A 57543-nucleotide genomic window follows, 5' to 3' on the forward strand; every position below is an offset into this window, starting at 1 on the left:
ATGCTGATCGCGCTTCTCGTCACGGGCTTCGGCATCGCGGTTCTCGTGACCCCGGCGCTGACCATCGTTCTTGCGGGCTATTTCGTGCTGACCACGGCCTATTCGATGAAACTGAAGGGGATGCTCGCGCTCGATATCGTCGTGCTCGCGATGCTTTATACGGTGCGGATCGTGGCGGGCGCCGCCGCGACCGACATCAATCCCTCGGTCTGGCTTCTGTCTTTTTCGATCTTCCTGTTCCTCTCGCTCGCCGCCGTGAAACGTCTGGCGGAACTCGTCGAGCTTGACGCACGCGGGGCCGCCAAGGCCGCCGCAGGTCGCGCCTATACGGTCGAGGATCGCCCGATCATCGCGATGATCGCCACCGCATCGGGCTTCATCGCCGTGCTGGTGCTGGCGCTCTATCTCGACACGGCCGAGGTGCGCGCGCAGTATGCCGAGCCGATGGCCCTCTGGGGTGTCGGTCTGGTGCTCCTGTTCTGGATCAGCCGAATCGTTCTTCTCGCCCACCGGGGCCTCGTGAATGAAGATCCCGTGGTGTTCGCCCTGACAGACCGGGCGAGTCGCTATCTCGTGGCGATTTGCGCCGTTCTGTTCGCCGTCGGCGTGCTGGCCTAGGCGCGATCGACCGGAAATGCGGCCCAAGCTGCGACGGCCTGTCGCAGTTCGGTGCGGTGATTTGCTTATCAGCCACTCATCGAGGCAAGATTCCGCCCAGTCGGCAAAAATCTCCCACATCGGCGGAACCCGCTTTATTGTCATCTTAACGATGGGACAGTACGAGCGCGGACCATGATCCGACACACACACGATGTTAAAGACACCGCGCCTGTACGCATGCGTCCTCAACCCGTCCACGCGCTCGCCGCTGTGGGGGTTCTGGCTGGCCTGGTCGTCTCCGCCTGGGGCAGCCTGTTCGCTGTCCATACCCTTTATCCGTCCTATGTCTCGGCCTTCGTCGTGACCGAGCCGGCCGCCTCCGCGCCGCAGGTCGCCGACAGCGACCTCGCCTCCCAGACCCAGCGGGTTCTGAGCGGGCTTCGCCTTGACGAGGGGACCGCACCGGAAAAACCGCAGGTCGAACTTGCGGGCTTTACCGAAGCGACCGAAGCGCCCAAACTTCCTGCACCGGAAGCCGAGGCCGCCGCGCCGTCGCCGCAAGACCTCGCCCGGTTGAGCGAAACCGATGCGGACACCCGCGCCGGGTCGTCGCTCGTCCAGCCTGAGCGGGAAGTCGCGATGACCGAGGACGCCACCGAACAGCCCGTGCCGGCCGACCGCATGGTCGCCACGGCCGAGGTGCCCGATCCGGTTCCGGCCGCGCCGGCGACCGATCTTGCCGATGCCGCGATGCTGATCGACCCGTCCGACCTTGCCGTGACCGCCTCGATCCGCCCGCGCCTGCGCCCCGAAGGCTTCTCGCCGTTGGCGGCACCGGAGGCGCCCGCGGCCGAGGTCATTCAGGTGGCCGGTGCCGACAACGACCTCGACGGGTTCACCACCTCCACGATGAACTCGACCTCGGTCCTCGCCGTGCCGTCGTCGCCGCGCCCCCGCGCGCTGCCCGATGCGCTGCGCACGGCCTTTGCGCCGACCCGCCAGCAGGCGCAGGAACCGACGCCGGAACCCGATCCGTCCTTCGTCGCCTCGTCGCGCGTCTCCGGCAACGGCTGCGGCCGCAACCATGCCCGCAACATGCCGAACCGCCGTGCAGGCGCACCGACCGGAAGCGCCTTCATGGCTTCCGTCGGCAACGGCAGCGGCGGCAACCGCGACAACGCCATCATCAACGAGCTTGCGCGCGGCAACATGCCGAGCTTCCTGCAAGACCTGCGTCCGGTCGCCATCCGCGGGAAGGACTCGCGCGGGGCCTCGACCGAGATCGTGGTCTGCGTGACGCCCGACTACCTCGCGCTCGGTTCCGACCGCGATTTCGTCCGCGTGCCGCTTGGCCTGCCTGCGGCCGCTTCGATCGCCGGGCGCTTCGGCATGATGCTGCCCACCTCGCGCATGGTCGATGCGATCTACGCACAGGCGTCGGTCAAACTCAGCCCCAAGCCGATGCAAGCCGGGCCGCAGATGTCATCGACCTCCTATTTCGTGCAGCACAACCAGACCATCGAAGCCCAGCGTGGCGGCCGGATGGGCCTGATCTCGGGCCACAAGAAAGACGTGGTCATGGCGAACCGCATGGCCTCGAACCCGGGGCGCGTCGCCATCTACGGCTGGCACCGCTCGAACGGGAACCCGATCCAGCCTGTGTCGACGGTCCACGGGGCGAGCTATGCCGACTATAGCCACGGCATTCGTCTGGTCAGCCGCACCGCCTATCTGAACGGGCGCGCGGTCGACCTCGAGGACCTGCTGTCTTCGGGCCGCTATGCCTACCTGCTGAACAGCGACGGCCCGATGCCGGGCCCGGTGATCCGCGTCGCCTCGCGCTGACGCTAGACACCAGAACGTACGAAGGCCGCGCCACACCAGCGCGGCCTTCTTCGTTCCGTAGCCCCAGCCCCGCCCCTCTTCTCTGTTTCAAAAAACCTCGGGGGACGCCGCGCAGCGGCGGGGGGCAGCGCCCCCTATCGCCCGGCGCCGCAGGCGACGGGCTCCCCATGCGCGAGCGAAGCTCGCTCCGTTTGATAACGCCCGATCAGCGAATATCGCGGAAGCACCGGAACCCGAGGTGGTAGTTGGAGTGGCTGCCGTTCGACATGACCTGCGTGCCGTGCCAGAACGGCGCGCGCCATCGCGCCCATTCCTCATGCGCGCGCACGCTGTCCCAAATGAACCAGCTTCCCTTCATCTCGGTCACGCCCAGCGTCTGCGACCCCCGGCTCGCCATCTGGCTCGGGTTGAGCGGCAGGTTCATGTGCTCGGCCGCGTTTCCTTCAAGGTCATAGACACCCAGCGCCGACTTGCAGTTCGGAAAGCTGCCCACCGGATAGGTGTTCGACCCGCAGCCCGACCAGCTGCCCCCGTTGCATCCGGGCGTCTTGGACGAGGCCTGCGCGCAGATCCCCCGCCGCCACTGCGGCCCATAGGTCCAGTTCTTCGACTGGCCCCATTTCGCGTTGTGCCAGGACCGCATCGCACCGTGTGACCCAAGGTCGAAGCGGTAATCGGGCTCCAAAAGCGCACCGGCCGCGGCCCCCTCCCACTCATGGGCGTCACCCATGCGTTTGCCCTCCGCAGCGCAGGTCAGCGCGGCGTTGCGGGCCGAAATCCATGTCACCGGGTAGGCCATCGGGACGTTCGGGTATTCGAACATATCGACGCAGACCGTCGCATCCTCGGGCCGTTGCGTGGCGGGATCGTAAAGCGGTGCCATGTATTTGCGTCCGCAGATCCGTTCGAACTGCGCGTTGCGGTAATACTGATACGGGTCGCCCGGCACCTTGGCGGCGGCCTGTTGCGGCGTCATCGGGTGGCGCGTGACCGCCGGGTTGCCCTGCCCGGTCCGGCCCGTGGAATTGAAAATCTGGCGGATGCGCGAGATCTGCGCGGCCGTCACACCGCGCTTTTCCATCATGAGGCGATACATCGCCTCGTTGTTCTCGGCCAACGTCGCGGCGCTCCCGGCACCGCCCGCAAATACCGTCAGAGCCAGTCCCAGCGCCGCAATCGCTTTCCGCATCTTCCTATTCCTTTCGCAGTATGTAGAAGAAATCCCGGTTGTCCGCGAAGCCGACGAACCGCGGGATGCGACCGTTGTCGCCCCAGGGATCGCTTTCGGCCATGTACCGGTTCAGGTGCATCGGTTCGAGCCCGTCACCATTGGCATTCTGCTTGTAGACCGCGAGGTAGGTGAGCTCCGGCGAGTTCATGTCGAGTAGCATCGCATAGTCGCAATCATAGGCTTGAAACACCCGCGCCATCGCCGAGGGCGTCACCGACGAGAAATAGGCGTAGAGCAGGAACTGACGCCCGCCTGCGGTCTTGAGGCAGGTGCCCGACCGCAGCGTGCGCAGTTGCGCATCCGCCGAGCCGGACCAATTGCCGCCGCCCCAGGAACTCACCCGATCGCCCGGCACCGCCTGCCCCGTTTCGGGGTCGCGGTCCACGACGGCCACGCCGTTCTGGCGGGCATAGATCAGGTTCGGGACCATTTCGTTGTCGGCCTCGGTCCATGTCTTCATGCCCACTTCGCCGTCGAGCGTCACATAGAGCGTGGCGAGGTTCGGGATCAGCCGGCTGAAGGTCACGCCGTTCGACAGAAAGCCGTAATGGTGCCCCCGGTTGAAGGTCGCGTAGTCGGAAAAGCGGTAGGCGCCATGATCGCGTTTGAAACCCCCGGCGAAGGCCGCGACCGCGCGGCTGGTCAGCGACGGCGACAGCATCCCGTTGCGCACCAGCGGGTCGGGGCGGTTGAAGCCGTCGGGGCCCGCCAGTTGCCAGTCGTTGCCCGACCGCGACGGGCGGGAGGACCAGCCAAGGCCCGGGTGATCGGTGCCCAATTCATACCCGACCTCGAATTTCGCAAGATCGAAGGCGACGAGGTAGACGTCGGCGTTCTGTTCGACCCCGTCGAGCCAGTTGGCGCCATTGCGTTCGGCCAGAATGCTGTTGGCGATATAGGCGGGCTTCATCACGCTGGAATAGACGCCCTCGTTGCCCTCGACCGCGTACCATGCCCCGGCCTCCATTCCGCCCTCGGCACCCTCGACCTCGATCGACATATTGGGGCGCATGACCGGCTGACGGTCCAGCGCCGCCGTGCCCAGCGCGGCGACGGCATCGCCCGCATCGCCATCCTCGACCGTCTCGGCGTTTTCGAGAAACGCGTCTTCGAAGAAGGTGCCCTTGATGAGGTTCACCAGCTTGTCGCCGAAAACCACGTTTTCACGCAGGAAATCCGACACGGCCTCGCGGTTGGTGCGGCTGCCCGACACCTTGTTGCGCAGGTAGATCTTCTGCCCGCAGAGCGGCGCATAGGGCAGCCCGCTCCCCGCCGCTGTCGCGAGCGCCGAAGGTTCGCCCGTCCACGGCGTGCAACTGTCCTGACTGCCAAGGCCCGCGATGCTGAGTGCGGGCTGATCGCCGTCGGTCAGCGTCAGGGTCCAGGTCTGCGCATCCGCGTTCTCGAAATGAAACCGTTGCGCACCCGCTCCTTCGGCCTGAATTTCCAGAAGATACCAGCGGTTCACGCCCGGATGCAGCGAGGTCAGGCGATAGGTGGTCCCATCCGCCGCGACAGTTTCCTGTGCAGTCCGCATCGGTGCCATTTCGATGACCGACCCGACCGAGTCCTGATTGTAGGTCTCCCATTGGGCGGCAAGCGTCGCGGCATCGGCTTCGGTCATCCCTTCGGCGACGGCAGCGTGCGCCACCAAAGCGATCAAGCAACCCGCCGCAGCCCCACATGCGCGCCGGGTGATCTGGTCAAACATAAAAACTCCATTCATATCGCGGTCGCGAAAATTGCTTCTTCGGGAAATGCGAGGAAAGCGCCGACCCCTTGTGCGCGCAGATCGAATGCGACTGTCCCATGCTCCGACCTCCCCGATCCCCTCTTTGGGTGAATCGTTGTTATCGCAGCCATTTTACGGGACTTGCGCCATGCGCCAAGCCTGCCGAACGGGATTCAGCAGAACGTGATGTGGAATCCCCAGCTTCGGCGGTTTTTGCGGCGAGACCCGTCGCGTGGAACGGAGGTCTCGCGATCAGCCTGCGAGGTCGTCTCAGTTGCCGCGAATGTTCGATTATTTCAAGCTAAAGGCAGGACGGTCCCACCCGTTCGCAAGAACTGGTTCGGTATGACCAAACCACCTAAGCGCGCAGAATCTCGAGCCGTGCGCGCAGACCGCGGTCTCCGCGCTCGAAGAACAGCCGACCGCCGTGCTGTTCCGCCACGGTCGCGACGATGGTCAGCCCCATGCCGAAGCCCGAAATCGTCTCGGTGTTCGTGCCGCGCTTGAACGGGGCCACGGCCGCCTCGACATCCGGAACCGACATATCGCTGCCTTCGTCCTCGACCGTCAGAACGACACGATCCGACGCGACGGCGAGCGAGACATGGGCCCGGCGCCCGTATTTCAGAGCATTGTCGATCAGGTTGGACAGCGCACGGGCAAGCGCGATGGGGCGCCCCGTGACGAGAACGCGCTGGCGTTCGGTCAGCGCCCCCCGCCCCTGCTTGCCCGTGAACAGGGACCGGGTCGCGGCGGCCGTCGGCTCCTCCATCTCGAAGGTCACGGGATGGCCGACATCCTGAAAATCCGCCACGGTCGCCTCGACCAGCGACAGAAGCGACAACTGGCGCGCATCCTCGGCGTCCATCTCGGCGCGGGTGTAGGTGAGCACGCTTTCGATCATCCCGGTCATGCGGTCGATGTCGGTTTCGAACTTTCCGCGCAACGCCTCGTCCTCGATCAGCGCCGCACGCAGTCTCAGGCGCGTGGCGGGCGAGCCAAGGTCATGGCTGACGCCCGACAGAACAACCGCCCGGTTCTCCAACTGCTTTCGCTCGGCGTCGAGATAGGCGTTCACCGAGGTCACGATCTCGCGCAGTTCCTGTGGCCCCTCGATCTCGTAAAGATCACGCTCGCCGATCCTTCGCCGTCCTTTCAGCAGGTCCGCGAAGGCGGTGAACTGCCCCGCCGTGTTGACCGAGACCGTGAACAGGATCGCAAGCGTCACCACCGACAGAAACACGGCCGGAAGGCGCAGGTCGGTCGGGGCGGCGTCGCAGGTCCAAAGCCCGTCGCCCGACACGGCGACCCAGGGCCCGGCCCCGGCGCGCGCAAGGATCACCGCGTCACTGCAATAGCGTGCGACAAGGCGGACCAGCAGCCCCAGTGTTTCGGCGGACCTCTGGCCCTCGGACTTGGTGATGTCGCTGACCTGATAGCGCACGTCGCGCGACAGGACCGCAAGGCTCAGACCGGCCCGTCCGGCGTCCTCGGTGGTGTCCGGCAGGATCGAGGCGAGCGACACCCGTGTCGGGCGGGGGGCGAAACTGAGGGCGGAAAAGTCACCTGCGTCGGCGCGGGCGGCATCGTCCGGCGCGAGGCGTTCGAGGCTCAAACCGTTCGGCGGCGGCAGCCCGTCGGTCAGCGTGTCGTAAAGCAGCACGCCGGTCACGCGCGCCCGGTCGAGGTATCCGGTCCAGTTCCGGTTCGACGTCGACCACATCCAAGCGGCGACCAGCCCGATCGCGAAGGCGGCAAAGACCATCGCGACCGCCCCGTTTCGCAGGCTGGGCCGGATCAGGCTCACGCGTCTTCCGCCGTCACGTCCACGGCCAGCACATAGCCCACCCCCCGTTCCGTCCGCAGCATGACGGGGGCCTTGGGATCATCCTCGATCTTGGACCTGAGACGACCCACGAGCATGTCGATGGCCCGCCCCGATGCCTCGTCCTCGTGCCCGCCCTCGCCGGTCACGTCCAGCGTCGCCGCGATCTCGGCCCGGGTCAGCGGGATGAACGGATTGGCGAGCAGAGCCTGAAGCAGCGCATGTTCGCGCCGCGACAGCGACACCTGATACCCATCGGGCGAGATGACCTCGTCGCGCTTGGCGTCATAGGTCCAGCCCGCGAAACGAAACACCTTTGTCCGCCGCCGATGCGAGAGCGACGCCGCGCGACGGGTGCGGGCCAGCACCGCCTTGACCCGCGCGATCAGAAGATCCGGGTTGAAGGGTTTGGCGATATAGTCGTCGGCCCCGACCTCATACCCTGCCATGCGCTGATGGTCCGCCGAGAGCGCCGAGACGAGGATGATCGGCACGTCTTCGTCCCGCCTGAGATCGCGGCAGATCTCGACCCCGTTCTCGTCGCCCAGCATCACGTCGAGCAGGATCATGTCGACCCGCCCCGCCGCGAGCGCGGCCTTGATGTCCTCGCGCGAATTCGCGCCGTGCGCGATGAAGCCGTGCTTGTGCAGAAACTCGGTCATCATCCCGCGCATGTCGGCGTCGTCGTCCACGACGAGAAGTCTGGGTATCGTCACCGTGCGTCCTCCTCCCCGGCGATCTTTCCGGCCAGCCTGCACCAAATGCAACGCCCGCGTAACAGCCTGTAACAAACCGCGCCGAAATCAACATCGGGTGTCGGAACGGCCCCTTGATCGGGGCACGGCGCCAAGCGCAGGATACATGATAGCGCTGTCATGGAGGGCAGCGATATCTGGGAGGAACTCAAGATGAAATACACCGCATTCGCGGCCGTCTCTGCCGTCGCCCTGTCCGTTGCGGGCATGGCCCAAGCCGAACCGCAGGCCGAAGTCCTGCATTGGTGGACCTCGGGCGGCGAGGCCAAATCGGTCGCCGTTCTTCAGGAAGAATTCGCCGAAAACGGCGGGACGTGGACCGACATGCCCGTCGCGGGCGGCGGTGGCGACGCCGCCATGACCGCTTTGCGCGCCCGCGTGCTCGCCGGCAACGCGCCGACCGCCGTCCAGCTCAAGGGCCCGGCGATTCAGGAGTGGTACGAAGAAGGCGTGCTCGCCGATATTTCGAGCGTCGCCGAGGCACAGGGTTGGGCCGACGTGCTGCCCGCCTCGATCGCCAACCACATGAAATGCGAAGGCACTTGGTGCGCGGCCCCCGTGAACGTTCACCGCGTGGACTGGATCTGGGCCAATGCCGAAGTGCTCGAAGCCAACGGCATCGAAATGCCTACGACCTGGGAAGAATTCAACGCCGCCGCCGAGACGCTTCAGGCCGCCGGCATCACCCCGCTCGCCCATGGCGGCCAGGCGTGGCAGGACGCGACCGTGTTCGAAACCGTCGTGCTCGGCCTTGGCGGGCCCGAGTTCTTCCAGTCCGCGCTGGTCGACCTCGACACCGAGGCGCTGACCTCGGACACGATGAAAGCGGTCTTCGACCAGATGCGCACCCTGCGCGGCTATGTCGACGACAACTTCTCGGGCCGCGACTGGAACCTCGCCACGGCGATGGTCATGAACGGCGAAGCCGCGTTCCAGATCATGGGTGACTGGGCCAAGGGCGAATTCCTCGCCGCCGGTAAAGTGCCGGGCGAAGACTTCCTCTGCGCCTCCACCCCCGGTGACGGTTTCCTCTATAACGTCGACAGCTTCGCGATGTTCGAAGTGGACGGCGACGACAAGCGCGCGGGTCAGGAGCTTCTGGCCGAGCTGATCGTCGGTCAGAACTTCCAGAAGGTGTTCAACCTCAACAAAGGTTCGATCCCGGCCCGCACCGACGTGTCGCTGGACGAGTTCGACAGCTGCGCAGTGACCTCGTCCGAGGATATGGCGGCCTCGTCCGAAAGCGGTTCGCTCCTGCCCAGCTATGCCCATGGCATGGCACTGCGCGGCGCTCAGGCCGGTGCGATCACCGACGTGGTGACGGCCCACTTCAACTCCGACATGTCGTCGGATGAAGCGGTGCAGATGCTCGCCGACGCCGTCGCGAACTCGATGTGATCTGACATCACCCGAACACCGGACCCGTCCCCTTCGGGGGCGGGTTCATTCAGGGGGAGGAATACATGGCCAAGTGGTTCGAATCCCATTTGCCCAAGATCGTGCTGGCGCCCAGTTTCATCGCCGTCCTGATCTTCGTCTATGGCTTCATCGGCTGGACCGCCTGGGTGTCGCTCACCCGCTCGCGTCTCCTGCCGAAATACGAGATCGAAGGCTTCATCCAGTATGAGCGCCTGTTCGACTCGCCGCGCTGGGACACGGCGATCACCAATCTTTACATCTTCGGGGGCCTCTACATCGGCATCTCGATGGTTCTGGGCCTGATCCTCGCGATCCTGCTGGACCAGAACATCCGCACCGAAGGCGCGATCCGCACGATCTATCTCTACCCGATGGCGCTTTCGATGATCGTGACCGGGACCGCGTGGAAATGGATCCTGAACCCCGGTCTGGGCGTGCAGAACATGGTGCAGGGCTGGGGGTTCGAGAATTTCACCTTCGACTGGCTGGTGAACCCGGACAGGGCGATCTACGCGATCATACTCGCGGCCATATGGCAATCCTCCGGCTTCGTCATGGCGCTGTTCCTCGCCGGTCTCAGATCGGTCGATACCGAGATCATCCGGGCCGCGCAGGTCGACGGCATTCCGACATGGCGCGTCTATACGGCGATCATCATTCCCTCGATGGCCCCGATCTTCCTGTCGGCCTTCATCGTGCTCGCCCACTTGGCGATCAAGAGCTTCGACCTCGTCATCGCGCTTACGGGCGGCGGACCGGGTTATGCCACCGATCTGCCCGCGACATATATGTATGCCATGGCGTTCTCGCGCGGCGACATCGGTCAGGCGGCAAGCTCGGCCATGATCATGATGCTCGTCGTCTTCGCGATCATCGTGCCCTACCTCTACTCGGAACTGAGGGTGACGAAGCATGACTGATGCGACTTTCTCTCCCGCCCGCAGGCAAAGCGCGCTTGGCAAGACCGCCCTGCGCTGGGGGCTCTACATCATCCTCGCGCTGTTCGCGGTCTACTACCTGCTGCCGCTCTTCGTGATGGTCACCACCTCCTTGAAGAGCCTCGAAGAGATCCGCACCGGCGACCTCGTCGCCCTGCCCCGCGAAATCACCTTCGACGCGTGGCGCACGGCCTGGTCCGAGGCCTGCACCGGCATCCAGTGCGAGGGCGTGCGCCCCTACTTCTGGAACTCGGTGCTGATCGCGGTGCCCGGTGTCGTCATCTCGACCCTGCTCGGGGCCGTGAACGGCTATGTCATCGCGCAATGGCGGTTCAAGGGGGCCAACATCATCTTCGCGCTGATGCTGTTCGGCTGCTTCATCCCGTTCCAGGTGGTTCTGCTGCCCATGGCGCGCCTGCTCGGCATGATGGGCATCGCCGGGACGATCCCCGGGCTGATCTTCGTCCACGTGATCTATGGCATCGGCTTCACGACGCTGTTTTTCCGCAACTACTACGTCACGATCCCGCAGGAGCTGGTGAAAGCCGCCAAAGTGGACGGGGCCACGTTCCTGCGCATCTTCTGGTCGATCTTCCTGCCTCTCAGCCTGCCCATCATCGTGGTCAGCATCATCTGGCAGTTCACCCAGATCTGGAACGACTTCCTCTTCGGTGTCTCGTTCAGTCAGGCGGGCACGCAACCCGTGACCGTGGCGCTCAACAACATCGTCAATTCGACGACGGGCGTGAAGGAATACAACGTGGACATGGCCGCCGCGATCATCGCCGCGCTCCCCACCCTTCTCGTCTATGTCGTCGCAGGCAAATACTTCATCCGCGGTCTGACCGCCGGTTCCGTGAAAGGCTGACCCAATGGCACCCATTCTCGACATCCGCAATCTCTACAAGAACTACGGCTCGGTAGAGATTCTCAAGGACATCAACGTGGCGATCGAGCCGGGCGATTTCCTTGTTCTCGTCGGCCCCTCCGGCTGCGGCAAGTCCACGCTTCTGAACTGCATCGCGGGGCTGGAGCCGATTTCCGGCGGGTCCATCGCCATCGGCGGGGACGACATGACCAATGTCAGCCCCAAGGACCGCGACATCGCGATGGTGTTCCAGTCCTACGCGCTCTACCCGACGATGAGCGTCGCCAAGAACATCACCTTCGGGATGAAGGTGCGCGGCGTGGATCAGGCGACGCAGGACCGCAAGCTCGCCGATGTGGCGCGTCAGTTGCAGATCGAACCGCTTCTGAACCGCCGCCCCGGCCAGTTGTCGGGCGGGCAGCGTCAGCGCGTCGCCATGGGCCGTGCGCTGGTGCGCGATCCGAAGCTGTTCCTTTTCGACGAGCCGCTGTCGAACCTCGACGCCAAGCTGCGGGTCGAGATGCGGACCGAGATCAAATCGCTTCACCAGAACCTCGGCGCGTCGATGGTCTATGTGACCCACGACCAGATCGAGGCCATGACGCTCGCCACCAAGATCGTCGTGATGAAAGCCGGGGTGATCCAGCAGATCGGCTCGCCGTCCGAGATCTACAACCGGCCCGCGAACCTCTTCGTCGCGGATTTCATGGGTTCGCCCGCCATGAACCTGATCCCGGCCAAGGCGCGCACCAACGGGGGCGGCACGACCATCGAGATCGCGCGGCGCGAAGGCGAGCCGATCGTGCTGAACGACCCGCGTGCCAAGGACCTGCCTGCGGATGTGATCGTGGGGCTGAGGCCCGAGGACATCGCCGAGCCGGGGTTCCGCCATGGCGAGACGGTGCAACAGGCCGACTGCCGCGTCGATATCGTCGAACCTGCCGGGGCCGACACCTATGTGATGACGCATCTGGGCGGTAAACCCGTCACGGCGCGGATGCATTCCGAGACCGAGGCGGCGGCGGGCAACGTCCACACCTTCGCCTTCGACCTCGCCAAAGTGTCGTATTTCGAACCGGAAACCGGCCACAGGCTCAACTGACCACGGTGGCGGCGCGGGCCCTTGCTGTCACGCGCCGCAGCCTTTGCCCAGCAAACAGGCAGACCTCCGCCGAATTGCGATCAAAAACTCGCCAACTCTCGCCACCCTCCACAAAATGCCCCTTGCGTTCCGCACTGCGGCATTAGAATTTCCTACGCTAACTCAGGAAGTTGTGGAGTGAGAATTGACCCAGGCGATTCGCGGCCTTCGCGCCCGCAGCACACGCCGCCAGGTCTTGACCGGACTGCTGTCGACCGCCGCCCTCGCACCGATGGCATGGCCCTTGCGGAGCCTTGCTCAGGATGCTGCCGAAGCGGCGCCAGAGGCCTCACCCACCACGCCCTTCAGCTTCGACTGGCTGTCGGAACGGATGCAGACGGCGGCGACCGGCGCGCCGCAGGCCCCGGAACAGATCACCGGGTTCCTGACCGAGTTCGACTACGACGACTACCAGCGGGTGCGCTTCAGGCGTGACCGGACGCGGTGGACTGAGACTGAGAACGCGCCCTTCCACCTGAACGCTTTCCATCTCGGCTGGCTCTTCAACGAACCCGTCCATCTGTACGAGGTCACGGACGGTCAGGCCGTGCCGATGCGCTTCACGACCGCCGATTTCGACTATTCGGACGTAAAGACCGAGATCCCCGACAATTTCGAGATGGCGGGCGTCGCGGGGTTCCGGCTGATGACGCCGCTCAACCGCGCCGATCACTATGACGAACTCGCGGCCTTTCTGGGCGCGAGCTATTTCCGCGCGCTGGGGCGGGGCAACGTCTATGGCCTGTCCGCGCGTGGTCTGGCCGTGAACACCGGCATGCCGGACGGCGAGGAATTTCCGCGTTTCACCGAGTTCTGGCTGGAAAAAGCCGCAGAAGGTGACGCGTCGGTCACGCTCTATGCGGCGCTTCGGTCGAAATCCGTCACGGGGGCCTATCGCTTCGTCCTGACTCCGGGCGAGACGACGACGGTGGACGTGACCGCGCGCCTGTTCATGCGTGAGAACGTGCAACAACTTGGCGTCGCGCCGCTGACCTCGATGTTCCTGTTCGGCGGGGCCGATCCCGGTGCCTTCGACGATTTCCGGGCCGCCGTTCACGACAGTGACCACCTGATCCTGAACACCCGCGCGGGCGACACTTACCTGCGCCCGCTGGTGAACCCGTCGCGTCTCGGCAACTCCTATCTGGCCGCACAAGACCCGGCTTCGTTCGGACTGATCCAGCGCGAACGGGATTTCGATCAATATCTGGACGCACAGGCGCATTACGAGCGCCGCCCATCGCTGATCGTCGAGCCGCTCGGCGACTGGGGCCGCGGGTCCGTCCGGCTGCTGGAGATTCCCTCGGATCTCGAAGGGAACGACAACATCGTCGCTTATTGGGTGCCGGATGGTCCGGCACGTCAGGGCGACGCGTTCGAGTTCAGCTATCGCCTGCACTGGGGTCTGACGCCCCAAGGCGACCGCGCTTCCGAGCGTGCCCGCGTTTTGCGCACCCGTGTCGGAAAAGGCGGCGTCGCGGGCGTCAAGGGCACCACGGACCGCAAAAAGTTCGTCATCGACTTCGACGGCGGGCTTTTGGCGGAACTTCCCCGCGATGCGGACATTGAGCCGAAAGTGACGGTTCTGCGCGGCGAGCTTTCGCAGGCGACCCTGTCTCCGGTCGAGGGCACCGACCTGTGGCGACTGGTGATCGAGGCGGTGCCGGGCGACGGCTCGATGGAGTTGCAGGCGGTCCTCACGGGCTACGGGCGGATCCTGAGCGAGACATGGCTGTACCAATGGGTGAGCGAATGAAAGACGTGTGGGAAAACGACGGGCCGGTCCGGGCGATGATTTCGGACGAGCCAGAGGGCTGGGCGCCGCCCGAAGCCCCGCTCGACATGCCCCCGCAGATTCTTAAAACCCCCGCGGTGCGACTGGATCTGGGTCAGATCTTCAGGATGATCCTTCCGCGCCAGCGCATCTGAACGACGTTTTCCCATGACACCCCGAACCCATCTCCCGCCGGACCCGACAACGGTCCGGCTGCGCGCCGTGGCCCTTGGCTTCACGGTGCTGGCGGCCGTATCCGCGACGGTGCTGGTGACGGATGCGGCGTTGCAGGACGGGTTCCAGATCTGGGACGCGATCCGCAGCGGTTTGATCCTCGTCACGACCGGATGGCTGGCATGGGGTGCGGCGCTGGCGCTGATGGGCCTGTGGCCGCGCAAGGCGCAGGCGGCGCCCGCGCTCACCACGACGCCGCGCACCGCCGTGCTCGTCCCGATCTGCAACGAAGACCCGGTCTCCACCTTCGCACGGATCGCCGCCATGGACGGGTCGATCCGCGATGCGGCGCTCGATCTGGATATCGTGATCCTGTCCGATACCCGCTCGCAGGACGGACAAGCCGCCGAGCAGGCGGCGTTTCGCATGTTGATCGCGGAAACGCAGGGCGCGGGCCGCATCTTCTACCGTAACCGAAGCGACAACCGGGGCCGCAAGGCGGGCAATGTCGAGGATTTCATCCGGCGTTCCGGCGGGGCCTATGACTATGCCGTGACGCTGGATGCCGATAGCCTGATGTCGGGCGCGGCGCTGCGCGAGATGATCGCGCGGATGGAAGCGGACCCGGGTCTTGGCCTGCTCCAGACCCTGCCCCGCATCGTGGGCGCGCAAAGCTTCTTCGGCCGCGCCATGCAATTCGCGTCCGCCTTTCACGGCCCGGTCTTCACGCGCGGGCTTGAACGGATGCAGGGCGCGACCGGGCCGTACTGGGGCCATAACGCGATTGTCCGCGTCTCGGCCTTCGCGGCCTCCTGCGGTCTGCCCGAACTGACGGGGAAGCCCCCCTTCGGCGGTCACATCCTGTCGCATGATTACGTCGAGGCCGCGCTGCTCGCCCGTGGCGGATGGAAGGTGAAGGCCGACAGCCGGATCGAAGGGTCATACGAGGAAGGCCCGGAGAACGTGCTGGCCTATGCCAAGCGCGACCGGCGCTGGTGTCAGGGCAACCTGCAACACATCCGTCTGCTCGCCGCCCCCGGTCTGGCGGGGTGGAGCCGCTACGTGTTCCTGCAAGGCATCTTCGCCTATCTCGTCTCGGTGCTCTGGGCGCTGTTCCTGATCTCGACAGTCGCGGGAACCGTGTTCGCGCCCGAGCCGGACTATTTCCCAGACGCCTATCAGCTGTTCCCGGTGTTCCCGTCCGACCGCACGCGCGAGATCACCGCGCTGGTGCTTGGCATCGTCGGGCTGCTCATCATGCCGAAGGTGGCGATCCTTGTGAAATCCATCGCGACGGGCCGCGCACGCGGGTTCGGCGGTGCGGCGCGGGCGACGGGGTCGGTTCTGTTCGAGATCCTTCTGACTTCCCTCCTCGCCCCGATCATGCTCATGTTCCAGACCCGCGCGGTGCTTCAGGTCGTGACCGGGCAGGATGGCGGCTGGCCATCGCACGCGCGCGGCGAGGGCGCCCTGACACTCGGACAGGCGCTGCGGTCGTCCGCTTGGATCGAGGTCACGGGGCTTGCCGCCCTTCTCGCCACGGCATCCTTCGCGCCGACGCTCATGCTCTGGCTCCTCCCCGTCACGCTGCCGATGATCGCGGCCCCGGTCCTGATCTCATGGTCGTCGCAACCCGTGGGCGGTCTGCATTTCGGCGTGCCGGAAGAACGGAAGGTGCCGCGTGTCGTTGCCGACTACCGCGCCATCCACGCGCGCTGGCGGGCTGGCATCGAGGATCGGAAAGCCCCGGTGACACAGGCAGAACCGGAGGGGCGGCATGTCCCGGCCTGAGACCCAGATGCGCCGCCCGCGCGACAGCCGGATCGACTTCTTCCGTGGCCTTCTGCTGTGGATGATCTTCGTCGATCACGTGCCCGGAAATCCCTATGAGCATTGGGCGACGATCCGCAACTGGGGGTTCTCGGACGCCGCCGAAAGCTTTTTCATCATCTCCGGCATCGCCGCCGGGATCGCCTATTCGGGTCGCTTCGCCACATGGCGCGACACCGGGCTGTGGCCCGCGATCGCGCCGATGTGGAAGCGGTCGTGGGTGCTCTACTTGTCGCATATCTTCCTCACCGTGGCCGGAATCGCGATCTTCGCGTTGGGGGCCGAGGCGCTGGGGCTGGTCGAGCTTCTGACCAAGAACAACCTCAAGCAGGTGTTCCAGAACACGGCTCAGGCGATCATCGGAATCGTCACGCTCGGGCATCAGATCGGATATATGAACATTCTGCCGGCCTATTCGGTGCTTCTGGTGGCGGCGCCCTTCGCGATCCTCATCGGCCAGCGTGCGCCGCGCCTGCTTTTGATCGGCTCGGTTCTTCTGTGGTTCGCCACGGGGCTGTGGCGCTGGAACCTTCCGGCCTATCCGAACGCGGGCGGCTGGTTCTTCAACCCTTTCGCGTGGCAGCTCATCTTCGTCGTCGGGTTGCTGACCGGCATCGCGTTCCGCCGGGGCGAACGCTTCGTGCCGGTGAATCGCGCGCTGTTCTGGATCGCGGCGGGCTGGCTCGCCCTTGTGCTCGCCTGGCGCTACGTGCCGGAGTTCGGGCCTGCGATGAACCGTGGGATGGCATGGCTCGCCGGTCAGGGATTTCCGTTCCACATCACGTCCCACGACAAGACATATCTGCCGTTCCTGCGCATGACCCATGCGCTTGCGCTGGTCTACGTGGTGTCCTGCCTGCCCGTGGTCACGACCCTCACCGCACAACGCTGGGGGGAACCGCTACGGGTCATGGGCCGTCAGGGCCTCCTGATCTTTTCCGCCGGTGCGCTGTTGTCCTACGTCGGCCAGACCCTGATCGCGTGGCAGCCGGAGAACGTGTTGATCCCGTGGCTCTACATCCCAGCGGGCACCGTGGCGCTGGTCGTTCTCGCCTGGGCCGCCGACTGGAAGCGGCGGGCGGGCACGGCAGGGACGCGGGCGCTGACCGTCAAGGACAGCCGCGCCGACCCGCTGGCCGCCGGGTGACCTCGCCCGCCAAACCTTGATACCGCCCGCAGGCAATCCCTATCTCATAGCCCATCGAACAGAACGAAAGAGGCAGGCACGATGCGCAACGCAGCCCTGATGCTGGGGATTATCGGCGGTTTGATCGCCATGGTGGTGGGGTTTTTCAACTACGGCTACACCGAGGTCGTTCGCGCCAATGTCGAGATCGGCGAGGCCTTCGGTTTCGTTCAGAACGAGGAATTTCTGCGTATGTCCAGCTTCGTGGCCCCGCTGCTTGCCATCGCGGGCGGTGCGATGGCCAAGGTGCGCGCGCTGTGGGGCGGCATCCTGCTGATTGTCGCGGGCGGGCTGATGTATTACGCCTTCGGCTTCGGCGTCTTCACCATGTTCCCGATCGGCTTTGCGCTGGTGGGCGGGCTGCTCGCCCTCGCCGCCGGAAAACCGGACGAACCCAAGGCGCATTTCTGAACACGCCTCGACGGGTAGCCCGCGCAATTCCTGTTGATTTTTGGAGTTTGTTTGATATCCATCATTCTTGAGATCCGAGAATCCGGACTCGTAGGGAGGATATCATGAAAAAGACTTACGTCGCGCTTTGCGCGATCCTGACCGTTATGGCCCCGGCCACCCTGACCGCGCAGGAGGTTACGCTCCGCCTGTCGCACTGGGTGCCGCCCACCATCTCGCCGGCGACCAAGGGGATCAATCCCTGGGCCGAATCCGTGATGGAGGCCTCGGACGGTCGCATCCAGATCGACATCTACCCGGCCCAGCAGCTTGGCCGCGCCCCCGATCACTATGACATGGCCAAGGACGGCATCGTCGATCTGTCTTACGTCAACCCCGGCTACACCGCTGGCCGCTTCCCGATCTACGCGCTGACCGAAGTGCCCTTCATGGCCGACGACAGCGTCAAGGGCGCGATGGCGATCCACGAATGGTATGCCGCCAACGGGGCCGAGCAGGAAATGGGCGACGTCAAAGTCTGCTTCGTTCACCCGCACGCCCCCGGCGCGCTCCACACGCAGGTCGACGTGACCAGCCCGGACGGCGTTTCGGGCAAGAACGTGCGCCCGGCCCACGCCACGATGGCGCGCTTCGTGTCGCTGCTTGGCGGTGGCCCCGTGCAGGTGCCCGCCCCGGAAGTGCGTGAAGCCCTGTCGAAAGGTGCGGCCGAGGCCGTGACCTTCCCGTGGGGGTCGATGTACGACTTCAACCTGACCGAAGAAGTGCCCGTGCACCTCGACATGCCGTTCTACCTGTCGGCGCAGGTTCTGATCATGAACCTCGACAGCTACAATTCGCTGTCGGACGAGAACAAGGCCGTGATCGACGACCATTGCACCCCGGAATGGTCGGGCAAGGTCGCGCAGGGCTGGTACGACGACGACATGGCCGCCAAGGAAAAGCTGATGGCGGACGAGAACCAGACCTTCAACACGCCGACCGAGGAAGAGGTCGCCGCATGGCGTGAAGCCGCCGCGCCGCTCATCGACGAGTGGAAGGCCGCCGTGGCCGACCGTGGCCATGACGCCGACGCGATCCTCGAAGCCTACAAGGCCAAGCTGGTCGAAATGGGCGCCGACTACTAAGGCGAAACCGGGCGCGCGGGGCCTCCTCGCGCGCCCGAACCTTGCAGGTCATCATGCAGACAGATTCCACCAGCGCCGCCCGCGGCCTCAGTCGGGCCATCCTGTTCATCGAGCGGATCGCAGGGGCCCTGCTCGGCCTCGTCACGATCCTGATCGTCGCCTCGGCCATCGGCCGCTACGGCTTCGCCCGCCCCCTGCCGGACGCCTTCGATGTGTCGCGGCTGCTTCTGGGTGTCGCGATCGGCTGGGGCATGGCAAGCCTTGGCTTTCACGGCACGCATATCAAGGTCGATCTGCTTGCCCAGGCGGTCGGGCGCAGCACGCGCCGCTGGATCAACGGCTTCGCATGGGCCGTGCTGGCCGCCTTTACCGCGCTTCTGTGCTGGAAGATCTGGGGCCGCGTGATGTCGGCCATGAACGGCGGCGACGCGACGATGGACCTGCGCCTGCCGCACTGGCCCTTCTTCCTCGCGATCTGGTTCGGCCTCATGGCGGCGTTGTTCACCACGCTGGTCCGGCTCTGGCTGATCGGTCGCCAAGGCACGGACCTTGGGGAATTCGACGGGATCGACGAACAGCTTCTCGAGGATCAGAAACCATGAGCAACGAATTGATCGCAGGCGGCGGTTTCGTCGTCCTCTTCGCCCTCATGGCGCTGCGCGTTCCCATCGGGATCGCGATGGGCATCGTCGGCATCGGCGGCTTCGCCGTGGTGATCGACACGAAGCCCGCGCTGAACCTGCTGGCGCAATCCCCGATCTCGACCATCACCGATTTCAACCTGACGCTCATCCCGTTCTTCGTGCTGATGGGCGTGCTCGCCACGAATTCAGGCATGTCGTCCGAGCTTTTCCGTGCGGGCCGTGCATGGCTGGGTGGATTTCGCGGCGGGCTCGGCCTCGCCTCGGTCGGGGCCTGCGGCGGTTTCGCGGCGATCTGCGGCTCGTCAGTTGCCACCGCCGCCACCATGACCAAGATCGCCTATCCCGAGATGAAGCGCGCAGGCTACGGCGACGAGGCCGCGACGGGCATCATCGCCGCTGGCGGCACGCTGGGCATCCTGATCCCGCCGTCCGTGGTGCTGGCGATCTATGGGTTCATCACCGAAACCGACATCGGCACGTTGTTCATCGCGGGGATCGTGCCGGGCCTTCTGGCCGTGCTGATGTACATGCTCACGGTGCGGTTCTGGTATGGCCGCACCCTGCCCGCCGCCGAGCCGTTCACGATTGCCGAGGCGATGGCGTCACTCCGCGGCGTCTGGGCCGTTGGCCTCTTGTTCATCGCGGTGATCTTGTCGATCTACTTCGGCATCGTCACCGCGACCGAAGCCGCCGCTGCCGGGGCACTCCTGACCGCAATCATCGGTTTCGTGCGCCGCCGGCTGACCTGGGCCACTCTTCTCGACAGTCTGGTCGAGGCGCTGCGCACCTCGGTCGCGATCTACGTGGTCCTGATCGGGGCGACGCTGTTCGGCTACTTCCTTGCCATCACCCGCGTCCCGCAGGAGTTCACGCAGTTCCTTGTCGACATCGGCGGCGGGCGCTACGGCACGCTCTTCCTGATCCTGCTCCTGTTCCTCGTGATGGGCTGCTTTCTGGACGCGATGGCAATGATTATCCTGATGGTCCCCATCGTCTTCCCGGTCATCACGCAGCTTGGCTTCGACCCGGTCTGGTTCGGCGTGATCGTGGTGATGACGGTGGAACTGGGGCTCATCACGCCACCCGTGGGAATGAACGTCTACGTCATCAATTCCATCGCCAGCCGGGTGAGCCTGCCCACGATCTTCAAAGGCGTCCTGCCCTTCGTCACGGTCGACGTCCTGCGTTTGCTTTTGCTCATCGCCTTTCCGGCGCTGGTGCTGTTCCTGCCGGGGAGCATGAACTGATGCCCGAGACGCTGATGCGAGACGTGGCCGAGCTGACCGTGCCGGGGATGCTGCAAAACTCGGTGTCCTACCAGATCCGTCTGCTCCAGATCGCATCTTACAAGAGCTTTGAACAGCAAATGTCGAGCCACGGCTCGGCCCCGCGCTACTTCGGGCTGCTCAAAATCGTCGAGGCGAACCCCGGCATCCCCCAGACGCGGCTGGCCGAGGCGATCTATCTGGATCGCTCGTCGCTCGTCCCGATCCTTGAAACGCTGACCCGCGAAGGCTGGGTCGAGCGCAAGAAATCGACCACCGACAAACGCGTGCGCCGGGTGTTCCTGACGAAAGCCGGGGCCGAGAACCTCGCCCGGCTGGAGGACGAGGTGACGGCGCACGAGACGATGGTCACCGCCGATCTGACGCCGGCGGAAAAGGCGACGCTCCTCGACCTGCTTGCGCGCGTCGACAAGACCCTGAGGGCAAATTTCGGAGGCGCGTCATGATCGCGACGCTGGACGACATCAAGGCGCTCGAGGCGCGCGGGTTCGACGAGGTCTATCCCCTGCGCACGCCATGGGACATGATCCGCACGCAGGCCGAGCAACGGCCCGACGCCGTCGCGATCCGCTATGTGAACGACGCCTCGGACCCGGCGCGCGATACCGCCCTGACCTACCGCGAATTTGCGGATCGGATCATGGCGGCGGCGCGGGTATTTCGCGGGCTGGGCGTCACGCCGGATCGGTCGGTCGCGATCCTGACGCAGCACAGCATCAGCGGTCAGGTCGCGCTTTGGGGTGCGCAGATCGCGGGGCGTGCCTGCCCGATCAATCCGATGCTGAAACCGGATCACGTCGCCGCCCTGATCCGCGCTGCAAACGCCGCCTGCGTGGTGGTCATGGGCGTGAACGACGAGCTTGAATACTGGTCCACCCTCGTCCCCGCTCTGCGTGCCGAAGGGATCGACCTGCCGATCCTCGCCTGCGATGCGGACGCCCCCTCGCCCGGCGCGGACGGGGTGCTCGAAGACCTGATCGCGGAACCCGGCGAGCCGATCGAGGTGCACGGTGACGAACGCACCCTTGCCGCATATTACCACACCGGCGGCACCACGGGCGCGCCGAAGATGGTGCAGCACCTCAGGCTGAACGAGGCGCATGTCGCCCGCTCCTGCGTGCTGATGCACGATCTGGGCCCGGACGACGTGGTGGTGAACGGCTATCCGCTGTTCCACGTCGCCGGAGCGTTTGTCTACGGCCTGTCCACCTTGTCGGCGGGCGGAACGCTAATCGTTCCGGGCCGTCTGGGGATGCGCAACACCGCGTTCATGGGCCGGATCTGGACGCAGGTCGAACGCTACCGCATCACCGTTCTGGGGCTGGTTCCGACCTTGCTGGGCGCGGTCAAGGGCCAGCCGGTGGACGCCGACATTTCGTCCCTGCGCTGGTTCCTTGCAGGCGGATCGCCCTTGCCGACGGAACTCGCGGATGCGGCCGAGGCGACGCTGGGCGTGCCGGTGCGCAACATCCTTGGCATGACCGAAAGCGCGGGCGCAATCGCGGTCGAACCCGTGCACGGCCCCCGCACACCGCAATCCTGCGGTCTGCGCCTGCCCTTCTCCGAGGTTGCGATCTTCGGTGAAACTGACGGCGAGGCGGACCCGGACAAGATCCTCGCGCCCGGCGAGACCGGGATCATCGCCGTGCGCGGCCCGAATGTGGCGGATGGGTATTCCGAGGAAAGCCGGAACGCGGGCACGTTTCTGGACGGCGGCTGGCTGGTGTCCGGCGACCTCGGGACACTCGACGCCGACGGACGGCTGTTCATCACGGGTCGCAAGAAGGACGTTATCATCCGGGGCGCGCACAACATCGACCCGCAGATGATCGAAGACGCGCTTCTGGCCCACCCGAAGGTCGAAGCCGCCGCCGCCGTCGGGATGCCGGATTCCTACGCGGGCGAGTTGCCCGTCGCCTTCGTCATGACCCGCGACGGATGGACCCCCGGCGAGGGCGAGTTGATCGCGTTCTTGAAAGATCGGATCGAAGACCCGGTGGCGCTGCCCAAACGGATCGGCACGGTGGACGCCATGCCGCTGACTCCGGTCGGAAAGATCTTCAAGCCGACGCTCCGGGCCGAAGCGATCCGTTGGGCCATCGCCAGCGCGGGCGAGAAACTGGGCCTGACCCCCGAGGTGGTGGTGGGCGACAAGCTGGACACCCGCGTCACCGTCCCCGCCGCGCGGCTGGACGACATGCGCGCCGCGCTTGAAGGGATGCCGATCAGTTTCACGGTCACCGGCGCATGAGCGTTCTGACCTGTGAGATCGAAAACGGGGTCGCCGTCGCCACGCTGAACCGGCCCGAACGGCACAACGCCCTGTCGCCCGAGTTGATCTGCCGGCTGGCCGACCTGTTCGATGCACTGGCGAAAGACGATGCCGTTCGCGTGGTCGTTCTGACCGGAGCGGGCGACAAGACTTTCTGCTCCGGCGGCGACCTCGAACTGTCGTTGCCCTTGCTGTCGGGGGCGCGCGGGCCCGAAACCGAATGGGACGACCGGATCGTCGCCGACCGTTCGCTCGTGTTCCGGGCGAGTCTGAAGGGCGAGACGTTTCCCAAACCCGTCATCGCGGCGATCAACGGGCATTGTCTGGCAGGCGGGTTCGAATTGATGCTCGGCACCGACATTCGCATCGCCGCCGAACACGCGGTGTTCGGTCTGCCCGAAGCCAAACACGCGCTTATTCCCTTTGCCGGGGCGCTCGCCCGGATCACGCGGCAATTGCCACAAACGCTGGCGATGGAGATGCTCCTGACCGGCGACACCGTGCCGGTCGCGAGAATGGCGGCGTTCGGGCTGGTGAACCGGGTCGTGCCCGTCGCCGACGTCCTGCCCGCCGCGCTGGAGATCGCGCGCCGGATCGCCGCGAACGGCCCGGTCGCGGTCGAAGCGATCAAGATGGTGGTGACGGAAGCCATCGGAAGGCCCTTGGCGGAGGGCTACGCGTTGGAAACCCGCGCGATGGATCGCGTGATGGCCACCGAAGACGCCCGCGAAGGGCCGCGTGCCTTCATGGAGCGGCGCAAGCCCGTCTATCACGGGCGTTAGGGCGACGTCACGGCGTGGACAAGGCGGCTTCGCTCGTCTGCCAGTTGCACTGCGCCCTCAAGACAGGAATGTCGCTTTGAGGCGGGGGAGCAGGCTTGCGCGGCCCGCTCCCCCGACCCTTCCCTAGTTCCCCTTGCCGGTGTCGTCCTTGCTGGCGACGTGGCTGCCGATCACCTCGCCCAGCCGGTTCATCGCCGGGGCCGACACCGCGAGGTCGAGGATGGAATCTACGATCTGCGAAACGGGCGAGCCGGGTTCGGTGCGCTCGCCGCCACCCTGCCCGCGCGCGCCAAGGCCGTTGACGTTGTGGATGGTGATGCTGTCGATCTTTTCGGCGGGCTTCACCATCTGGCTCACGATGCCCGGCATGGCGTCGAGGCGCATCTTCTCCATCTCCAGCGCGGCGAGCGCGTCGGAGCGGGCGTTCTGGGCTTTGATCCGCGCGGCTTCGGCCTCGACCTCGGCGAGTTTCAGAAGCTTCATCGCTTCCGCTTCCTCGCGCTTGGCCTCGGTCCGATCCTTGGCGGTGGCCTTGTCGCTTTCCGCCGCGATGCGCGCGCGGGTCGCAGCCGTCTCGGCGTCCTGCTGGGCCGCCAGAAGCGCGACGGCCTTGCGCCGCTCGGCCTCGGCCATCTGGCGCGCGGTCTGGATCGCTTCTTCGGCCTTCACCGCTTCGGCGCGGGCCGTGTCGGCATCAGCGCGGGCGCGGCTCTCTTCCTGCGACTTGGCGGAGATCTGGATCTGCCGCTCCTGCTCTGCGATCTGAAGCGCACGCTCCTGTGCGATCTCGGCCTCTCGGATCGCCAGTTCCCGCGCGATGTCGGCGGACTGGATTTCCTGCTCCATCCGAATGCGCGCGTGGGCGGCCGAGCGTTCGGCATCGGCCTTGCGGCTCGCCACCTCGGCCAGTTGCGCGGCCATCAGCGTTTCGACCTCCTGCGCCTGCGCGATCTCGGCCCGACGTTCCTCAAGGTCGATCTCCAGTTTCCGGCGCGAAGCTTCCATCGCCGTGCGCCGCACCTCGACCTCGCTGTCGCCCTCGATCTGGGCGCGTTCGCGTTTCGACTTGGCGATCACCTCGGCCAGCTTGCGCATCCCGACCGCGTTGAAGGCGTTGGTCTCGTCCAGCGTATTGAACGGCGTCTGGTCGAAATCCGTCAGCGACACGCTGTCGAGTTGCAACCCGTAGCGCCCGAGCGTTTCGCCCAGAATATCGCGTACCTCGCGCACGAACTCGGCGCGGTTCTCATGCAGCTCGTCCATCGTCATTTGGGCCGCGACCGTGCGCAGCGCGTCGATCATCATGCCGTCGATCAGCGTCTTCAACTCGTCGGGCTGGAACGTGCGCCGCCCAAGGGTCTGGGCCGCGCGCGCGATGGCTTCGGGTTCGGGAACGACCGAGGCATAAAACTCGGCCCCCACGTCGACGCGCATCCGATCCTTGGTGATAAGCGCGGAATTGCCGCGCCGCACCACATCCATGCGGATCGTCTGCATGTTCACGCGGTTGATCTCGTGGAAATACGGGATCGCCAGCGTGCCGCCGTCGATGACGACCTTGCGCCCCCCGACCCCGGTTTTCACAAGGCTGATCTCGTTCGTCGCCCGTTCATAGAACCACGCGGCCAGCGCGATCAGAATGGCGGCGACGATGACAAGGAGGATGATCCATCCAATCGCAGTCATGGCGTATCCTTTCTCAGAAGACCGGCGGGAAATGACGCCCGCCACGGTCGAGGGTGATCCAGCGCAACTCGGTGAACGCGTCGAGCGACCAGCGCCCGCCGTAGCGACCCACGCCCGAGGCCTTGGTGCCGCCGAACGGCACGTGCGGCTCGTCGTTGATGTTCTGGCAGTTCACATGACAGATGCCGGTTTCGATATGCTCGGCCATGCGCAGGGCCTTGGCCTCGTCCCGCGTCATGATCGCCGCCGTCAGCCCGTATTCGGTGTCGTTGTTGAGCGCGATCGCCTCGGCTTCCGTGCGGAACGGGGCGACGATGACGACGGGGCCGAAAGTTTCGTCATGCCAGATGTCCATGTCGGCGTTGACGTTGGTCAGCACCGTGGGTTCGACGAAATTGTCCCACGCGTTACCGCCCAGTTCGACGGTCGCGCCCTTGGCAACGGCATCGTCGATCAGGGCTTTCACCCGCAGCGCCTGCCGCGTGTTCACCAGCGGGCCGATCACGTTGTCCTTGTCCTTCGTGTGCCCAGTCTTGAGCTTGGCGGCACGGGCGAGGAATTGGCGCATGAAGTCGTCATAGACCCCCTCCTGCACCAGAATTTTCTCGGTCGACATGCAGACCTGACCCTGATGCATGAACGAGCCGAAATTGGCGGCCTTGGCGGCGTGGTCGAGGTCGGCGTCATCCATGATAATCATGGAATCCTTGCCGCCGAGTTCGACGCAGGCCTTTTTCAGATGCGCCCCGCACTTGGCCGCGATGTGGCGGCCCACGGCGGTCGATCCGGTGAAGGACACGGCTTTCACGGTCGGGTTCTCGATCATCTCGTCGCCCACGGCGCCCACGCTTTCGCGGCTACAGGTCACGACGTTGAACACCCCCGGCGGGATGCCCGCTTCGTCGAGGATTTCGGCGAAATACAATCCGCCTGCGTATGGCGTATCTTCGGACGGTTTCAGAACCACGGTGTTGCCCACCGCCAGCGCCGCCGCGAAGCCGCGCGAGGTCAGGATGCCGGGCATGTTCCACGGGGAAATGACGCTGACGACCCCCAGCGGAAAGCGCGTGGCCATCATGAACTTGTGGTGCTCGGAGGGGAGCACTTCCCCGATGTTCTGATAGCATAGCGCCGAGGCCGAGCGGAACACTTCGGCCACGTAGCCTGCCTCGAACACGCCCTTGCCGAACCAGCCGCCGCCCTCTTGCACGGCGGCGTTGATGAAGTCGCCCTGACGCCGGTCCCAGACCTCCGCGATCTTGAGCAGGTAGTGCGCGCGCTCGTGGAAGGCGAGGCCCGACCACGCCGGGAACGCCGCCTTGGCCGCCGCGATGGCGCGCCGCGTATCCTCGGGCGAGCCGTCTGGGATGCGGGCGTAGAGCGAATTGTCGGATGGATTCAGGTCGTCGAAGGTGCGGGACGCGGGCGTCCACTGGCCGTCGATATACATGCCCTTGATGTTGGGCGCGGTGTTGGGACTGTCGAGCATGATGCCTCCTCTCCCTTAGGGTTTGCCGCGGGTGCGGGTGCGCGAACGGTCGCGGGCCCGTTGGGCGGCGGTTTCGATTTCGGTGAGCACTTCGCGCAGCCGGTCGCTGTGATGGCCGAGGTCCGGCATGGGCCGGGTCGGTTGGCTTGCGCGGGCGGGTTTCGGAGGCTCCGGCATCGGTGCGGGGCGCGGCGGAAGCGCGGGCGCGCCGCCCTTTCGCGACGACTGGCTCGCCGCCTTGGCGACGATGCTGGCCGTGTCGATGCCTGTGGCCGTTGGCGTCGCGGCGGGCGCGGGCCGTGGCGCGGGTCTGGCGACCGGCGGGGCCGGTGGCGGTGCCGGGCGCGGGGCGGGTTCCGGCGCGGGCGCGGGCTTGGCGGGCCGCGCCGGGGCCAGACCACTCATCGCCTGAGCCGCGATATCCGAGGGCGACGGGCCTTTTGCCGGGCGCGGGGCGCTTGGCGCAGGCATGGCGTTGGCCTGGGGCTTGGCCTTGCCCGCCCCGCCCTTGGCCGCCGCACCGCCCAGATAGGCCTTTTGCACCGCCGGGTCTTTGGCGAGGCTCGCCGCCGCATCCTCATGAATGATCTCGGTGTTTTCGAGCAGATATCCCCGATCCGCGATGGCGAGGGAGGCCTTGGCGTTCTGCTCGACGAGCAAGATCCCGATCCCCGTGTCGCGCACCGCCCGAAGGCTCTGGAACAGTTCCTTCGACAAGAGCGGCGACAGGCCGAGCGAGGGTTCGTCCAGTGTCAGAATAGCCGGGTTCGACATCATCGCACGCCCGATGGCGACCATCTGCTGCTCGCCGCCCGACATGGTGCGCGCGACCTGTCTGCGCCGCTCCAGAAGCTTGGGAAACAGCGCATAGACCCGGTCGAGGTTGGTGCGTTCGGCATCCTTGGCGCGTTCGGAATAGGCTCCCAAGGTTAGGTTTTCCTCGACCGTCAGATCACCGAAAATGCCGCGCCCTTCCGGCACCAGTGCGATGCCTTCTTCGACGATCCGGTCGGGCTTCATGCCGACGAGTTCATGCCCGTTCATGCGGACCGATCCCGTGACCTTGCCCTCGCAGATGCCGCTGATCGCCTTCAAAAGCGTCGATTTCCCCGCGCCGTTCGCGCCGAGGATGACGACGATCTCGCCTTTGCCGACGCGCACGGATGCCTTGTTCAGCGCCGGGTGCTGGCCGTAGGCGGCGGAAAGTCCCTTCACCTCAAGCATCGTCGTCCCCCAGATAGGCGCGGATGACCTCAGGGTCTGACAGCACGTCGTCCGTCGTCCCTTCCGCGATTTTCTTGCCCGAGGACATGACCACGCAGTTGTCGCAAAGCGAGCGGATCGCATCCATGACGTGCTCGACCAGAATGATCGTGCGCCCCTCGTCGCGCAGTCGGTGGATGAGGTCGATGCCTTCGGTCAGTTCGGTGGGGTTCAGCCCCGCGAGCCATTCGTCGAGGAGCAGCACCTCGGGCTCGCCCGACAGCGCGCGGGCCAGTTCGACCCGCTTGGTGTCGATATAGGTGAGCTGACCCACGTGGGCCTTGGCCTTGTCCGCCATGCCGATCTTTTCGAGCACCTGCATCGCGTGACGCTCCGCCGATTGGCCCCAACGGCGGCGGTGGCCGAAGACACCCCCCGCCATGACGTTTTCGAGCACGTTCATCGACGGCAGGAGCCGCACGAGCTGGAACGTCCGCGACACGCCCTTGCGCGCGATCTGGCGGGCGGGCAGCCCGGTGATGGTGCCGCCGCGCAAGCTGATCTCACCATCCGTCGCGGGCAGCGCGCCGGAGATCAGGTTCAGCGTCGTGGACTTGCCCGACCCGTTCGGGCCGATCAGTCCCAGCACCTCATGCTCGCGCACGTCGAAGCTGACGTTGTCGACCGCGACCAGCCCGCCGAATTGCTTGGTCGCGCCTCTGAGCGATATGACCGTATTCGCCATCATGCCATCGCACTCCGCTTTTTCGCGCGGCCCCTGAGCCGGTCGTAGAGGCCGACGAAACCGCCAGGCAGCAGATAGACGATGGCGAGGAAGCTGAGGCCCAGAAGCAGCGTCGTCTGGTTCGGGAAGGAGGACGAGATCGCCTCCCACAACAGCGTGAAGGGAATGACGCCGACGAGCGGACCCCAGAGCCGCCCGGTGCCGCCCAGAAGCGCCATGATGACAACCTGGAACGAGAGCATAGGCGTAAAGGCGGTGGCGGGTTCGATGTAGATATAGCGCGGCGCGATCATGGCACCGACGATGGCTGCCGTGGCCCCCGAGACGACGAAGAGCGCGATCTTGGAGAGCGCCGTGTTGATGCCCACATGCCGCGCCACATCCTCATCATCCCCGATGATGCGCAACGCGAAGCCGAGCTTTGAGCGGCCGATGGCCCAGCCGAGCAGGAACACGAGCGCGGCGAGGCCCAGAAGCTGCCAGTAGATGTCGGGATCGGTGAGTTCGGTCAGAACATAGGTGCCCTTGTGCCCGGTTTGGTTCTGATACCAGGTCACCGCCTGGCGCGTCATTTCGGCCAGCCCTAGCGTGAAGATCACGAAATACACGCCGGAGAGCCGCAGGGTGGCGAGGCCGACGAGCGCGGCGATCACGCCGCCGATCAGTCCGGCGATGGGTAGAAGCACCCAGTAGGGCAGATGCTCGATCCCCGACCCCATGACATAGGTGCCGATCCCGAAGAACGCGGCGGTGGCGAGCGAGATGTAATGCGTCGGGCCAGAGAACAGGGCCCAGCTTGTCGCCAGCACCGTATACATCGCGATCGAGACGCCGAGCGAGATCAGGTAGCCGTCGTTCGTGAGCGGCAGGAGCGCGGCGACGACCAGAAGCGCGGCACTCCAGCCGAGGTTTTTCCAATCCTGCGTCTTCATGTCGGTTTCCTTCCGAAGAAGCCCTGCGGACGGAACAGCAGGATCAGGATGAAGAGAGCGTAGGCCGCGACGAGCGTCAGGCCGGGGTCGATGACGGAGGCGACGAAGGTTTCGCCCACGCCCAGAACCAGCGCGGCGAGGATCGTGCCGCGCACGTCGCCCACCCCGCCCATGATGACGATGATGAGCGCCTTCATGGTGAACATCACGCCGGTCGAGGCGTCGAGCGTCAGGAAGGTCGAGATCACGGCCCCGCCCACGGCGGTCACCGCGCCGCCCAGCGCAAAGGCGCGGGCCGACAGCTTGGGCACGTCGATGCCCACGAGACGGGCGTTCTCCGGCGACACGGCGACGGCGCGAATGGCCATCCCGGCGCGCGAGACGTTGAGCCAGAGAAACAGGGCCGCACACAGGATCGCGGCGCAGACGAAGGCCACCACGCGGTTCAGGCCATAGTTGTCACCGAACACGGTGATGGGCCGCGCCAGGTAGGAATAGCTGAAATAGTCGCCCCCGAAGGCCCAGATCATCAGCCCCACCATCACGAAGGACAGACCGAAGGTGGTGAGGATCGCATCGACCTCGAGCATCCCACGGTTCTTGGCGCGTTTCACCAAGGGCCGCAGCATGATCCGGTAGATCAGCCAGTTCAGCACGTAGGCCAGCGGCGCGACCAGAAAGATGGTCAAGAGCGGGCTGACCTGACCCACGGTAAACAGAGTGAAGGCGGCGAAGGCGCCGATCACGAGCATCTCGCCATTGGCGAGGTTCATGATGCGCGACACACCGTATTGCAGGTTCAGCCCCAGCGCGATGAGCGCATAGGTGCCGCCGAGGATGAGACCCGTGATGAGGATGTCCATGACGTCTCCGAATAGAGTGGCGGGACCGGCACGCGCCGGACCCGCCAATGTCGTGAGTGGTTATTCCCAGCCGGTCTTGAGGATCGGCTCCACGGCGCCATCACGGCCCGTTTCCTTGATCCCCTTGAACTCGCCGCCCTGCCACTGACCGACGGTCCAGTAGGCGGTGTTGGAGTTCTGATCGTCGAAGTCGATGGTGCCCATCACGGTCTCGAACGCGTTGTCCTTGATGAACTGCGTCACCTCGGCCATGTCGAGCGTGCCGGTGGTTTCGATCGCTTCCTCGAGGATCTGGAGCGAGGCATACATCATGCCCGACGCCCAGTAGTCCGGCTTGGCCCCGGTCGCGGCTTCGTGACGCGCGGCATAGTCCATGAACTCCGGCGAAGCGGTGTTGACGCCACCGATCCCCATGACCCCCTCGGCCGCAGCGCCGAAGCGTCCGGCGAATGCGGGGAAAGCGGTTGCGACGGCGGTGTAGAACGCCTTGACGTCAAGCTCTTCGATCATCGCCTGTTCGGTCAGCCCGAAGGTGTCGGGCGGATAGGACCATGCGACGAAGGCATCCGGGTCCGCGCCCTTGACCGCCTTCATGATCGGCGACAGATCCTGCGTGCCCAGCGGATACGAGGTCTCATAGACCAGTTCGAACCCCGCAGCCTCGACCGCGGGTTTGGCGACGGCCATCAGCTCGATCCCGAAGGCGTCGGCCACGTTGACCATCGCCACCCGGTTGCCGATCTCGCCGGCTTCGCGCAGGTCCGACAGCACCTCGACCGCGTCCTCGGCAAGGTCGGTGGAGCGACCGAGCAGGAAGAACATGTCGTTGAACTGGCCCGACAGCTCACCGATCTGGTCGGTCGCCGCCGACGAGGTGATCTGCGGGAAGCCCAGACGGTCGAAGATCGGCGCAGCGGCGATGTTCAGGCCGGTGGAATAGGGCGCGAGGATGATGTCGGCATTGTCCTGCGTCGCGAGACGCTGCACCGCCTTGATCGTTTCGGCCGGGTTGGTCTGGTCGTCATATTCGATGACTTCCAGCATCCGCTGTTCGCCACCCACGTTCAGGCCGCCGCGCGCGTTCACCTCGTCGACCCAGAGCTTGATGTTCGGCCAATGGGTCACGGCGGCGCCCCCGGCCAGCGGACCGGTCTTGGGCGCGACCGCGCCCACGATGATGTTGTCCTGTGCGAAAGCGGCACCGGCCATCAGCGTCGCGGCCAGCGTCGTCGTCACCTTGAAGAAAGTTCTCCGTTTCATGTGTCTCCTCCCTGAGTTCGCGCATCCCGCGCGTTTTGATTACGTCCAGAACGGGTAATCGGATCTTGGCTCCTGGACGGTGATCCACCGGAGCTCGGTGAATTCCTGAATGGCCGTGGTCCCGCCGAAGCGGCCATAGCCGGATGTCTTGACGCCGCCGTATGGTTTGGACGGGTCGTCGTAGACCGTAGGCCCGTTGATATGGCAGACCCCGGTTTCAAGCCGCCGCGCGATGGCGCGTCCGCGCGCCTCGTCCGCGGTGAAGACCGAGGCGACGAGGCCGTATTGCGTGTCGTTCGCGACCGAGACCGCTTCGGCTTCGTCCTCGACCCGGACGATTGCGGCGATGGGTCCGAAGCTTTCCTCGGAATAGATCTGCATCTCGGGCGTCACCCGGTCGAGCAAGGTGGGCTGCACATAGGCACCCGACACCTCGCCCCCGACGACAAGCGTGGCACCACGCGCCAGCGCATCGTCGATCAGCCGACCAACCCGACGCGCCGCATCCGCGCTGATGAGATCGCCCACCTTGGCCCCGTTGCGCCGCGCGAGCAGGTCGGCACATTGCGCCTCCATCGCAGCAAGGAAGCGGTCGGCCACCTCGTCCACCACCACGACCCGCTCGGTCGTCATGCAGATCTGGCCCTGGTTGAAATAGGCGCCGTAGGTCGCCGCCAGCGCCGCCGCCTCGATATCGGCATCTTCCAGCACAATGAGCGAGGCTTTGCCGGACAGTTCGAGCAGGCAGGGCTTGATATAGCGCGCCCCGATCTCGGCCACCCGGCGACCGACCCGCGAGGAGCCGGTGAAGTTGATGCGCCGCACCGCAGGATGCGCCGCAAGCGCGTCGACCACGGTTTCGGCCATTTCCGGGGCGTGGATCACCGAGGTCAGCGCCCCTTCGGGCAACCCGGCCTCGCACAGCACGTCGACGATCCGCGAATGCAGCATGGGGCAAAGCTCGCTGCCCTTGAACACCACCGTATTGCCGCAGGCGAGCGGCCAGACGATCGCCCGCACCGCCAGCGTCACCGGCGCGTTCCACGGGGCGATGGCCAGCACGACGCCCACCGGCTCGCGGATCGTGGTGGACCGCACGCCATCCCGCTCCGACACCTCTTCGAACCCGGTCACGAGGTCGGGGATCGCCATCGCCTCGTTGAACACATCCGCCGCAATCGCGACGTTGAAGCGAATCCAGTCGGGGGTGGAGCCCAGCTCTTCCCGCGCGATTTCGACGAATTCCTCGGTATGGTCGATCAGCGCGTCCCTCGCGCGGCCCATGAGCGCGCGCTTTTCGTCGTTCGGCATCGCATGCCAGATCGGAAAGGCGGCGGCGGCGGCATTCGCTGCGTCCTGCGCATCGCGCGGCCCGGCGGCCACGGCGCGCGTGACCGGGTTGCCGCTGACCGGCGACAGCCGCTCGAAAACGGCGCCATCACGTGCGTCGACACCCGCGCTGCGGATATGAAGCTTGGCTTCGAACATAATCCTCCCTGGGCCCGGCAGCGTTCCCCGCCGTGACCGTGACAGACAGCATGACCGAGCTTTCGGAGAAAAATAATGCTGAAAAATGGGCATGAATTAACAAAAAATGGGTAAGATGGGTCCGAAACGCAGATTTTGGAGACGCCCATGTTCGATTCGCCGCTCTCACGGTTCCGCGCGGGGCATATCGAATGCGGGCTTCAGGAACGGGTCGTCGCCGCCCGGTCGACCGCCGCGCAGCACGACTGGTTCGTCTTCTACCTCGACAGCGGGCAGGCCGTCGCCGAAACGCAGGACGGCGAATTCGAGATGTCCGGCCCGGCGATGCGATGGGGGCCGCTGGACGAACACACCCGTCTCAGGATCGGCGCGGGCGGGGCCGGGTATTACCTGTTTTTCGGCACCCCGATCTTCGAGGACGCCATCGGCCTCGCCGCCGAAGGGCCGGACCTGCGCATGTTCGCGGCCCAGCACCTCGTCGCCACGTTCGAGCGATCGGATTCCCTCGGCCAACGGCTCGACGCGCTGTTCGGGCGCATCACCGCCGAGGCGACGACGCCCCAGTTCGGCAGCGAAATCGCCGTCTCGGCCTATATCCGGCTTCTGCTCGTGCTGTTCTGGCGGAGCGTCGACCGCGACGTGACACCCCAGAGCGCGCGTCGCCAAGGCATCGGCGACATCAACCGCTTCCGCAATCTCGTCGAGGCGCATTTCCGCGCCCGGTGGAGCGCGCAGCACTATGCCGAGGCGATGGGGATCACCTACGACAGGCTTCACGACCTGTGCGTCCGAACCGTCGGCAAACCCCCTGCCCGCCTGATCCGCGAACGCTCCATCCACGAAGCGCGGGTCCTGCTTCAACGCACCGCGCTGTCCGCCGAACGCATCGCCGTCATGCTCGGCTTCTCGTCGTCCAGCCAGTTCAACCACGTCTTCAAGTCGATGACCGGAGAAACGCCGGGAGCTTTCCGCAAACAGGCGCTCGCACAGGCTGGTACCGCCGAAAGCCGCGCGTCTGGCTTCGCGGATTGGCCCTAGTGTTTTGGCCGGAGCCTGACCCCGGCATTAGTGCGATAATCGGAGCGGCGCGGATGCTATCGAGGAACGTGAACGGCAACAGTCGGTCGCCCAGAGCAATCAGAATGTCTTGCGAGACTTTGCCCGCGATGCATTCGAAAGCCGCAAGGCCGGATTCAAGGGCGACAGGAAAGCGGGCCAGTGGTTCAGTCCCCTCCAACTCCACGTCCTGCCCAAACTGGGCAAGATGCCTGTTTCCGAAATTGATCTGCGTGACATTCGCGACACCGTTTCGCCATCTGGCACGACAAGGGCGACACCACGCGGAAGGCGATGAATCGTCTTTCCATTTTTATGCGTCACGCGGCGGCGCTGCGCCTAGAGGTCGATCTAAGAGCGACCTAGAAGGCAAAGGCGCTCTTGGGCATATCTATACGCCCCTCAGGCGGGTGCTCAAACTCAACTCGGTCCATGCGGACATGCGCCGAAAAGCGAGGCCATCGGCCAGCGCAGGAACTTGCATAGGGCGTTGTATTCGGCCAGTGACCCACTATCGCGTATTGATAATCGACCAGGCCAGCCAAAAGGCTCCCGGCGCGATGAATGGTAATGAAAGGAAACCGTGCAATGGCGCCACCAAAGCTCGACACCAGTTTCCGGCCAGACGTCGAAGGCCTTCGTGCTCTGGCGGTATTTGCCGTAATCCTTTTTCACTACAGCAACGGTCGAACTGCGGGTTTTGTTGGCGTCGATATCTTCTTCGTAATCAGCGGTTTCCTGATAACCCGCATAATCGCACGCGAGATCGTTGCAGGTCAGTTCCAATTCTCAGCCTTCTACGCCCGAAGGGCGCGTCGCATCATACCCGCTCTGGTCGCGGTCGTGCTTTTCACAGTGGCAGGCGGCCTTGTCCTTCTATCTCCCCCAGCTCTTGTCTTACTTGGCAAGCAAGCCATCACTGCCCTTTTCGGCGTGTCGAACGTCTACTTTTGGCTGACGTCAGGATACTTTTCGCGCGAAGCCCATAGTGAGCCACTACTTCACACTTGGTCACTCGGCGTCGAGGAGCAGTTTTATCTTCTATGGCCGATGGCGCTGCTTTTGCTTCATCGCATTTGGGGCCTGTGGGGAAAGCCCGTGCTCTTGGTCATTGGGTTGTTCATTGCTCTGAGCTTTGGCAGCATCCGCATTCTCACCGGAGATTACGAAACCTTCGCGTTTTTCATGCTTCCCACGCGGGCTTGGCAATTGGCGACGGGCGGGCTTCTCGTGTTCTTGCCCAGCCTTCACGGTCATAGATGGCCTGGCGTATTGAAGGCTGCCGGGCTTCTCTTCATTCTTGCCGCCATCCTCCTCATAGAACCGGACGCCTCTTATCCAAGCTTTTCGGCGCTGCTGCCGACCGTCGGAGCGGCCCTGCTGATCTGGCCTTCGGACCGGAGAACGTATGTCGCGAACCTCCTGAGCATTCGCCCGCTACGTTACTTTGGTAAAATCTCCTACTCCCTTTACCTTTGGCACTGGCCGCCTTTGGTTTTGCTCCTGACATGGAGCCAAAGCGCCAGCTTATCGTTGGTTCAAAGCATTTTTCTGTTTCTGTTCGCGTGGGCAATGGCTCAATTGAGCTGGCGATTTGTCGAACAGCCTTTCCGACGGAAAAGCACCGGAAATTCGAAGGTTTTGGTCACATCGGCAGGGGTGGTGTGTGTGGTTGCCTTAATCCCGCTCGGCTTCGTCCTGTCGGATGGAGCGCCAGCCCGGATCTCAGAGGCCGGAAGAGAGCTTTCCAAGAAGCTGGATCGAGAAGAAGCAGACGACCAATCGGTCTTTTGTGACTTTCAGGAGGTGATCGAGACTGGTGCAGAGTGCGCCCGGTTTTCCAAAAACGAGGAACACATCTTGGTCATGGGCGATAGCCATGCAGATCATCTGGTTTGGGCGATCAAGGATGCGTTCCCGGCCGTCAAAGTAAGCACCCTCATAAGATCGGGTTGTCGTCCGATTGTTGCGTCCGTCGGGCGCAAGAACTGCGTTGAGATGTATGACGCATTCTTTCGCGACGTGCTTCCCGACCATCGGTTCGATGCAATCGTGCTGTCGGCCAGATGGCGCAATGGTCAATATGAGAACCTTGAGCCGACGGTTGCCGCACTAGGAGCTTACGCGGATCGTTTGGTCGTATTGGGGCAAACCGTTGAATATGACCATCCGCTTCCTGAGCTGCTTTTGGCCAAGTATCTGCCACGGCGGAGTTCCGACATTCAGAACTTCATGTCACGGTGGGCGGAAATCAAGCAAATTGACGAGCACATGGCCCGGAGTCTGTCCGATATTCCTGTGGAGTATTACTCGGTGATCGAAGCTGTATGCCCTGACGACGATTGCACTTTGTTTTCTCCGTCCGGTTACCCGCTTACATGGGACTACGGCCATTTCAACGCATCCGGTGCAAGGTTGGTGGTCGAACGACTTCAGAGCAAAGGCTTCCACTTGCCGTAAACGCGTCCTTGAAGATTTCTTTGGGTCGAAAGCTGATTTTCCACAATGGATCGTAGTCAAAACTGACTTATTATTTCTGCACAATCAGAGGTGAGCAATGGGCGGGTTCGGTAGCGGACGACACCGGCACTGGAACACATAGAACACTGTGACAGACGACCGGGCGCCGGACGTTCGGCGCTGGGCGCGTGAAGGGCTACCCTTCTCAGCGAGAAAAGAGCTACGACCGGGCCGCGCGAAAGGTCGACAAAATCAGAGCGCCGCTGGGCTGGGACTTGGGCCTGGAGGGAGTGCCGCGCGGACGCCCGAAAGGGATTCACCGCGAAACATACGAACGATTGTCGGCTTGGATCTGGGAATTGACCGATGAAGCGGAGCTGGGTTTCGCCGATCAATTCGCCTTCGCGTTACTCGAGATGGACCCGAAACGAGGCGCCAGCGCTGACCTTTAGGGCGACTGACAGGGGAATTCCGGGAGCGCCAATGTCAATAACCCTCTTTTTCCAATAACTTATGAAAACTGAATGGTGCCCCCAGAGAGACTCGAACTCCCGACCCACTGATTACAAATCAGTTGCTCTACCAGCTGAGCTATAGGGGCGCCTTGCGCGATTTAGACCGAGTGCGGCGCGCAATCAAGTCCGCGCTCTTGCCGATACCCCACGTTTCCTTTGAAAAATTGCCCAGCCTGTGCCCAAATGACCGGATAGCGCAAACAGGCCAGTGTACGGGCTGTTTACAATACCAAAGGCCTATGCTCTGTTTGCGACATGAAGAGAAGATGATGTCGCTTTTGGGACGGGAAGAGACACCCAAACGAACGATTTCACAGGGAGACCCTCATGACTAACAAAACACTCGGCGTGCTTGGCGCGCTCGGCATTTCGGTCTGCTTCGGCTCGGCCGCCTTCGCGCAGGAATGCGGAGACGTGTCGATTGCGGAAATGGACTGGGCCTCGGCCGAACTCATGGCCAATGTCGACGCGATCATCCTCGAAGAAGGATATGGCTGCGACGTCTCGCTCATCCCGGGCGCGACCACGACCACCTTCGCCTCGATGAGCGAAAAGGCCGAGCCCGACGTGGCACCGGAACTCTGGATCAACGCCGTGCGCGATCCGCTGTCGGCCGCCAAGGAAGAAGGCTCGCTCGTCGCGCTGAACGACGGCCCGATCACCGGCCTTGGCGAAGGCTGGTGGGTGACGCCCGCATTCGCCGAAGAGCACCCGGAACTCGACACCGTCGAGAAACTGCTCGAACGCCCCGACCTCTTCCCCTACGCGGAAGACGAAAGCAAAGGCGCCTTCGTGGGTTGCCCGGCGGGCTGGGGCTGTCAGCTCGTGAACGCCAACCTCTTCCGCGCCTTCGACATGGAAGAAAAAGGCTGGGTGCTGGTCGATCCGGGTTCGGCCGCGGGCCTCGACGGGTCGATGGCGAAAGCCGCCGACCGGGGCGAGCCGTGGTTCGGCTACTACTGGTCGCCCACCTCGATGATCGGCAAATACAACATGGTCATGCTGCCGTTCGAGGCCGAGTTCGCCGGTCGTGAAAACTGGGACGGCTGCATCGCGCTGGCCGAGCAGGACTGTCAGGACCCGCAGCCGACCGCATGGACGGTGTCCGAGGTCGAGACGGTCGTGACCGACGACTTCATGGAAAAGGGCGGCGTCGCGGCCGACTACTTCAAGGCCCGCGTGTTCCCGGGTGACGTGATGAACGCCATGCTCGTGTTCATGAACGAAAATCAGGCGACCGGCGAAGACGCCGCGTTCGAATTCCTGATGACCCACGAAGACATCTGGACTCAGTGGGTCGGCGAAGACGTGGCCGCCAAGGTCAAGGACGCGCTTTGATCGCGACGTGACAGGAAAAGGGCCCGCGCCGGACGCGGGCCCTTTTTCAATTCAAGAACAATGACCTCAGAAGGGGAACAGGGATGGAATTTCTGACAGAATTCCCGTCGCTCGGGCGGGCCGACCTGTCGGCCATGCGCCGGTGGATCGACGGCAACTTCCGCGAATTCACGCGCGCCACGGGTGAGGCGCTCGAAGCGTTCTTCAATCCGCTTCTGAAATTTCTCGTCTGGTTCGAGGATCTGCTTCAGGCGACGCCATGGCCCATCATCCTGCTCGTCATCGGCGGGCTGGCCTGGCTTGGCGCGCGGGACTGGAAGATCACGATCGGCTCGGTCGTCGCCTTCGTTCTGATCGGCGTGTTCGGGATGTGGGAGGATACGATGTCCACCCTCGCCATCATCTCGGTCGCCACGATCCTCTGCATCGCCATCGGCATTCCCATCGGTATCCTGATGTCGCGCTCGGACCGGATGCAGTCGATCATCACACCGATCCTCGACGTGATGCAGACCATCCCGTCCTTCGTTTATCTCATCCCGGTCGTCATGCTTCTGGGCATCGGCAAGGTGCCGGGCCTCATCGCCGTGTGCATCTACGCGATCCCGCCCATCGTCCGCCTGACGAACCTCGGCATCCGCCTCGTCGATGCCGACGTGATGGAAGCCGCCGATGCCTTCGGCGCCTCGCCACGGCAGAAACTGTTCGGCGTTCAGGTGCCGCTGGCGCTGCCCAACATCTTCGCCGGCGTGAACCAGACCATCATGATGGCGCTGTCGATGGTCGTCATCGCCTCGATGATCGGGGTGCAGGGGCTCGGCGTCCCGGTGCTGCGGGCCATTTCGAACCAGTATCTTGCGCTCGGCCTCATGAACGGTCTCGCCATCGTGGCGCTGGCGATCATCTTCGACCGGGTCTCGCAGACCTACGGCAAACGGCTTCAGGCCTATCGGACGGGACGCGGCAATGACTGAGGAAAACATCAAGGTTCAGATCCGGAACCTCTACAAGATCTTCGGCAACAACCCGAAAAAGGTACTGCCGCTGGTCAAGGACGGCATGGGCAAGCCCGAGCTTCTGGACAAGCACAATCACGTGCTGGGCATTCAGGACGTGTCGCTCGATATCCCGGAGAAGCGCATTCAGGTCATCATGGGCCTGTCGGGGTCCGGCAAGTCGACCCTGATCCGTCACGTCAACCGCCTGATCGAACCGACGGCGGGCGAAATCCTCGTCGACGGCGAGGACGTGATGAAGATGTCCGACGACCAGCTTCGCGACCTCAGACGGTTCAAGATGTCGATGGTGTTCCAGAAATTCGGCCTCCTGCCGCACCGGCTGGTCGAAGAGAACGTGCAATACGGCCTGACGATTCAGGGCGTGGACGAGAGCGAGGCGAAGAAACGCGCCCAGCACTGGATCGACCGCGTTGGCCTGTCGGGCTACGAACGCCACTATCCGGGCCAGCTATCGGGCGGAATGCAGCAGCGCGTGGGGCTCGCCCGCGCACTGGCCACCGATGCGGAAATCCTCCTGATGGACGAAGCCTTCTCGGCCCTCGACCCGCTCATCCGCTTCGACATGCAGTCGATCTTGCTCGAGCTTCAGGACGAACTTCACAAGACCATCATCTTCATCACCCACGATCTCGACGAGGCGCTGCGCCTCGGCGAAAACATCGCCATCCTGCGCGACGGCGCGCTCATCCAAGAGGGCGACGCACAGGAGATCGTGTTGAAGCCGGCGGACGATTACATCGCGGACTTCACCAAGGACATCAACCGCGCCAAGGTGATCCGCCTCTACGGTCTCGCCACGGCCACCCCGAACGGGTTCGACGGGCCGACCGTCGACGGCGACATGGTGCTGGACGAAGCGATGCCGGTCATCAACGAAGCCCCGGACCGCACCGTCGGCGTCACCGACGAGACCGGCAAGCTGATCGGCACCGTCGATCTGTCGACGGCGATCCGCGCGCTCCACGCCTGACCCGCGTCCTTCTTCGTTTCAAGAAACCTCGGAGGGGGGCCGGACTTGCCCCGCAAGGCCGGCTGGGGGAGGCTGGCCTCCCCCACCGCGTCGACCCGGCCTTGCCGGGGCGGCGCGAAAGCTGCGCGGGCGCAAGCCCGCACCGCCCGGTCGCTCAGGCCGGGAGCGACGCGCGATCCTCTTCGCCCGCGTTGCGGCTCGCCTCCAACCCCGTGGCGACGACGCAGAGCGAGGCGATGGGCGCGCCCCGGTCCAGACGGACGACGCAATCCTTGATCGTCACATGGGCGCAACCGGCATCGGCAAGCAGGCGGGCGATGTAGTCGGGACCATGGGCGAAGCGTCGGCTTTCGCGCAGGACGACGCCCGTGTCGGCCTTCTCGACGGTGAACGCCAGCCGCCCGCCCGGTGCCAGCATCCCCGCACACCAGCCGACCACCCGTTCGAGCGCGCCGAGATAGGCGAAGACATCGGCGGCCACGATCAGGTCGAACGGCGCACCGCCAAGGTCCAAGGCGCCGATGTCGCGCTTTTCGAGCCGGTCGTAAATGCCCTTGGCCTCCGCCTCGGCCAGCATCCGGGCCGACAGGTCGCAGCCTTCGAGCCAACCGCTGATCCCCCGCAGCCGCTCGCCCATAAGCCCGGTCCCGCAGCCCAAGTCGAGCGCCCGTTCGACCCGGTCCGGACCCGCGACGGAGAGCGCCGACATGATCTCGTCCGGCCCGCGATAGTCCAGCTTTTCGACCAGCGACGTCTCGAAACGCGGCGCATATTGGTCGAACAGCAGTTCCACGAAGGCTGGCGGCATCGTGTCGACGAGCGGAACCGCGCGCGCCAGATCGCGTTTCAGGCCCGCCCCGAACGGGTCGGTCGGATCGAGCGTCATGGCCCGGCCCCATGCCGTCACGGCGGCGTCGCCATCTCCGACAAGGTCGTGAAATTCGCCCAGCCGGAACCAGCCCGCCGCCCATCCCGGCGCGATCTCAAGGGCGCCGGACAACACGTCGATCGCCGCGTCCATATCGCCCAGATGGGCCATCGTCTCGGCATAGCTCGCGCGCCGGTCGGCGGCGGGGTCGCCCGAGGGAAACAGCATTCCTGCCATCGATTTTCGTCCAAGGGGCCCGCTCATCTGCCGGTCGGCCACGCGGCGGGCGTCACGCTGCGCTCGCAGGCGCATCGGTCGCGCAGATAGGGCCGCCCCGCCGTGCTGTCAATCCGCGATCAGCGGTTTGCGCGCGCCATGAAACCGACCGCCACGAGCCCCACGAGAATGACGAGGATCGCCGCTGGCGCCGCCTGCCCGATCTGTTCCAGCGAGGCCTTTTCATAGACCCGCGTGGCGAGCGTGTTGTAGTTGAACGGGCGCAGAAGAAGCGTCGCCGGCAACTCCTTCACGCAGTCCACGAAGACGAGCAGAAGCGCGGTCCCAACAGAGCCGCGCATCAGGGGCACATAGACCTCGCGCAGTGCCCCGCCCGCCGACCGGCCCAGCGAGCGCGCGGCCATGGGCAGCGATGGCGACACCCGCCCCATCGCGGCATCCGCCGCGTTCTGGGCGATGGCGAAGAACCGGACGCAGTAGGCGAAGACCATGGCAAAGGCCGTGCCGGTCAAAAGCAGGCCCGGATCGAACCCGGTCAGGCCATAGACCGCGTCGGCGACCGTGTTGTCGAGCGCGGCCAAGGGGATCAGGATACCGACCGCCAGAACGGCACCGGGCGCGGCGTAGCCGATGGTCGAGACCGGCATGACCATGCGCGGCAGCTTCGACCCGGTCAGGCGGACGCCATAGACCAGAAACAGCGCAAGCGTCACCGTCACCACCGCCGCGCTGCCGCCGACCGCCACCGTATGCCCAAGGGCGCGGAACAGCCCGGCGGACAGCCATTCCTCGGCATTGTGCGCCGCGTGCCACAGGAGCACGCCCACAGGCAGGATGAAGCCGACGGCGAAGGGGACGAGGCAGAACAGGGTCGCAAGCCACCCCTGCCAGCCGGTCAGGGCGACCGGATCGACGGGGCGTTGCTGGCGTTCGAGCCGGTAGAACCGGCTTTTCGACCGGCTGACCTTTTCGATGGCGACCAGCACGAGGACGAGCCCCAGAATGACCATCGCGATCTGGGCGGCCCCGCCCGCGTTGCCCATTTCGAGCCAAGTGGTGAAGATGCCCGTGGTCAGAGTCTGCACCGCGAAGAAATCGACGGTGCCGAAATCCGAGACCGTCTCCATCATCACGATGGCGGACCCGGCGGCAATCGCGGGGCGCACCAGCGGAAGCCCGACGCGCCAGAAGCGCCCGAAAGGGCCCGACCCCAGCGCCCGCGCCACCTCGTACACTCCGCCCGATTGCTCGCGCAGCCCGGTGCGGGTCAGAAGGTAGACATAGGGCGACAGGGCGGCGGTCAGAACGATGATCGCCGCGCCGATCGAGCGGATTTCGGGGAACCAATAGGCCTGCGCGTTCTCCCACCCGAACAGTCCGCGCAACGCGGTCTGCACCGGGCCGGAATATTCGAGGAAATCGACAAGCGCATAGGCCCCGACATAGGCGGGGATCGCCAGCGGGAAGAGCAGCAGCCACTCCAACCAACGGCTCCCCGGAAACCGGTACATGACGATAAGCCACGCGGCCCCGGTGCCCACAGCGGCGGACAGGAACGCGACCGACAGGGCGAGGATCACGGTGTTGGTGAAGTAGCGTGGAAGCGTCGTCGAAATGAGATGCGGCCAGACGTTCTCGGCGGGGTTGAACGCCATCCAGACCACCGCAAGGATGGGGCCGACGACGAGCAGCCCGATCAGCACCGCCCCCACCGACCACCGGCTGGGCATTCGCAGGCCTTTCGGGCGCGTCAGAACTTGACCATTTCGCTCAACCATCGCCCGGTCCGCATATCCCATTTCCGGTTTAACTGTCCAGAATTCCCGCTATAAATTGGCCCACTACCGAAAGGACGGCCCGAACCACTCATGCAGATTGCATTCCACATCGGTGCCCATTGCACTGACGAAGATCAACTCGTCAAATCGCTGGTCAAGAACAACCAGATCTTCACCGAACAGGGCGTCGCCGTTCCCGGTCCGTCACGCTACCGCAAGCTTCTGGCCGATGTGGCGGTCAAACTCGCCGGCAAGCCCGCGTCGCTCGAAACGCAGGACATGGTGCTCGAGCAGATCCTCGACGGCACGGACCCGGATCGACTGGTGTTTTCCTTCGACAATTTCATCAGCGGCCCGCGCCGCGCGCTCGAGGACGGAATGCTCTATCCGGCGGCGGCCGAAAAAGCGCGGGTGCTCCACAACCTCTTTCCCGACCATAAGGTCGAGTTCTTCCTTGCCGTGCGCGACCCCGCGACCTTCGTTCCGGCCTTTCTGACGAAATACACCGACATCGACCGGGGCGAGGTCATGTCGAAGCTGAACCCGATGGGCATGGTCTGGTCCGACATCATCAAGGACATCCGCGAAGAGAACCCGGACTGCCAGATCACCGTCTGGTGCAACGAGGATACGCCCCTGATCTGGCCCGAGGTCATGCACGAAATCACCGCCATCGACATGCGCGTGCTGTTCAAGGGGGGATTGGACATCATCGCGCAGATCATGGAGCGCGAAGGGGTCAAGCGCCTGCGCGCCTACATGGCCGAGAACCAGCCGACCAACGAGATCCAGCGCCGCCGGGTGCTCGCCGCCTTTCTCGACAAATACGCGATCGAAGACGCGGTCGAGCAGGAGATCAATCTGCCGGGCTGGACCGCGGAACTGGTGGAGGAGCTTTCGGCCTCCTACGAAGACGACATGCTGGAAATCGCGCGGATTCCCGGCGTGAATTTCATCACCGCCTGATCGGTCGTCCGGCGCACCGGGCCCGAACGACCGGATCGCGGATCAGCTCATGCCGAGCGCCTGCTTGTACATGTCGAGAACCGCCTCTTCCTCGGCGATGTCGTCGGGCTCGCGCTTGCGCAGCGCGATCACCTTGCGCATGACCTTGGTGTCGTAGCCACGGGCCTTGGCCTCAGCCATCACCTCTTTCTGCTGGTCGGCGATGTCCTTTTTCTCCATCTCCAGACGCTCGAACCGCTCGATGAACTGGCGCAACTCGTCCGCCGTCACGCGGTAGCTGCTCGGGGTGCCTTCGGTCTCGTCCATCACGTCCATCATGCTGTCCTCGCTCGGTCTGGTGGACCCTCTTGCTAGTCGCATCGCCACCGCCCATCAAGACCCCTTCTCGCTTGCGGCAGCGCCTTGCCCACGCTAGAGGCAGCGCATGGAACTTCTCATTATCATCGGGGCGGTCATCTCCGCCGTGGGCCTTGTCGGCCTGATCCTCAGCGCCCTGCGCGTGCTCAAGGCGAAACGCTCCGGGCAGGACGACGAGGCGCTGCGCGAAACCGTGCGCCGCGCGATGATCCTGAACTTCGGCTCGCTGATGCTGTCGGCCTTCGGGCTGATCCTCGTCGTGGTCGGCGTCATCCTCGCCTGAAGAGCCGGCCTCACGCCTTTCCGATCGTCTCGAACCGGCGCCCGTGCTTCACGAGCTCGTCCCAAAGCGGGACCGGCGCCCAGAACGGGTTCTCGGACGCCCAGTCCGACAAGTCCTTGCGCACCTCGAGCGGTGTGGCGAGGTCGGCGGCCAGCATCGGGCCACCCTTTTCGCGGGGAAACCCCAGCCCCAGCAGCATCACCGCATCGATATCCGAGGGCCGGTCCACGACCCGCGCCGCGACGAGCCGCGCCCCTTCGTTCGCCATCGCGAACAGGCAGCGGCGTCGAATGTCCTCTTTCTCGAACACCTGTGGCCTGATCCCGCGATAATCGCGCAGGGCCCGGATCATGTTCGTCACGTCAGTCGAGGGTCGCCCCACCCCGTCCTCGCCCCGGTAGTCGTAAAACCCCTGTCCGGTGCGCTGGCCATACCAGGCCTGTTCGATCATCCGTGCGGGAAGTTCCGACGGGCAGGCATCGAGGTTCAGGCCCCAGACCGCTTCGATCCCGGCGACGTCCTGTGCCTGAAACGGGCCAAGCGGCATTCCGTAGCCGCGCATGGCAAGATCGACCTCGGCGGGCAAGGCGCCCTGTTCGACCACCAAAGCCGCCGCCGCATAATAGGCCTGACGCATCCGGTTGTAGACCAGCCCCTGCCGCGCGCCCGTCAGCACCGGCCCCTTGCCCATCGCGCGGGCCAGCCGGATCAGGGTCATCAGCGCCTCGGGCCGGGTGCCCCGCGCCGGTGCGATTTCGACAAGCCGGTTGGCATCGGCGGGCGCAATGAAATGCATTGCGGCGAACCGATCCGGGCGCCCTGACGCGCCTGCGAGGGTTTCGATATCGCATTCCGCCGTCGAGCTGGCGAAGATCGTATGGCCCGCGGCGACCTGCGACAGTTGGCCCAGCGCCTGCGTCTTTCGCACGCTGTCCTCGGCCAAGGCCTCGATAATCACGTCCTTGTCGTCGAGGGCGCCGTAGTCGTCCGCGGTGTTCAACCGCCTGAGCCGGTCGTCGCGCTCCCGGCCACTGAGCGTTCCCGCCTCGACCGCATCGCCGAAGGCGCGTTCGATCCGGCCCCGGACCCGCGTGATCGCGGTGTCGTCCTCCAGCGCGACGGTCACCGGCACCCCGGCCTTGAGGGCGGCCATCGCCACGTCGCGGGCCAACGCCCCTGCGCCGACCACGCCCACGGACGACACCCGCTGCGCCGCCACTCCGGCCAGTGACGGAAACCGCCCGGCCCGGCGTTCGGCGAGGAAGGCGTGGCGCAGACCCCGTGCCGCATCGGAATTCACGAGGTCGTCATAGGCCGCGTGCTCCATCTCAAGCCCGGCGTCGAACGGAACGAGAAGCGCGGCCTCGACCAGTTCCACGGCCCTGATCCCGGCCTCGCCCGCACCGCCCTGCATCGCGGCCCGCCGGGCGGCGACGGCTTCGAGATAGGGTCTGGCCTGCCCGAACCCTTCGGTGCGGTCGCGGGTCGGGCGCGGTGGGACGCCGCTTTCGGCGAAGTTGCGGGCCGACCCGAAGGCGGCCTTGTCGAGGTTTTTCTGAACGATCTTGTCGACGAGCCCGGCGGCCAGAGCACGGTTCGCGTCGATGGGCTTGCCCGTGGTCAGAAGGTCGAGCGCCACCCGCGCCCCGACCAGCCGGGGCAAACGCTGGGTGCCGCCGGCATTAGGGACGAGCCCCAGCGACACCTCGGGAAATCCGAACCGCGCGTCATGGAGCGCCATGCGGTAATGACAGGCCAGCGCCAGTTTCAGCCCGCCGCCAAGAGCCGTGCCGTGGATCGCCGCGACCACGGGCTTCGTGCAGTCCTCGATCCTGCGGCACAGGTCGGCCAGCGTCGGCTCCCCGGCCGCGACCGAGAACTCGCGCACATCGGCACCGGCGGGGAAGGTGCGCCCTTCGGCCTGGATCAGAATGGCGGAAACGTCGGGGTCGGCTTCGGCGCGTTCGAGGCTTTCGAGCAGGGCCGCGCGCACCGGCTGGACGAGCGCGTTGACCGGGGGATTGGCGACAGTGAGAACCGCGACGCCTTCGCGTCGTTCCCACCTGACCTTCTCTGCCCCTGACGGTCCCGCGTCCATGCGGCGCTACCGCTCCGATTTGCCTAATTGTTACAGCAAACTAGGCCGCAGGCGGCTCCAATGCAAATTTTTCGTAATCCGAAGGCCGCCGTCAGACCGGCATGTTCTCGAACAGGTCCTCGTCATCGTCCTGCCGCAGCCAATCGGCATAGACCCGAAGCTGTGCCGGAAGCTCAAGCCCGTATTCGGCATGCATCGCGATGGTCTGGCGCAGGCGGTCCTCCCACATACGCCAGTTCACCGGGTCCGCCGCGATGTCGTCCATCAGCGTGCGGGCCGTGTTCATCAATTCGTCCTTCATAGTATCCTCCCGGTTCCTTCCTCTGAACCAAGCAGCAAAATAGTTGCGTCAGCCTGTCTTGGACGCGCAGGTCGCGCAGAGCGGCGCCTGTGGCACGAGGTCGAGACGCGCTTCGGCGATTTCGGCCCCGCATTGCACGCAATAGCCGTATTCGCCTTCGTCCATACGGGTCAGTGCGGCCTTGATCTGGGCAATCTCGGCCTGACCGGATTGCCCCATCTGCTCGAGCACCTCGTCCTCTTCCCGTTCCGTCGCCAATTCTTCCCAGTCCTTCGACTGGTGGCTGTCGAGTTCATCATCGATCTCGTGCAGGCGCGTGTCGAGTTCCGCGAGGCGGGCTTCGAGTATTGGGCGGTATTTCGCGACGTCGGGCATGGTGTCTCCCCTATAAACAGGAGCATCAATAGCCCAAGTGTGTCCCGCCGCCTTGATCTTGGTCAAGACGGGATTGCCAGACGGTCAGGAAAGGTCGAGCGGGTTGTCGGAATTGGACAAGTCGGGCAGATCGGGCAGGTCCGCAAGGTCCGGCAAATCGGGCAAGTCCGGCAGATCAGGCAGATCCGGCAGGTCGCCAGTGTCACCGAGCGGGCCAAGATCCGCGACATCCCCCAGATCCGGCACATCGCCACTGTCCGGCAGGTCCGGCAAGGGGTCGACCGGCGGCAGGGCGGCGGGTTTCGCAGGGCGCGCGGGCGCGTCCATCTGCGGTTCCGCCTCGGCGACCGCGCCGATGCGGATCGCACGATGGCCGCCCGACATGCCCAGCCGCCCGTGTTTCACGGTGCGCCCGTTGATATCCTCGATCGCGACCTGCCCCAGCGCCTCGCGCGGGATGGGGATAACGCTGCCAACGGAAAGCCCCGCCACCTCGGCCAGCGGCATCTGCAAACGGTGAAGCGTGCCGCGCAGCAGCACTTCCGCCTCACCGACCACTTCGGCCAGAGCCTGCGTGAACCCTGCCGGGTCGGCGTTCGTCGCCGCAGCGGCACCGGACGGGGCTGCATTGAACGGCAGGATCACATCGAGCGTGCCCTGCTTGGCCCCGCGCCCGAGATCGAGCGAGACGTGGAACCGCCGGTAGGGCACGTCGTCCAGCGTCATCGGTATGGCCCGCGCTTCGGACAGGGCGAGCGCGTAGCGAAACCCGCCCAGCGCCGGCGCGATGTCGATGTCCGCCTCCGCCGTCCGGTCTTCGAGCAATTCCAGCACGCGGTCGATGAAATCCGCGCACATGATGGCGTCCGTCCGTGTCGGCGGTCGTGCGGTCGCGGGACGCGGAACGACCCGGCCCGTGGTCTGTATCTCGATCAATGCCGCAAGCGTGTCCGGATCGACGAGGATCAGGCCATAGCGACCCTCGGGCCCTTCGATCAGCGCCATAAGCGCGTGTTCCCCGATCCCCTCGACGATCGGGGCAAGGGTCGTGCGCATCTCCTCGGGCTGGCCCGCGACGATGGACAACGCCGCCACATCCTCGCCCGCCTGCATGATGGCCGTGCGCAGAATACGCGCCGCCGTGGGCGCGCCGATCTCGGGCGGCGGTCGTCCCGCCCCCGCCTTGCGCTGCATCGCGCTGGGGCGTTCGTCTGTGTTCATATCCTGTGCCACGGGCAAAGGTGTCCGTCCCCGACACTCGCAGCACAAGGTTGACAAAGGGTGAAGGTTAACGCGGCAGGGTCACGCGAAAGGCAGCACCGCCCTGCCCCGGCAGGTATGTGACCGATCCGCCGAGCTTCGACATGATCTCACGACAGATCGCAAGGCCCAGACCGGCACCGCCCGCCTTTTGCTGATCCGACAGGCGCGAGAATTTCTCGAAGATCATGGATTGGCTCTCGGCCGGAATGCCCGTGCCATTGTCGATGAAATCCACCTCGACCCGCTTGGCGTTCTGCGCGACCGATATGGTCAGGCGCGGATGGGCCGCATCGCAGTATTTGCGCGCATTCGCGATCAGATTGATGAAAACCTGACTCAGCCGGTCCGTGTCCGTCTCGATCGTCACGTCCTCGCGCGCCGGGGTGCGCCGTATGTCGAGCGTGCGGCCATCCCGCCCGGTCGCGCCCGCGGAAACCGCCCGGTCCAGCACGGCCTGAAGGTTGCCCGGTTGCATGTTCAGCGTCACCTGCCCGGCCTCAAGCACCGACAGGTCCAGAAGATCGTCCAACAGCCGTGTCAGGCGGATCGCCTCGTCCTGAATGATGCCGGAATATTTGCGGGTATCCGCATCCTCCATCCCGCCTTCCTTCAGGATCTCAGAAAAAGCCCGGATCGAGGTCATGGGCGTGCGCAGTTCGTGGCTGATCTGGCTCAGAAACGCGTCCTTCTGGATCGACAGGGCCGTCAGCTTCTCGTTCGCTTCTTGCAACTGGCGAGCGGTGCGGACCAGTTCTTCCGACTTGGCTTCGAGCTGCGAGGAATATTCCAGAATCTGCTGCGTCTCATCGGCCACGGCCATCAGGTCGTCGACCGAGACCGAGGCACCGCCGACGATCTGCCCGACCATCGCATGCGCCGTGGCGGCCCCGACCGAGCCAGACAGTTCCCGTTCGAGGATGCGCAGGAAATCGGGTGTGGTATCGGGCAGATACCCTTCCTTGCCCTGCCGCGCACTTTCGGCGTGGAACAGGTTCTGTGCCTCGCTCGCCCCCATGATCCGTTGCGCCATGACCAGAAGATCCTCGGCCTCGGCATTGCCGCGCGACCAGCCCTGAGCCGTGCGGCTGTGTTCGAACACATTGACGAACTGGGCGCCCTGAAGCCGCTCCATCGGGCGCGGAAACGACACCAGCGAACCAGCGATGAACGCGCCGGTGTTGAGCGCCATCGACCAGAAGATCGCATGAACCACCGGGTCCATCCCCTCGATGCCGAAGAACGCCTGCGGGCGCAGCCAGTCGATGCCCCAAGGCCCCTCGGCCATGAATCGCGCGGTCATCACGCCCTCGCCGAAAGACGGCAGGAAAAGCGCGTAGGCCCAGATCGTGAAGCCGAGGATCAGGCCGACGGCGGCGCCCACACGGGTCGCCCCGCGCCAGAACAGCCCGCCGATCAGCGACGGCAACACCTGCGCCACGCCCGCGAACGAGATCAGACCGATGGCCGCCAGCGCCTCGCCCCCGCCCGACAGATGGTAATAGAACCAGCCAAGGCCGAGAACGGCGGCGATGGACAGACGGCGCGACACCAGAACCACGTGCCGCACATCCCCCGACATCGCCGCCCCACCCATGCGCGCCGACAGCCAGATCGGCATGACGATGTGGTTCGACACCATCGTGGACAGCGCGATGGCCGCCACGATGACCATGGAGGTCGCGGACGAAAACCCGCCGAGGAAGGTGAGCATCGCCAGCCCGCCTTGATCGAAATGCAGGGGCACCGTCAGAACGAAAAGGTCCGGGTTCGCGCCAGCCGGCAGGACGCTCAGACCCACGACCGCGATGGGAACCACGAACAGGCTCATCAGAAACATATACAGGGGAAACGCCCAGCTTGCGGTGGCGAGCTGCTTTTCGTCCACGTTCTCGACGACCAGAACCTGAAACATGCGCGGCAGGGTCAGGAACGCGGCGGCGGACAGGAAGATCATCGTGGCCCAGCGCGGTCCGTCCAGTTCCCACGTGGCGATGGGCGAGGCGTGGATCGTCTCGGCGATCGCGCCGGGGCCGCCCGTCACGCCCCAGACCACGAAGATGCCGACCGCCAGCAGGGCCACGAGCTTCACGACCGCTTCGACCGCGATGGCGGTGACCACGCCGTGATGCCGCTCGTTCGCGTCGAGGTTCCGGGTGCCGAACAGCACGGTGAAGGCGGCAAGACCGACGGCGACCCAAAGCGCGGTGGCCTCGGGGTCCGCCGCCGCATCCCCGCCTTGCTGGGCGAAGACCGAATAGGACAGGACCACCGATTGAAGCTGAAGCGCGATATAGGGCGTCGTGCCGATCACGGCGAGCAGCGTGACGATCACGCCCAGAAGGTTCGACTTGCCGTAGCGCGAGGATATGAGGTCCGCGACCGAGGTGATGCGTTGCGCGCGCCCGATGCGCACCAGCTTGCGCAGAACCCACCACCAGCCGACCATGACGATGGTGGGGCCGAGATAGATGGTCACGAACTCCAGCCCCGACCGCGCGGCGTAGCCGACCGCGCCATAGAACGTCCAGGCCGTGCAATAGATCGACAGCGACAGGGTGTAGATGATCGGCGCGCGCAGCCAGCCGCCGCGCCCGGTCCGGGCCTGCCGGTCGCCCCAGAACGCGACGAGGAACAGGAAACCGACATAGGCCAGACTGACGGCGATCAGCAGGTTGAAGCCGACCATGTTCAGTCCTCGTCCTCGACCGATCCCGGCTCGAGCGGGTCCGAGGCCACACCACCCGGAGAGCGCGCCACCGCACGCACCAGCAAGGACGCCCCGATGATAAGCACCAACCACGCGGCGAACAGATACATTCCGGCATAGGCCGTCGACCGTTCGGACGTGCCGGAGCCAAGAAGCGGCACGAGGAACAGAAGTAGCCCCAGCACCGGAAGCACGCGAAGCGCGTCGATCAGGCGGCGACGGCGGTATGTGTCACGGGCAAGGAAGGTTGTCGGGCGTCGCGTCATCCGCGCCTCACGCCCCGCCGGTCATCTCGCGCAGGACGGTCAGGACCTCGGCGTTGGAGAACGGCTTGGTCATGAACCGCGTCGCGCCGAGTTTGTCGGCCAATTCCCGGTCCTTCTTCTGGCCGCGCGCGGTCAGCATCAGCACGGGCAGCGTGCCCATCTCGGGGTCGGCCCGCAGATCCTGCAAAATCTCGTATCCGGAGCGGCCCGGCAGCATCACGTCGAGCACCAGCGCATCCGGCGTGTGCCGTCGCACCGCATCCATCGCCGTCTCGCCGTTGGCATGGGTCGAGACGGACCAGCCATCACGGCTGAGGATGAATGAGATCGCTTCGATGATGTTCGGCTCGTCCTCGATCAGCAGAACTTGTTTCGCCATAAACTCCCCCGATGGGCCCTCCCCCTGAGCCCGCGTTTCTCGTTTATCGCCTCAGGGTGGTGCAAAGTCAAAGCAGAACAGGGGCTTGGGGCGGTGGCGACCTCGTGGTGCCACCCGAACCCGTGCGCACGAGCGGCGGGGACGGCCGAGACCGGCTAGCTCTGCTTGCCAAGGATCGACGGTTCGCGCCGCGCCGAACAGGTCTCGCGCGGGCAGATCCGGCAGGACGCGCCGACCCTGAGCACAGGCCCGGAGGTATGCTCGACGGGTTCGATGAGCATCGTCGCCTCATGAATGGGTGGGGCATCGAAGGTCGCCGCCGGGCGGGGAACCGACAGGGCGCGACACAGAAACAGCTTCGGGTCCGTGCCCGGCATCTCGACCACCCGCGCGATGGGCTGCGCCGGGCGGGCCAGCGCCTGATAGAGCGGCCACAGGGGACAGGCCGCACCGAACCGCGGCAGCGGAAAGCCCTCCAGCGGCTTGCGCAGCGTGACCGTTCCAGACCCGTCGCAGACCACGAGGCCCCGCCCCGGTTCGTCTTCGGCCGTCGGCAAGCTGGCCATGCGCCGCAGCACCGCGTCCAGCCCCACCCCGAAGCCGTCCGCGACCCGCGCCGGGTCTTCGCCGGTATTGGCGAGCGAGGTCCGAAACGCGCTCAACGGCATGGCGCGGGCATCGGCCAGATAGCGCACCAGCATCCGGTGGGCGAGGTCGCGCGCGCCCTTGTCCCTGAGCGGCCCGGCCTTTTCGAGCATCAGTCCGATCTCGCCCTCGCCCACGGCGGGCTTTTCAAGCTCGGGAAAATGATAGCCCGCCTCGCCCACATAGGCGGCAAGGTCGTCGACCGCCGAGACCTGCATCTCGCGGGTATCCGCACCCGCCTCAAGATAGGTCACCAGCCCTTCGGCCGACGATGACAGGCGCTGCGCCTCTTCGCGCATGTTGCGCAGGAACCGCGACTGCCAGTCCGGGTCGATGTCCTCGGTCTCGGCAAGGATCGCGGCGGTCGACCGGATCGCGGTCACCGTGGACAGCACTTCGTGCAGCGAGGCCGCGAGGTGCGGATCGTGGGTCAGCCGGTCCGACAGCGTCTCGACCACCCGTTCGAGATCCTCGATCCGGCGCGCCTGCGTCGCGACGAGCGCCGACCAGCCCGAGAACCGGCCCGCGAACTCCTCGACCCGGTCGAGTTCGGGTGTGACGTTCTCGAACCGGGCGGCGGCATCGCGCAGGGCGTTGACCAGCGCCTGTCCCGCGCCTTCGGACAGTTGCGCGGGCTCGGTGTTCAGTTCGCGCGCGAGATCGACCAATAACTTGCCGCCGATTCTGCGGCGATTGTGTTCGATCAGATTGAGGTATGCGGGCGACACCCCCACGGCGCGGGCCAAGTCGGCCTGACGGGTGCCCAGCGCCAGCCGACGCTCGCGGATCCGGCTTCCGGTCAGGCGGGACTGAGGCATGAAATTTTCCTTGGTTTTCCGATGCTTTCTGCACCTGCGCGAAAATTTGTTTACAGGTATACCATGGTATCAGTTCATTTGTTTACAAAAAAATTGTTACATCTGAACCATTTGTTGCGGAATTTTCTGACCCAACGTCATAATGCCCACAGCCTGTAAAAAGGCACACGGCATGTGCGGGGAGGCCATGTCGTCATTTCCAAACGGGAGGATATTCATGTCCAAATCGAACTTCACCCGTCGTGGGCTTCTCAAGACGGGTGCCGTGACCGGCGCCGGCCTTGCGATGCCGACGATCTTCACCTCCGGCGCGATGGCGTTCACCAACGAGCCGACCGGTGACACCGTGACCTTCGGCTTCAACGTGCCGCAGACCGGCCCCTACGCAGAAGAAGGCCTCGACGAACTGCGCGCGCAGGAACTCGCCATCCAGCACATCAACGGCGAAGGCGACGGCGGCATGCTGAACACCTTCTCGTCGAAGGCGCTCGACGGGACCGGCATCTTGGGCAAGAAAGCGGCCTTCGTGACCGGCGACACCCAGACCAAGTCGGACGCCGCGCGCGCCTCGGCCAAGTCGATGATCGAAAAAGACGGCGTCGTGATGATCAACGGCGGTTCGTCCTCGGGCGTGGCCGTGGCCGTTCAGGGCCTCTGCCAGGAAGCCGGGATCATCTTCATGGCGGGTCTGACCCACTCCAACGACACCACCGGCAAGGACCGCAAGGCCAACGGTTTCCGTCACTTCTTCAACGCCTACATGTCGGGCGCCGCGCTGGCCCCGGTGCTGAAGAACGCCTACGGCACCGACCGTCGCGCCTATCACCTGACCGCCGACTACACCTGGGGCTGGACCCAGCAGGAGTCGATCCAGAACGCCACCGAGGCGCTGGGTTGGGAAACCGTCAACAACGTAATGACGCCGGTCGGCGCGGGCGACTTCTCGTCCTACATCACGCCGGTTCTGAACTCGGGCGCAGACGTGCTCATCCTGAACCACTACGGCGGAGACATGGTGAACTCGCTCACCCAGTCGATCCAGTTCGGCCTGCGCGACGCGCAAGCCAACGGCAAGAACTTCGAGATCGTCGTTCCGCTCTACTCCGAACTGATGGCCGCCGGTGCCGGCGAGAACATCAAGGGCGTGTACGGTTCGATGAACTGGAACTGGCAGCTGACCGACGCGGGCACGCAGGCCTTCGTCAAGTCGTTCGGTGAAAAGTACGGCCGTCCGCCGTCGGGTTCGGCGCACACCTGCTACGTGCAGACGCTGCTCTATGCAGACGCCGTGACCCGTGCCGGTTCGTTCAACCCCTGCGCCGTGGCCGAAGCCCTCGAAGGTTTCGAATTCGACGGCATGGGCAACGGCCCGACGCTCTACCGCGCCGAAGACCACCAGTGCTTCAAGGACGTGCTGGTCATGAAAGGCGCCGAGAACCCGACCACCGAGTACGACACCCTCGAAATCGTGGAAGTCACGCCGGTCGATCAGGTCATGTACGAGCCGAACCACCCGATGTTCGGTGGCGACGAAGCCTCGCTCGGCGAGTGCAACGACGGCGCGTAATCGTCAGACCCTTCGTAGGGCGGGGACATCCCCGCCCTACACTCATGCGCAGGCAGTGGGCGGCAAGACCCGCGCCGCGTTCGTTTCACACACCCTTATGCAGCACCGGTGGGGACAATGGACGCCATCATTCTTCAAATTCTGAACGGGCTCGACAAGGGCTCGGCCTATGCGCTGATCGCCCTCGGGCTCACGCTCATCTTCGGCACGCTCGGCGTCGTGAACTTCGCCCACGGTGCCCTGTTCATGATCGGCGCCTTCGTCGCCGTCACGCTTCAGCGGATCTTCAACCTGTCGTTCGAACAGATCGACCCGACGAAAAAGGACTTCCTGGGCAACCCGCTCAAGGTCGAGGTTCCATACGTCGAGGCCTGGTTCGGCGCCGATGTCGGTGACTGGCTGATCGACTGGTCGGTGCCGCTGGCCATCATCTTCGCCATTCCCGTCATGCTGCTCGTCGGCTTCGTCATGGAACGCGGCCTCATCAAGCACTTCTACAAGCGCCCGCATGCCGACCAGATCCTCGTGACCTTCGGCCTTGCCATCGTGCTTCAGGAGCTCATCAAGTACTTCTTCGGCGCCAACCCGATCCAGACCGGGGCACCGGATGCCTTCTCCGGGTCGATGGATTTCGGCGTGTTGCTCGGCTTCGACCCGAACGTCATCATCTATCCCTACTGGCGTCTGGTCTATTTCCTCTTCGCCGCCATCGTGATCGGCGCGGTGTTCTCGTTCCTCCAGTTCACCACCTTCGGGATGGTCGTGCGAGCCGGTATGGCCGACCGCGAGACGGTGGGGCTTCTGGGCATCAACATAGACAAACGCTTCACGCTGATGTTCGGCCTCGCCGCCGCGGTCGCGGGCATGGCGGGGGTAATGTACACACCCATTCTGGCACCGAACTATCACATGGGGATGGACTTCCTCGTGCTCTCCTTCGTCGTGGTCGTCGTCGGCGGCATGGGCAGCTTGCCCGGCGCCGTCGCCGCGGGGTTCCTGCTGGGTGTCCTTCAAAGCTTCGCTTCGATGAACGAGATCAAGTCGCTCATTCCCGGCATCGACCAGGTCATCATCTACCTCGTCGCCATCATCATTCTGCTCACCCGTCCGCGGGGCCTCATGGGCCGTGCCGGCGTGATGGAGGAATAAGACCATGAAAATGCTCGGTCTGTCACAACGAGACACCACCTTCCTGCTGATCGTCGTCTTCCTGACGCTGGTCACGCCGATCCTGCTCCAGCCGTTTCCCGAAGGCTCCGGCATGGCCACGTTCAACGCTGGCTACCCGGACCTGATGCAGCGGTTCGCGATCTTCGGCATCTTCGCCATCGGCTTCAACATCCTCTTCGGCCTCACCGGCTACCTCTCGTTCGGCCACGCGGCCTTTCTGGGTGTCGGCTCCTATTCGGTCGTGTGGATGTACAAGCTTCTGGGCTACAACGTGGTCCCCGGCATCCTGCTGGCGGTCATCGTCTCGGCCCTCTTCGCCCTGCTCATCGGCTACGTGTCGCTGCGCCGCTCGGGGATCTACTTCTCGATCCTCACGCTCGCCTTCGCGCAGATGAGCTACAACCTCGCCTATTCGGTGCTGACGCCGCTGACCAACGGTGAAACCGGCCTTCAGGTCTATACCAACGATCCGCAGGTCCTGATGGGCGAGAACAGCCCGACCTCGCCGCACTTCTTCGGCATCGTCATGAACGAAAGCGCGAAGCTCAATGTCGGCGGGTGGGAGTTCACCTTCAACAACGGCTACTACTTCTGCGCCATCGTC

51 protein-coding genes and 1 tRNA gene (2 of these 52 only partly in view) are annotated in these 57543 nt (G+C 64.9%); 28 read left to right on the forward strand and 24 right to left on the reverse strand.

The annotated features are described in order from the left end of the window. A protein-coding gene (locus tag RB2654_RS07710) for a UbiA family prenyltransferase (protein WP_008330190.1) crosses the window boundary here: on the forward strand, positions 1-618 show its 3' portion. The gene continues 609 nt to the left of window position 1, outside the view; the window shows 618 of its 1227 coding nt (coding positions 610-1227); the start codon falls outside the window, past its left edge; the stop codon is at positions 616-618. Positions 619-837: 219 nt separating this feature from the next. After that, a complete protein-coding gene (locus tag RB2654_RS22340) occupies positions 838-2445 on the forward strand; it encodes a hypothetical protein (RefSeq protein ID WP_050771943.1) in 1608 nt (535 codons plus the stop codon). Positions 2446-2650: 205 nt separating this feature from the next. On the opposite strand, the gene RB2654_RS07720 is transcribed toward RB2654_RS22340, so the two are convergent. The 4 genes from RB2654_RS07720 to RB2654_RS07735 all read right to left on the reverse strand — a co-directional run bounded on the left by RB2654_RS07720 (position 2651) and on the right by RB2654_RS07735 (position 7949). Then, positions 2651-3634: an SUMF1/EgtB/PvdO family nonheme iron enzyme gene (locus tag RB2654_RS07720; RefSeq protein WP_008330199.1), complete on the reverse strand. Its 984-nt coding sequence runs from the start codon at positions 3632-3634 to the stop codon at positions 2651-2653. A 4-nt stretch (positions 3635-3638) separates the two neighbouring features. Further along, positions 3639-5327, reverse strand: coding sequence for a hypothetical protein (locus RB2654_RS07725; protein WP_148912475.1), 1689 nt, complete (start codon positions 5325-5327; stop codon positions 3639-3641). 439 nt (positions 5328-5766) lie between these two features. Continuing rightward, entirely contained in the window at positions 5767-7215 is a 1449-nt protein-coding gene (locus RB2654_RS07730) for a sensor histidine kinase (RefSeq protein ID WP_008330203.1), read from the reverse strand. Next, complete coding sequence (locus RB2654_RS07735; protein ID WP_040884572.1) at positions 7212-7949, reverse strand: response regulator transcription factor; 738 nt, start codon at positions 7947-7949, stop codon at positions 7212-7214. The genes RB2654_RS07730 and RB2654_RS07735 overlap by 4 nt, the downstream gene beginning before the upstream one ends. 192 nt (positions 7950-8141) lie before the next feature. Here RB2654_RS07735 and RB2654_RS07740 point away from each other — a divergent pair, with 192 nt between their 5' ends. From RB2654_RS07740 to RB2654_RS07805, 15 genes are all read left to right on the forward strand, one after another. Then, a complete protein-coding gene (locus RB2654_RS07740; RefSeq protein ID WP_040885543.1) occupies positions 8142-9386 on the forward strand; it encodes an ABC transporter substrate-binding protein in 1245 nt (414 codons plus the stop codon). A 65-nt stretch (positions 9387-9451) separates the two neighbouring features. Then, positions 9452-10327: a carbohydrate ABC transporter permease gene (locus RB2654_RS07745; protein ID WP_008330210.1), complete on the forward strand. Its 876-nt coding sequence runs from the start codon at positions 9452-9454 to the stop codon at positions 10325-10327. Then, on the forward strand, positions 10320-11213 hold the full coding sequence (locus tag RB2654_RS07750) for a carbohydrate ABC transporter permease (RefSeq protein ID WP_008330212.1): 894 nt from the start codon (positions 10320-10322) through the stop codon (positions 11211-11213). Before RB2654_RS07745 ends, RB2654_RS07750 begins: the two co-directional genes overlap by 8 nt. 4 nt (positions 11214-11217) lie before the next feature. After that, positions 11218-12315: an ABC transporter ATP-binding protein gene (locus RB2654_RS07755; protein ID WP_008330214.1), complete on the forward strand. Its 1098-nt coding sequence runs from the start codon at positions 11218-11220 to the stop codon at positions 12313-12315. Between the two features lie 271 nt (positions 12316-12586). After that, complete coding sequence (locus RB2654_RS07760) at positions 12587-14110, forward strand: OpgD/OpgG family glucan biosynthesis protein (RefSeq protein ID WP_083783456.1); 1524 nt, start codon at positions 12587-12589, stop codon at positions 14108-14110. Further along, positions 14107-14283, forward strand: a complete 177-nt coding sequence (locus RB2654_RS23360) for a hypothetical protein (protein WP_008330218.1) — start codon at positions 14107-14109, stop codon at positions 14281-14283. The genes RB2654_RS07760 and RB2654_RS23360 overlap by 4 nt, the downstream gene beginning before the upstream one ends. A 13-nt stretch (positions 14284-14296) precedes the next feature. Next, positions 14297-16093 (forward strand): glucans biosynthesis glucosyltransferase MdoH, encoded by a 1797-nt coding sequence (gene mdoH, locus RB2654_RS07765; protein ID WP_008330219.1) that lies wholly within the window; start codon positions 14297-14299, stop codon positions 16091-16093. Next, a complete protein-coding gene (locus RB2654_RS07770) occupies positions 16080-17279 on the forward strand; it encodes an OpgC family protein (protein WP_246146521.1) in 1200 nt (399 codons plus the stop codon). Before mdoH ends, RB2654_RS07770 begins: the two co-directional genes overlap by 14 nt. A gap of 81 nt (positions 17280-17360) precedes the next feature. Further along, positions 17361-17729 carry a hypothetical protein gene (locus RB2654_RS07775; RefSeq protein WP_008330229.1) on the forward strand — a complete coding sequence of 123 codons (369 nt, stop codon included), beginning with the start codon at positions 17361-17363 and terminating at the stop codon, positions 17727-17729. Between the two features lie 104 nt (positions 17730-17833). Beyond that, positions 17834-18853 (forward strand): TRAP transporter substrate-binding protein, encoded by a 1020-nt coding sequence (locus RB2654_RS07780; RefSeq protein WP_008330231.1) that lies wholly within the window; start codon positions 17834-17836, stop codon positions 18851-18853. Positions 18854-18906: 53 nt separating this feature from the next. After that, positions 18907-19455: a TRAP transporter small permease gene (locus RB2654_RS07785; protein ID WP_008330233.1), complete on the forward strand. Its 549-nt coding sequence runs from the start codon at positions 18907-18909 to the stop codon at positions 19453-19455. Then, positions 19452-20744, forward strand: coding sequence for a TRAP transporter large permease (locus RB2654_RS07790; protein ID WP_008330235.1), 1293 nt, complete (start codon positions 19452-19454; stop codon positions 20742-20744). The genes RB2654_RS07785 and RB2654_RS07790 overlap by 4 nt, the downstream gene beginning before the upstream one ends. Beyond that, a complete protein-coding gene (locus RB2654_RS07795; protein WP_008330237.1) occupies positions 20744-21229 on the forward strand; it encodes a MarR family winged helix-turn-helix transcriptional regulator in 486 nt (161 codons plus the stop codon). Before RB2654_RS07790 ends, RB2654_RS07795 begins: the two co-directional genes overlap by 1 nt. Next, positions 21226-23034, forward strand: coding sequence for an AMP-binding protein (locus tag RB2654_RS07800; RefSeq protein ID WP_008330238.1), 1809 nt, complete (start codon positions 21226-21228; stop codon positions 23032-23034). Before RB2654_RS07795 ends, RB2654_RS07800 begins: the two co-directional genes overlap by 4 nt. Beyond that, positions 23031-23837: an enoyl-CoA hydratase/isomerase family protein gene (locus tag RB2654_RS07805; protein ID WP_008330240.1), complete on the forward strand. Its 807-nt coding sequence runs from the start codon at positions 23031-23033 to the stop codon at positions 23835-23837. Before RB2654_RS07800 ends, RB2654_RS07805 begins: the two co-directional genes overlap by 4 nt. 123 nt (positions 23838-23960) lie before the next feature. On the opposite strand, the gene RB2654_RS07810 is transcribed toward RB2654_RS07805, so the two are convergent. Genes RB2654_RS07810 through RB2654_RS07845 form a run of 8 tightly spaced genes read right to left on the reverse strand, consistent with a single transcriptional unit; the run spans position 23961 to position 33503 of the window. Then, complete coding sequence (locus tag RB2654_RS07810) at positions 23961-25523, reverse strand: flotillin family protein (protein ID WP_008330241.1); 1563 nt, start codon at positions 25521-25523, stop codon at positions 23961-23963. A 13-nt stretch (positions 25524-25536) separates the two neighbouring features. Beyond that, positions 25537-27012, reverse strand: coding sequence for an aldehyde dehydrogenase family protein (locus RB2654_RS07815; protein WP_008330244.1), 1476 nt, complete (start codon positions 27010-27012; stop codon positions 25537-25539). A gap of 15 nt (positions 27013-27027) precedes the next feature. Next, complete coding sequence (locus RB2654_RS07820; RefSeq protein ID WP_008330246.1) at positions 27028-28236, reverse strand: ABC transporter ATP-binding protein; 1209 nt, start codon at positions 28234-28236, stop codon at positions 27028-27030. Next, complete coding sequence (locus RB2654_RS07825) at positions 28229-28960, reverse strand: ABC transporter ATP-binding protein (protein WP_008330252.1); 732 nt, start codon at positions 28958-28960, stop codon at positions 28229-28231. The genes RB2654_RS07820 and RB2654_RS07825 overlap by 8 nt, the downstream gene beginning before the upstream one ends. After that, positions 28960-29892, reverse strand: coding sequence for a branched-chain amino acid ABC transporter permease (locus tag RB2654_RS07830; RefSeq protein WP_008330253.1), 933 nt, complete (start codon positions 29890-29892; stop codon positions 28960-28962). Before RB2654_RS07830 ends, RB2654_RS07825 begins: the two co-directional genes overlap by 1 nt. Continuing rightward, on the reverse strand, positions 29889-30755 hold the full coding sequence (locus tag RB2654_RS07835) for a branched-chain amino acid ABC transporter permease (protein ID WP_008330254.1): 867 nt from the start codon (positions 30753-30755) through the stop codon (positions 29889-29891). Before RB2654_RS07835 ends, RB2654_RS07830 begins: the two co-directional genes overlap by 4 nt. A gap of 60 nt (positions 30756-30815) precedes the next feature. Beyond that, complete coding sequence (locus RB2654_RS07840) at positions 30816-32015, reverse strand: amino acid ABC transporter substrate-binding protein (protein WP_008330255.1); 1200 nt, start codon at positions 32013-32015, stop codon at positions 30816-30818. A gap of 39 nt (positions 32016-32054) precedes the next feature. Continuing rightward, positions 32055-33503, reverse strand: a complete 1449-nt coding sequence (locus tag RB2654_RS07845; protein ID WP_008330256.1) for an aldehyde dehydrogenase — start codon at positions 33501-33503, stop codon at positions 32055-32057. Positions 33504-33650: 147 nt separating this feature from the next. Between RB2654_RS07845 and RB2654_RS22345 the strand changes: the two genes are divergently transcribed. The 3 genes from RB2654_RS22345 (at position 33651) to RB2654_RS07855 (ending at position 37019) form a co-directional block, all read left to right on the forward strand. Next, the gene (locus RB2654_RS22345; RefSeq protein ID WP_008330257.1) at positions 33651-34541 is read left to right on the forward strand and encodes an AraC family transcriptional regulator; all 891 of its coding nucleotides are present in this window, start codon (positions 33651-33653) and stop codon (positions 34539-34541) included. 109 nt (positions 34542-34650) lie between these two features. After that, complete coding sequence (locus RB2654_RS24135) at positions 34651-34857, forward strand: phage integrase central domain-containing protein (protein WP_425463152.1); 207 nt, start codon at positions 34651-34653, stop codon at positions 34855-34857. Between the two features lie 365 nt (positions 34858-35222). Further along, entirely contained in the window at positions 35223-37019 is a 1797-nt protein-coding gene (locus RB2654_RS07855) for an acyltransferase family protein (protein ID WP_246146529.1), read from the forward strand. A gap of 525 nt (positions 37020-37544) precedes the next feature. Here RB2654_RS07855 and RB2654_RS07865 read toward each other — a convergent pair. After that, positions 37545-37620 (reverse strand) — tRNA-Thr (locus tag RB2654_RS07865). A 241-nt stretch (positions 37621-37861) separates the two neighbouring features. On the opposite strand from RB2654_RS07865, the gene RB2654_RS07870 reads away from it, so the two are divergent. The 3 genes from RB2654_RS07870 (at position 37862) to RB2654_RS07880 (ending at position 40861) form a co-directional block, all read left to right on the forward strand. Beyond that, entirely contained in the window at positions 37862-38872 is a 1011-nt protein-coding gene (locus tag RB2654_RS07870) for an ABC transporter substrate-binding protein (RefSeq protein WP_008330260.1), read from the forward strand. A gap of 83 nt (positions 38873-38955) precedes the next feature. Then, a complete protein-coding gene (locus RB2654_RS07875) occupies positions 38956-39846 on the forward strand; it encodes an ABC transporter permease (RefSeq protein ID WP_008330261.1) in 891 nt (296 codons plus the stop codon). Next, positions 39839-40861: a quaternary amine ABC transporter ATP-binding protein gene (locus tag RB2654_RS07880; RefSeq protein ID WP_008330262.1), complete on the forward strand. Its 1023-nt coding sequence runs from the start codon at positions 39839-39841 to the stop codon at positions 40859-40861. The genes RB2654_RS07875 and RB2654_RS07880 overlap by 8 nt, the downstream gene beginning before the upstream one ends. Positions 40862-41015: 154 nt before the next feature. Here the strand turns inward: RB2654_RS07880 and RB2654_RS07885 are convergent, their stop codons facing one another. After that, a complete protein-coding gene (locus RB2654_RS07885; RefSeq protein WP_040884578.1) occupies positions 41016-41966 on the reverse strand; it encodes a class I SAM-dependent methyltransferase in 951 nt (316 codons plus the stop codon). 119 nt (positions 41967-42085) lie between these two features. Then, positions 42086-43744, reverse strand: a complete 1659-nt coding sequence (locus RB2654_RS07890) for an ABC transporter permease (RefSeq protein ID WP_050772028.1) — start codon at positions 43742-43744, stop codon at positions 42086-42088. Between the two features lie 90 nt (positions 43745-43834). Here RB2654_RS07890 and RB2654_RS07895 point away from each other — a divergent pair, with 90 nt between their 5' ends. Continuing rightward, positions 43835-44710 carry a hypothetical protein gene (locus tag RB2654_RS07895; protein WP_008330267.1) on the forward strand — a complete coding sequence of 292 codons (876 nt, stop codon included), beginning with the start codon at positions 43835-43837 and terminating at the stop codon, positions 44708-44710. A gap of 42 nt (positions 44711-44752) precedes the next feature. On the opposite strand, the gene RB2654_RS07900 is transcribed toward RB2654_RS07895, so the two are convergent. Beyond that, positions 44753-45028, reverse strand: coding sequence for a DUF2312 domain-containing protein (locus RB2654_RS07900; RefSeq protein WP_008330269.1), 276 nt, complete (start codon positions 45026-45028; stop codon positions 44753-44755). Positions 45029-45134: 106 nt separating this feature from the next. Here RB2654_RS07900 and RB2654_RS07905 point away from each other — a divergent pair, with 106 nt between their 5' ends. After that, the gene (locus RB2654_RS07905; RefSeq protein ID WP_008330275.1) at positions 45135-45350 is read left to right on the forward strand and encodes a hypothetical protein; all 216 of its coding nucleotides are present in this window, start codon (positions 45135-45137) and stop codon (positions 45348-45350) included. A gap of 10 nt (positions 45351-45360) precedes the next feature. Here the strand turns inward: RB2654_RS07905 and RB2654_RS07910 are convergent, their stop codons facing one another. The 8 genes from RB2654_RS07910 to RB2654_RS07945 all read right to left on the reverse strand — a co-directional run bounded on the left by RB2654_RS07910 (position 45361) and on the right by RB2654_RS07945 (position 54202). Then, entirely contained in the window at positions 45361-47448 is a 2088-nt protein-coding gene (locus tag RB2654_RS07910) for an enoyl-CoA hydratase-related protein (RefSeq protein ID WP_008330276.1), read from the reverse strand. A 91-nt stretch (positions 47449-47539) separates the two neighbouring features. Further along, entirely contained in the window at positions 47540-47749 is a 210-nt protein-coding gene (locus tag RB2654_RS07915; protein WP_008330278.1) for a hypothetical protein, read from the reverse strand. 48 nt (positions 47750-47797) lie between these two features. Then, the gene (locus tag RB2654_RS07920; protein WP_008330280.1) at positions 47798-48124 is read right to left on the reverse strand and encodes a TraR/DksA family transcriptional regulator; all 327 of its coding nucleotides are present in this window, start codon (positions 48122-48124) and stop codon (positions 47798-47800) included. A gap of 84 nt (positions 48125-48208) precedes the next feature. Next, positions 48209-49345 (reverse strand): flagellar motor switch protein FliM, encoded by a 1137-nt coding sequence (locus RB2654_RS07925; RefSeq protein WP_008330283.1) that lies wholly within the window; start codon positions 49343-49345, stop codon positions 48209-48211. 67 nt (positions 49346-49412) lie between these two features. Further along, positions 49413-52073, reverse strand: a complete 2661-nt coding sequence (locus tag RB2654_RS07930) for an ATP-binding protein (protein ID WP_008330284.1) — start codon at positions 52071-52073, stop codon at positions 49413-49415. A 2-nt stretch (positions 52074-52075) separates the two neighbouring features. Next, positions 52076-52360, reverse strand: coding sequence for a hypothetical protein (locus tag RB2654_RS07935; protein WP_008330291.1), 285 nt, complete (start codon positions 52358-52360; stop codon positions 52076-52078). 7 nt (positions 52361-52367) lie between these two features. Next, a complete protein-coding gene (locus tag RB2654_RS07940; protein ID WP_008330293.1) occupies positions 52368-52739 on the reverse strand; it encodes a response regulator transcription factor in 372 nt (123 codons plus the stop codon). A 155-nt stretch (positions 52740-52894) separates the two neighbouring features. Further along, positions 52895-54202, reverse strand: coding sequence for an XRE family transcriptional regulator (locus tag RB2654_RS07945; protein ID WP_008330294.1), 1308 nt, complete (start codon positions 54200-54202; stop codon positions 52895-52897). Positions 54203-54419: 217 nt separating this feature from the next. On the opposite strand from RB2654_RS07945, the gene RB2654_RS07950 reads away from it, so the two are divergent. The 3 genes from RB2654_RS07950 to RB2654_RS07960 form a co-directional block, all read left to right on the forward strand. Next, positions 54420-55769 carry a substrate-binding protein gene (locus RB2654_RS07950; protein ID WP_008330296.1) on the forward strand — a complete coding sequence of 450 codons (1350 nt, stop codon included), beginning with the start codon at positions 54420-54422 and terminating at the stop codon, positions 55767-55769. 117 nt (positions 55770-55886) lie between these two features. Next, a complete protein-coding gene (locus RB2654_RS07955) occupies positions 55887-56918 on the forward strand; it encodes a branched-chain amino acid ABC transporter permease (protein ID WP_008330297.1) in 1032 nt (343 codons plus the stop codon). 10 nt (positions 56919-56928) lie between these two features. Next, positions 56929-57543, forward strand: the 5' portion of a protein-coding gene (locus tag RB2654_RS07960; protein ID WP_040885552.1) for a branched-chain amino acid ABC transporter permease. It continues 576 nt past the right edge of the window; only the first 615 of its 1191 coding nucleotides appear in the window; it begins with the start codon at positions 56929-56931; its stop codon lies beyond the right edge, outside the window.

Source organism: Maritimibacter alkaliphilus HTCC2654 (assembly GCF_000152805.1).
Taxonomy (GTDB): Bacteria; Pseudomonadota; Alphaproteobacteria; order Rhodobacterales; family Rhodobacteraceae; genus Maritimibacter; species Maritimibacter alkaliphilus.

Bases quoted from the DNA above. Each gene is read 5' to 3' on its own strand.
- RB2654_RS07780 (WP_008330231.1), top strand. From the start codon at position 17,834: ATGAAAAAGACTTACGTCGCGCTTTGCGCGATCCTGACCGTTATGGCC.
- RB2654_RS07775 (WP_008330229.1), top strand. From the start codon at position 17,361: ATGCGCAACGCAGCCCTGATGCTGGGGATTATCGGCGGTTTGATCGCC.
- RB2654_RS07800 (WP_008330238.1), top strand. From the start codon at position 21,226: ATGATCGCGACGCTGGACGACATCAAGGCGCTCGAGGCGCGCGGGTTC.
- RB2654_RS22345 (WP_008330257.1), top strand. From the start codon at position 33,651: ATGTTCGATTCGCCGCTCTCACGGTTCCGCGCGGGGCATATCGAATGC.
- RB2654_RS23360 (WP_008330218.1), top strand. From the start codon at position 14,107: ATGAAAGACGTGTGGGAAAACGACGGGCCGGTCCGGGCGATGATTTCG.
- RB2654_RS07885 (WP_040884578.1), bottom strand. From the start codon at position 41,966: ATGGCAGGAATGCTGTTTCCCTCGGGCGACCCCGCCGCCGACCGGCGC.
- RB2654_RS07870 (WP_008330260.1), top strand. From the start codon at position 37,862: ATGACTAACAAAACACTCGGCGTGCTTGGCGCGCTCGGCATTTCGGTC.
- RB2654_RS07940 (WP_008330293.1), bottom strand. From the start codon at position 52,739: ATGGCGAAACAAGTTCTGCTGATCGAGGACGAGCCGAACATCATCGAA.
- RB2654_RS07930 (WP_008330284.1), bottom strand. From the start codon at position 52,073: ATGGTCGGCTTCAACCTGCTGATCGCCGTCAGTCTGGCCTATGTCGGT.
- RB2654_RS07810 (WP_008330241.1), bottom strand. From the start codon at position 25,523: ATGACTGCGATTGGATGGATCATCCTCCTTGTCATCGTCGCCGCCATT.
- RB2654_RS07825 (WP_008330252.1), bottom strand. From the start codon at position 28,960: ATGGCGAATACGGTCATATCGCTCAGAGGCGCGACCAAGCAATTCGGC.
- RB2654_RS07805 (WP_008330240.1), top strand. From the start codon at position 23,031: ATGAGCGTTCTGACCTGTGAGATCGAAAACGGGGTCGCCGTCGCCACG.
- RB2654_RS07770 (WP_246146521.1), top strand. From the start codon at position 16,080: ATGTCCCGGCCTGAGACCCAGATGCGCCGCCCGCGCGACAGCCGGATC.
- RB2654_RS07890 (WP_050772028.1), bottom strand. From the start codon at position 43,744: ATGGTTGAGCGAAATGGTCAAGTTCTGACGCGCCCGAAAGGCCTGCGA.
- RB2654_RS07750 (WP_008330212.1), top strand. From the start codon at position 10,320: ATGACTGATGCGACTTTCTCTCCCGCCCGCAGGCAAAGCGCGCTTGGC.
- RB2654_RS07830 (WP_008330253.1), bottom strand. From the start codon at position 29,892: ATGAAGACGCAGGATTGGAAAAACCTCGGCTGGAGTGCCGCGCTTCTG.
- RB2654_RS07955 (WP_008330297.1), top strand. From the start codon at position 55,887: ATGGACGCCATCATTCTTCAAATTCTGAACGGGCTCGACAAGGGCTCG.
- RB2654_RS07925 (WP_008330283.1), bottom strand. From the start codon at position 49,345: ATGAACACAGACGAACGCCCCAGCGCGATGCAGCGCAAGGCGGGGGCG.
- RB2654_RS07945 (WP_008330294.1), bottom strand. From the start codon at position 54,202: ATGCCTCAGTCCCGCCTGACCGGAAGCCGGATCCGCGAGCGTCGGCTG.
- RB2654_RS07785 (WP_008330233.1), top strand. From the start codon at position 18,907: ATGCAGACAGATTCCACCAGCGCCGCCCGCGGCCTCAGTCGGGCCATC.
- RB2654_RS07875 (WP_008330261.1), top strand. From the start codon at position 38,956: ATGGAATTTCTGACAGAATTCCCGTCGCTCGGGCGGGCCGACCTGTCG.
- RB2654_RS07795 (WP_008330237.1), top strand. From the start codon at position 20,744: ATGCCCGAGACGCTGATGCGAGACGTGGCCGAGCTGACCGTGCCGGGG.
- RB2654_RS07905 (WP_008330275.1), top strand. From the start codon at position 45,135: ATGGAACTTCTCATTATCATCGGGGCGGTCATCTCCGCCGTGGGCCTT.
- RB2654_RS07880 (WP_008330262.1), top strand. From the start codon at position 39,839: ATGACTGAGGAAAACATCAAGGTTCAGATCCGGAACCTCTACAAGATC.
- RB2654_RS07910 (WP_008330276.1), bottom strand. From the start codon at position 47,448: ATGGACGCGGGACCGTCAGGGGCAGAGAAGGTCAGGTGGGAACGACGC.
- RB2654_RS07840 (WP_008330255.1), bottom strand. From the start codon at position 32,015: ATGAAACGGAGAACTTTCTTCAAGGTGACGACGACGCTGGCCGCGACG.
- RB2654_RS07935 (WP_008330291.1), bottom strand. From the start codon at position 52,360: ATGACGCGACGCCCGACAACCTTCCTTGCCCGTGACACATACCGCCGT.
- RB2654_RS07820 (WP_008330246.1), bottom strand. From the start codon at position 28,236: ATGCTTGAGGTGAAGGGACTTTCCGCCGCCTACGGCCAGCACCCGGCG.
- RB2654_RS07740 (WP_040885543.1), top strand. From the start codon at position 8,142: ATGAAATACACCGCATTCGCGGCCGTCTCTGCCGTCGCCCTGTCCGTT.
- RB2654_RS07835 (WP_008330254.1), bottom strand. From the start codon at position 30,755: ATGGACATCCTCATCACGGGTCTCATCCTCGGCGGCACCTATGCGCTC.
- RB2654_RS07755 (WP_008330214.1), top strand. From the start codon at position 11,218: ATGGCACCCATTCTCGACATCCGCAATCTCTACAAGAACTACGGCTCG.
- RB2654_RS07760 (WP_083783456.1), top strand. From the start codon at position 12,587: ATGGCATGGCCCTTGCGGAGCCTTGCTCAGGATGCTGCCGAAGCGGCG.
- RB2654_RS07745 (WP_008330210.1), top strand. From the start codon at position 9,452: ATGGCCAAGTGGTTCGAATCCCATTTGCCCAAGATCGTGCTGGCGCCC.
- RB2654_RS07790 (WP_008330235.1), top strand. From the start codon at position 19,452: ATGAGCAACGAATTGATCGCAGGCGGCGGTTTCGTCGTCCTCTTCGCC.
- RB2654_RS07900 (WP_008330269.1), bottom strand. From the start codon at position 45,028: ATGATGGACGTGATGGACGAGACCGAAGGCACCCCGAGCAGCTACCGC.
- RB2654_RS22340 (WP_050771943.1), top strand. From the start codon at position 838: ATGCGTCCTCAACCCGTCCACGCGCTCGCCGCTGTGGGGGTTCTGGCT.
- RB2654_RS07920 (WP_008330280.1), bottom strand. From the start codon at position 48,124: ATGCCCGACGTCGCGAAATACCGCCCAATACTCGAAGCCCGCCTCGCG.
- RB2654_RS07950 (WP_008330296.1), top strand. From the start codon at position 54,420: ATGTCCAAATCGAACTTCACCCGTCGTGGGCTTCTCAAGACGGGTGCC.
- RB2654_RS07915 (WP_008330278.1), bottom strand. From the start codon at position 47,749: ATGAAGGACGAATTGATGAACACGGCCCGCACGCTGATGGACGACATC.
- mdoH (WP_008330219.1), top strand. From the start codon at position 14,297: ATGACACCCCGAACCCATCTCCCGCCGGACCCGACAACGGTCCGGCTG.
- RB2654_RS07845 (WP_008330256.1), bottom strand. From the start codon at position 33,503: ATGTTCGAAGCCAAGCTTCATATCCGCAGCGCGGGTGTCGACGCACGT.
- RB2654_RS07895 (WP_008330267.1), top strand. From the start codon at position 43,835: ATGCAGATTGCATTCCACATCGGTGCCCATTGCACTGACGAAGATCAA.
- RB2654_RS07720 (WP_008330199.1), bottom strand. From the start codon at position 3,634: ATGCGGAAAGCGATTGCGGCGCTGGGACTGGCTCTGACGGTATTTGCG.
- RB2654_RS07815 (WP_008330244.1), bottom strand. From the start codon at position 27,012: ATGCTCGACAGTCCCAACACCGCGCCCAACATCAAGGGCATGTATATC.